This window comes from Rhodospirillum rubrum ATCC 11170 (genome assembly GCF_000013085.1).
GTDB classification, from domain to species: Bacteria; Pseudomonadota; Alphaproteobacteria; order Rhodospirillales; family Rhodospirillaceae; genus Rhodospirillum; species Rhodospirillum rubrum.
This window is the reverse complement of record NC_007643.1, coordinates 2514719-2572389: the sequence shown is the minus strand read 5'-3', so window position 1 is coordinate 2572389 and position 57671 is coordinate 2514719. Positions and strand designations below refer to the sequence as shown.

Here is a 57671-nt window from a genome sequence, read left to right as displayed (position 1 = left end):
CGGCCTGGGACGCCCTGCCCGAAGACGACAATATTCCTTTGGGCCTGACGGCGACGGGCAAGATGAAGAGCGGCGAGGCGCTGGGCGATCGCATCCTGGAGCGGTGGACGGCCCAAGGCGCCGCCGGCGTCGTCTCGGCCGATATCGCCTATGCGGCGGGCAAGGTGCTTGATGATCGCCAGGACTATGACGGCGCCTTCGCCGCCTTCGCCCAAGCAAATCGGCTCAAGGCCGCCGACCACCCCTTCGACGCCGACGCCCACGACCGCTTCGTCGAGGCGGTGAGCACGGTGTTCACGCCGGCGCTGTTCGAGCGCTTCGCCGGCCTGGGGTCGCCCAGCGAGACGCCGGTTTTGGTGGTCGGCCTGCCGCGCTCGGGCACCACCTTGGTCGAACAGATCATCGCCAGCCATCCCCAAGCCGCCGGGGCGGGCGAACTAACCCATGTCAGCCGCTTCGAGCATTCCTTGCCGTGGCGGGTGGGCGAGGCGGGACGGCGGGGCTATCCGGCCTGTGTCGCCGGTCTGGACGGGGCGATCCTTGATCGCTTCACCGCCCATTATCTGCACGAACTGACCCGAATCGGGCCCAAGGCGCGGCGGGTGGTCGATAAGCTGCCCAACAACTTCCTGCGCCTGGGCTTGTTCGCCCTGGCCTTTCCCAAGGCGCGGATCATCCATTGCCGCCGCGATCTGGTCGATACCTGCCTATCCCTGTATTTCCAAAGCTTCGCCGGCGGCCACGAATACCGCCACGATCTGGTTTCGCTGGGGCGCTATGCCCGGGCCTATCTGGCGATGATGGCCCATTGGCGCAGGGTCCTGCCGCTGCCGATGCTTGAGGTCGATTATGCCGACGTGGTCGCCGACCAGGAGAAGGCCAGCCGAACCATGCTGGAGTTCCTCGGTCTGGCCTGGGATGAGGTGGTTCTAAGGTTCCATAAGCGGGAGGCGACGGTGGCGACGGCCAGCCGCTGGCAGGTGCGCCAGCCGATCTATGCAACCTCGGTCGCCCGCTGGCGCCGCTACGAACAGCATCTCTCACCGCTTCTATTAAGCCTTGAAGGGAAAAAACCGTCCAAGGGGTAAAAGACTGTGGTGTTTATGCCACTCGGCAAGGGAAACGCCGGGCGCGTCCGTCTGGGAAATTGACCACTCCGTAGAAAAGCGGCTTATTTGTTCGGGGATAAATCCGGTCAGCGGGACCCGTGGGTTATTACACAAATATTTCAGAGGGAAGACAGATGAAAAAGATCCTTTTCGGCAGCACGATGTTGGTTGCCGTTGGTGCACTGACCGGTACGGCCGTGGCCGCCGATCCGATCTCGCTGTCCTTGGGCGGTAAGCAGGAGCAGTACTTCGGTGGCGTGTCGACCTTTAAGGACGGCAACCGCGAAGACGGCTTTGGCGTCGACACCGATACCGAGGTCTATTTCAAGGGCTCGACCACGCTCGACAACGGCATCACCGTTGCCGCGATGATCCAGCTTGAGGCCGAGGCCGATAACGCCGTCAACGCCGACGAGCAGTACGTCACCGTTTCGGGCGCCTTCGGTAAGATCCAGGCCGGCCAGAAGGAAGGCGCCTTCGACCAACTCACCGTTTACGCCCCCGTCGTTGGCTGGGTGTCGCTGAACGATACCGCCGACTGGCTGGGCTATGCCGGCACCTCTTCGTTCGCGCGCGGGTCCAACTACTACAACCTTGATCAGACGCTGAACGACGACGACGCCAAGATCAGCTACTTCACGCCGAAGTTCTATGGCTTCAGCGCCGGCGCCTCCTATACCCCGCAGCCCGGCGGCAGCCTCGTTCCGGCGACCAAGAAGAACCGCGATCTGGCTCAGTTCGGTATCGGCTATGATAACAAGTTCGGCGATATCGGCGTGAAGGCCAGCGCCACCGCCGCCACCCAGTCGAACTTCTGGATCTACCAGGGCGGCCTGAGCGCCAATTATGCCGGCTTCACCCTGGGCGGCACCTACACCGAGATCGACGACGAGAGCGCGTCCAGCGGCACCGTCTATTCGACCGCGCCGAGCAGCGAGGGCCGTCTGTGGTCCGCCGGCCTCAGCTACGCCACCGGCCCCTACAGCGTTGGCTTCGCCTACGCCCAGACCAACCACAAGAGCGGTGGCGACAATGCCATCTACAAGCTTGGCGCCGATTACAAGATGGGCCCGGGCATCAGCTTGGTTGGTAACGTCTTCTACGGTGAGAACGACTCCAACACCGCCGCCGGCTCGCGCGAAGGCGTTGGCGCCGTCACCGGTATCGTGCTGGCGTTCTAAGTCGACCCTCTCGTGGGTTTGAGGGTGGGGGGCGGTCCTTGCGGGGGCCGCCCCCTTTTCCATTCCGACGGGTGTATTCATTCTGCAACAGTGTTTGAAAAACGCCACGGGCCCCCGGTTCGGGAAATTGACCCCCGGGATGAAAAATGGCTTATTCGGGGGGTCTCGAACCGCACCCGGCCCTGGGGGGTCGCTGCTCTAATGGTTAATGAGGAAAAGCACATGAAAAAGGTTCTCTTCGGCACCACCATGTTGGTTGCCGCTGGCGCTTTCGCCGGAGCCGCCGTTGCCGCCGACCCGATCACCCTGAAGCTGGGTGGTAAGCAGGAGCAGTACTTCGGTGGCGTCGCCTCCACGAAGGACGGTGGCCGTGAGGACGGCTTCGGTATCGACACCGACACCGAAGTGTACTTCTCCGGTTCGACGACCCTCGACAACGGCATCACCGTCGCCGCCCGCATCGAGCTCGAGGCCGAGGCCGACAACGCCAACAACGCCGACAAGCAGTGGGTCACCGTTTCTGGCGCTTTCGGTAAGATCGAAGCCGGTCAGCGTTCGGGCGTGTTCGACGAGTTCATGGTCGTCGCTCCGACTGTTGGGTCTGTCTCTCTCGACGACTCGAAGAGCTGGCTTGGTGCCGGCAACGGTATTAATGGCAGCGTCACTCAGCTTTACCTCGATCAGTCGCTTGACGATGACGACGCCAAGGTCACCTATGTGACCCCGCAGTTCTACGGCTTCAGCGCCGGCGTGTCGTACACCCCGAACGTGGGGGGCCCGCGCGCCAACAACTCCTCTATCGTCGCCCCGACCAAGAAGAACCGCGATCTGGTTCAGATGGCCGTTGGCTATGACGCCGAGTTCGGTGACGTCGGCCTGAAGGCCAGCGCCGCTGCCGCGACCCAGTCGAACCTGTGGATCTACCAGGGCGGCGTGAACGTGTCGTATGCCGGCTTCACCCTGGGTGGCGCCTACACCGAATACGACGATCAGTCGGCTGCCGCTGTTGCCAGCTGGGACGCTGACGCCAGCGAAGGTCGCGTGTGGACCGCTGGTCTGTCCTATGCCGTTGGCCCCTACAGCGTCGGCTTCACCTACGGCCAGACCGACAACGACAGCAAGTCCGGTGTGGATGCCGCGATCTATAAGATCGGTGGCGACTACAAGATGGGCCCGGGCATCGATCTGGTCGGCAACGTGTTCTACGGCGAGACTGGCATCGGTTCGTCCAATGTCGACGCCAGCCGTGAAGGCTTCGGCGCCGTCACCGGTATCGTCCTGGCGTTCTAATCGAACGAACCAAGACGTTTTGTTTGGCGGGGGGCGGTCTTCGGACCGCCCTTTTGCTATTGCGGGCCGGCCCTTGCGCCCTGGTTTTTTTGTTCCCCCTCGCGCAGGCGGTATCTGACCCCCATGTTTGAGGCGCTCCCCGGGGTTTTATCGAAAGCCTCTCTGGCGGGGGCCTCGATAGGATTTTTGAAGGAGAAGACGTGATGGCGCCAGCCCAGGCGAGCGGATTATTCGATGGACCTTTCTATTTTGTGCGCCATGGCGAAAGCGTGACCAACCGCGGCGAATTGATCGGCGGCTGGCTGGATGTGCCGCTCTCCGAGGAGGGCGAGCGCCAAGCCGAGGCGGTCGCCGATTGCCTGGCCGCCGAGCCGATCCGCGCCATCGTCTGCAGCACGCTTCGCCGCACCTCGCAGACGGCGGCCCCTTTGGCCGGCCGCCTGGGTCTGGTGCCGCTGATCGTCGATCAGGTGAAGGAACGTCATTGGGGCGATCTGGAGGGACGGCCGATGGCCGAAAAGCCCGATAATCTCGAGACGCCGCCCGGCGGGGAAAGCTGGCTGGCCTTTCGCGACCGGGTCTGGGAGGGGTTCCAGGCGGTACGGGTCGCGGCGCCAGCCCTGATCGTTGGCCATTCCGGCACCATGCGGGTGCTGCGCGATCGCTTGGGGATCGGCGATTCCGTCGAGCGAATCGGCAATGCGCGTCCCGTGCGCTTTGATCCCCCGGCCACCGCCACCGCCGGCTGGACGATGACGCTTCTTTTGCCTTCGGACTGATCGCCCCCTATGGTGTCGGCTTATGGTGTCGGGCGCCTGCCGGCCGGGACCCCGTGCGGAAGGCTCCACCACTCGACTTCCCGCGGACCCTGTGAGGTACGCTTTATCGCAGAGGGTCCGCTCCTTTTTTCTTAACGATAAAGGCATGCGGGCATGCGGACGCTATTGTTTGGAACGGTCGTCCTTATCGCCCTGATGGTGGGGACCGTCCTTGCCGTTCCCTCCTTCGTCGACTGGAATTTGTACCGTGACCGGCTGAGCGCGGAAATCCAGCGGATCACCGGCCGGGCCCTGGTCGTCGAAGGCGATCTGTCGCTTCATCTGCTGCCCACCCCCGCCCTGGCGGCGCAAGGGGTCAGTCTGGCCAATGCGCCGGGCGGCTCCGATCCGGTGATGGCGCGGGTGGACTCGGTCCAGGTCAAGGTCGATCTGCTGCCGCTGTTGCATGGCGAGGTGGTCGTGCGCTCGGTCGAGATCATCCGCCCGGTGATCGTTCTCGAACGCCTCGCCGATGGGCGCGGCAATTGGGAGATGCGGGCCGGGCAGGGCGGCGGCGACGAGGTCGATGGCCGTCTGCCCGGCGCGCCGCCGGTCGAGAGCGCCGATCCGCTGGAGGTCGCCTTCAATCACGTCGAGATCGTCGATGGCGTAGTTCGCTACCGCGATGGCGGCACGGAACGGGTGATCGACAATCTCGATGTGACGCTGGTCGCCGACCGCCTGAACGGGCCGTTTTCCCTTCAGGGGCGGGCCACCGCCCTTGGCCTGCCGGTCAGCCTTCAGGCGATGATCGGGGCGATCGACGCGGGGCGGGCCACCCAGGTCGGCATAAAGCTGGGGCTTGAGAACCAGCCCTCGGTTTTTGAACTGACCGGGCTGGTTTCGGGGCTTTCAACCGGACCGACCCTGCGCGGCAGCATGGGCCTTGCCGTTGACGATCCGGCCGCCGCCCTTGATCGCCTGGGCGCGGCGATGGGACGGGACCTCGGCCTGTCCGCCGGGCCGATGAAACTGCCCTTGCGGGTGAATTCGCGCATCGAACTGTCCTCCGCCGCCGCCAAATTCGACGATATGGTGGTGCAACTGGCGGGGAACGAGGTCAAGGGCGGGGCCTCGGCGGTCTTCGGGGCGGTGCCGCGCATCGATGCGGCGTTCGTCGCCTCGCGCATCGACCTCGAGGCTTGGAAGACCGCCTGGAGCGACCAGCCGGGCGGATCCCCGGCGGCGCTGGCCGTCGCCCATGCCGAAGAGAAGCCGCCGGCTTGGCGCTTTCCCCAGGATCTGGCCGTCACCCTGGATCTCGCCGTCGACGCGGCGATCTATAACGGTTCGGCTCTGCGCGATTTGCGGCTGAGCGCGGCGCTGAGCAAGGGCGAGGTCACGATCAATCAATTGTCGGCGCGGCTGCCCGGCGTGTCCGATGTCTCGGCCTTTGGTTTTCTCACCACTCCGACCGAGGGGCTGGCGATCGATCTGACCCTGGCCGGGCGGTCGGATAATTTGCGGGCTTTGCTGGATTGGCTGAAGGTTGACGTCGGCGGCGTGCCCGGCGACCGTCTGCGCCGCTTCGATGGTCAGGCGACCGTGGTGGGAACGGCGGCGCAGGTGAAGATCACCGGCCTTGATGTGTCTCTTGATACCAGTCAGATCCGCGGCGCCTTCACCCTGCGGCCGGGCAAACGTCCGGGGATCGGCGCCACGGTGATGGTCGATCGTCTTGATCTCGACGCCTATCGCTCGGAGGCCGCCCAGGCGACGGGCGATCCCCTGCCGCTTTTGGCCGGGTTCGAGCGCCTGAACGCCTTTGATACCAGTTTCGATTTCAAGGCCGGGGCGGTGACCCTGGGCGGCGAAAGCTATGGCGGCATCGCCGTCAAGGGATCGCTGGTCAAAGGCAAGCTCACCCTGGCCGAGGCCACGGTCGCCGACGGACCGGGCGGCATGCGCTTAGGGCTCGGCGGTGCCGTGAGCGGTTTTGGCGGAGCGCCCGGCTTCGATAATCTGACCTATGATATCGAAATTCCCGATCCCGCCCGCGTCGTGCGCGCCCTGCGCCTGGATTTGCCGCTGGCCATCGAGTCCATCGACAAGCTGGTGCTGACCGGAACCGTCAATGGCACCGCCAACGCCCTGACCCTGCGAACCACGACCACCGGCGATGGCGCCACGCTCAATACCGAGGGAACGCTGGTCGGCGCCTTTGCCGGCGTTCCGACGCTGAGCATGGGGATCGGCTTTGCCCATCCCGATGCGGCGTCGTTCCTTGCCATGGTCTTTCCCGGCTATCGGGCCCAGGGCCTGCCCGGGGCCTTGCGGCTGCAGGGCCAATTGGCCGGCGATCTTTCAACGATGGCGTTAAGCGATATCCAGGCGACGGTGGGCGCGGTTCCGCTCAGCGGCTCGATCGCCGTAAACCGCAAGGGCGACCGCCCCTTTGTCGAGGCCGATCTTCAGGCCGGGGATTTGGATCTTGATCCGCTGTTGCCGGCCTCGCGGCTGTCGGCGCTGGAGCGGCCGAGGGCGGTTCGGGCGGCCGGCCTGATGCTGGGCGGCGGCAGTGTCGCGCCGCCCTCTTTGCTGCCCTTGCGGCGGGTGGCGACCAGCGAGGGGGCGGTGGCGAGCCCGCCCGACAAGGAGGCCTTGGCCGATGTGGACGGCGCCCTCGCCCTGCGCGCGACGAGCCTGACCTACGCCGGCCTGCGTCTTGAGCAGGCCTCCCTGCGGGCGAAGCTGGTCGATGGCGTCGTTACCCTGAGCCCGGTGGAGGGCACGCTTTATGGTGGCCGTCTGAAGGCGACGGCGCAGAGAACGCCCGGGCCCATGGCGGCTTATACCCTGGGGCTGACCCTGGACGGCTTCAAGGCCGGCGACTATCTGGCCGCCCGCGGGATGGCGGGGGGAAGCGGCAGCGGATCGCTGGTGCTTGATCTCGCCGCGCGGGGCGAGGAAGACCTTGTCTCGACGCTCTCGGGCAAAGGGGTGTTGTCGTTGACGGCGATCGACGTGAGCGACCCGTCCGCGCCCGGGCGCGGGCTGGCCCGTCTGGCCGGACTGCTTGGCGGCCTTGGCGATCTCGCCGGACCGAAAGGCGCGGTCGGAGGGCCGACACCCGGGGCGGCCCTTGATCTCAATGGTCCCTTTAGCCTTGAAAAGGGCGTGGTCAGCTTCGAGGCGATCAGCCTGCGCGCCGCCGATTTCTCGGCCAGCCTGAGCGGCCGTCTGGATCTGGGGCGTGATAGCATTGATGCCCAGGGCCGGGTGGCGCTGTCGCCCGAGGCCCGCGCCGCTTTGGCCAAGGATATCGCCCTTCCCGACGATATTCCTTTTGGAATTCGCGGCCCCCTGGCCAAACCGGTGGTCCGCGTGCTCACCCCGCCCTTGCGGTAGAGCGCCGTGCCTGGGACTTGGTCCCCGCACACCGCTTCAAGGGTTTGATAGCCAAGAAAATCGTCTTCGCGATCTGGTTCAGATCGCTGGGGATTTTCTTTGATCGCCGAGGGCGGGGGCAAAGCGCGTGCTCAAGCCGACAGGGACGACGTGAGCCCGGGCGCGAGCGTTATCGGCCCGGGTCCGTCAGCCAACGCGGCGCCGGCTTTCCTTATAGGATGGCGCCTCCCGATAGGCTTCAAGCACCTTGATGCGGATGGCGCTGGAGAGATTCCCGCTGCGGCCGGCGTCGATTTCGGTCACCATGTCATTGACCGATTGTCCACGGGCCTTGGCGAGATCCTTGAGGGCGTCCCAAAAGGGCTCCTCCAGCGAGACGCTGGTGCGGTGTCCGGCGATGGTGACCGACCGTTTGCGCACAGTTGGATCGAAAGCGACCTGGTCCATTGTCTTTGTTTCTCCGTGATCTCTGCATGTCCCTGGGCATGCCGGGGGACCCCTGTCTGTCCGACACCGAAGCAGATCAAGTGTCCGCATGGGGTGCTTTCCGTCTTCCAAGAACGGATGAGCACCCGAAAGGTTGCAGGGCGCGCTGATGGCGCAGGAGCGGAGAAGGGGGTCAGCGATGGGCCGGGACGCGGGCGCGTTTGGCCGCTTCCCAGGCGGCGCGTCCCCATTGGGCCAGGGTATCCCCGTCATCGAGAACGAAGGGCGGGACGACGCGGAACTTCTGTCCGCCCGCCGGCAGGCCGCCGGAAAAGAACTCCGACTCGCGCCCGCTGGTCGCCTCCCAGCGATCGTAATCCTCGCGGTTGATCGGGTCGGTGCGGAAATGCAGACGCCCGCCCGAGACCAGGGCGAACAGAACCCCATCGAGATAAAGACCGGTGGCATCGGTCATATCGCGCGATTCCACCTGTCCCAGGGCCGCCCGCATCACCGGCAGCAGGGCCCGCACATAGCGGCCGCGTTCTTTGTCATCCATGCTTGGTCCGGCTCCCGCTTCGCTCCACCGCCTCCTCCCTCTCGAACCGGGGGAGGAGACGCGCAATCGCAGTCTCAAAGCTGCTGGAAGAAGTCGTTGCCCTTGTCATCGACGATGATGAAGGCCGGAAAATCCTCGACCTCGATGCGCCAGATGGCTTCCATGCCCAGTTCCGGGTATTCCAGAACCTCGACCTTGCGGATGCTGTTGAGGGCCAGTTGGGCGGCGGCGCCGCCGATCGAGCCCAGATAGAACCCGCCGTGCTTCTTGCAGGCCTCGGTCACCGCCTTGGAACGGTTGCCCTTGGCGATCATCACCATCGAGCCGCCGTTCTCTTGGAATAGATCGACATAGGCGTCCATGCGGCCGGCGGTGGTCGGGCCAAAGGAGCCCGAGGCGTAATTGGCCGGGGTCTTGGCCGGGCCGGCGTAATAGACCGCGCCGTTCTTGAAGTACTCGGGCAGGCCCTCGCCGCGATCCAGCCGTTCCTTGAGCTTGGCGTGGGCGATGTCGCGGGCGACGATCATCGGCCCCGACAGCGAGACCCGGGTCTTGATCGGATAGCCGCTGAGCGTCGCGCGGATTTCCGCCATCGGCCGCGACAGGTCGATCTTGACCACCTCGGCCGACAGCTTCTCGGTGCGCACGTCGGGCAGGTAATGGGCGGGATTGGTTTCAAGCTGTTCGAGGAACAGCCCTTCGGCGGTGATCTTGCCCAGCATCTGGCGGTCGGCCGAGCAGGAGACGCCGATGCCCACCGGGCAGCTCGCGCCGTGGCGGGGCAGGCGGACAACGCGCACGTCGTGGCAGAAATACTTGCCGCCGAACTGGGCGCCGATGCCCATGGCCCGGGTCATCGCCAGAACCTCGGCCTCGAGCGCCAGATCGCGGAAGGCGTGGCCATCCTTGCCCCCGGTGGTCGGCAGGCCATCGAGATACTTGGCGCTGGCCAGTTTCACCGCCTTCAGGCAGGCCTCGGCGCTGGTGCCGCCGATGGCGATCGACAGGTGATAGGGCGGGCAGGCGGCGGTGCCCAGCGTGCGCACCTGGGCGTCAAGGAAGCGGGCGAGGCTCTCGGGATTGAGCAGGGCCTTGGTCTGCTGGTAAAGGAAGACCTTATTGGCCGAGCCGCCGCCTTTGGCCATGAAGAGGAATTTATAGGCGTCGCCCGGCGTGGCGTAGAGGTCGATCTGGGCGGGCAGGTTGTTGCCGGTATTGACCTCGTCGAAAACCGACAGCGCCGCCATCTGCGAATAGCGCAGGTTCAGGGTCTGATAGGTCCGGGCCACGCCTTCCGACAGGGCGAGGGCGTCGTCGTCGCCCGAAAACACCCGCTGGCCCTTCTTGCCCTGAATGATCGCCGTGCCGGTGTCCTGGCACATCGGCAAGACCATGCCGGCCGAGATATTGGCGTTTTTCAGCAGTTCCAGGGCGACGAAGCGGTCGTTGGCCGAAGCCTCGGGATCGTCCATGATGGCGCGCAGCTGGGAAAGATGGGCCGGGCGCAGCAGATGGGCGATGTCGCGGAAGGCCTCTTGCGCCAGACGGGTCAGGGCCTCGGGGGCGACGACCAGCATCTCCTCGCCGCGGAACCGCTCCACCGAAACCAACCCCTCCGTCCCTTCGAGAGCGCGGTAGAGGGTTTTATCCTCCGCCAAGGGAAAGACGTCCGCGAAAGCGCGATCGATCATGATCCTGGTATCCCCCGATACATCGGTCATTTCAACAGCCGTCCCCCGGGCGAGGGGGGCTTATGGTCATGGGCCTTGGATGGGCCTTGGTGGGTGGGGCGGGACGTTCGCCATGCCCCACCCCTTATTCATGGGCGTGGTGGTCGCCGGTCATCTTGATGGGGCGCCCCCGCCCGGCCGGCGAAGGGGGCGTCACACTCGCGGGAGGGGGAGCCGACAGGGCGGGTCGGACTCCCGATCGCCTGGGGCTGTCAGGGCTTCTTGCGAAAGGTGTCAAGGGTGACGACGTTGTCCTTGGCGCCGTCGCGGACATCATCTTGATCGTCGATGGGCGGGGCGGCGCGCCCGGGCCCGTCGGTCTCGATGCCGTCGTCGTCCTCGTCCTCGTCCTCTTCGTCGTCTTCCTCGTCGTCGTCTTGCTCCAGGGCCCCCTGGAACTGCAGGCCGAAGGTGGCATGGGGATCGGCGAAGGCGGTGACGGCCTCGAAGGGAATGGTCAGCAGTTCACGAATTCCGCCAAAGGACAAGCTGACGGAAAACAGATCGTCGTCGACCGCCAGATCCCAGAACTGGTTTTGCAAGACGATGGTCATGGCATCGGGATGCTGACTTCTCAGCCGCGGCGAGAGCACGACACCCGGATGACTGGTATGGAAGGTTATGTAGAAATGGTGGGCTCCGGGCAGACCTTGGCGCTCGGTAACCTTGAGCGCCTCGCGCAGAACGCCGCGCAAGGCCTGCTCCACCATACGATCATAGGCGAAATGTTCGATTCGTTCGTCCACGTGCGTTCCCTGAATCCGTGCTGTCTGCGGGCCAATTCGCAGTCGTATGTCTAGCATAAACCCTCCGGCGCCATTGACAACGCCCGAGCACGCATATTTCCAGATGTTTCGCGCATAGCTCGCCTGTCAAGCCGGGCGAGGCGGCGCCGTTCAAACAAAAGGCGGCCTGTCGGGCCGCCTTGTAGGGAAGTGGGGGGGCTTCTGTTGCCCGGTGCCCCCCCGAACCGCGCTTACGGGTGTTTAGGCCGCAGCGGCAAGTTCAACGTTGTCGTTGGCACTTGTCAGAGTTGGCCCGATAACGGTGGATACCATGCCGAACACAACCTTTATCTTTACCACGCGTGTCGATCCTATTTCGCCCCCAGGAACCCGGTCTCCGGCGCTGAGGCCGGAGACTTGGGCGAATGGTGGAGGCGCCGGGTACCGCCCCCGGGTCCACAACGCTTATTCCATAAAGGGTTTAGCGTCATAGCCGGACAAGCCGGCACCCCCAATATAGGGGGGATCGTCGCCGATGCAAAGCCCCCGAAATCGGAAACGCCCGCCCTGGTGATTCGGGGGTCATTGAGACCCGACGTTTGGCGCGGCCGGCGCGGCGCTTTCCAGGCTGGTCCAGACCGCCCGGGCGATGGCCTTATAGGCGAGGGCGTGATCACCCTCGGGGTCGGAAAGCGTGATCGGCATACCCTCGTCGGAGCCGCTGCGGATGCGGATGTCGAGCGGTAGTTCGCCCAGGAACGGTACGCCAAGCTCTTGGGCCGTGCGCCGCGCCCCGCCGTGGCTGAAGACATCCTCGCGGTGGCCGCAGTTCGTGCACAGGTGATAGCTCATGTTCTCGATCAGCCCGAGCACCGGCACATCGACCCGGCGGAACATCGCCAGACCGCGCTTCGCATCAAGCAGGGCGATATCTTGGGGGGTGGAGACGATCACCGCCCCCGATAAGGCGACGCGCTGGCACATGGTGAGTTGGGTATCGCCGGTGCCCGGTGGCATATCGACCACCATCACGTCCTGCGTGCCCCAGTCGACATCGCGCAGCAACTGTTCAAGCGCCCCCATCACCATCGGTCCGCGCCAGATGATCGGATCGTCTTCGGCGATCATGAAGCCGATCGACATCATCGACAGCCCATGATTGGTCACCGGCATCACCTTTTTGCCGTTGGCCACCGGCTTGACCGAGGCGACGCCCAACATGCGCGGGATCGACGGGCCATAGATGTCGGCGTCAAACAGCGCCACTTTCAGGCCAAGCGCCGTCAGCCCCAGGGCCAGATTGACCGCGGTCGTGGATTTTCCCACCCCGCCCTTGCCCGAGGCCACGGCGATGATGTGGCGCACCCCGGGCAACTCGATGCGGGCCTGCGACGTGGCGTGGCCATGGCCCCCGGCGCCCGGCTGCGGCTTTTTCTCCGCCTGGGGCGGACGTTGTTGGGCGTTCTCCGCCTGGGGCGGACGCTGGGCGGTCAAGATGACGGTGGCCCGGGTCACGCCGGCCAGGGCGCGTAGCGCATCTTCGGCCTGGCGCGAAAGCGGTTCGAGCGAGGGGCCAAGGGCGGCGGGCACGGCCAGCGAGACGCTGACCAGACCGCCGGGCTGGATGGCGACGCCGTCGATCCAGCCCAGGGAAACCACGTCGTGGTCGGCCCCGGGCGGAACGATCCGCGTGAGGGCGCCAAGAACATCGTCCCGGGTTACGCTTGCCATTTGTTGAAACCCCTTCGCGTTGGACCGATATGGAAGACGCCGCCGTCGGGCGTGGAGTGCAGGGGGAACGACAGGGGCTTGGGTCGCGACCTTTGCCCCAATGCGTCGGCTGCCCTATAACTCTGGATCCGGTGTGGTCATTGTCGACGGCGGCGGTATGGTGTTTCGAAGCTTTAAACGCGAAAGGGACTTCGTTCAATGGGATGGAACCAGCAGGGAGGCGGCCCCTGGGGCGGCGGCGGGGGCGGCGGCGGCGGACCCTGGGGTAGTGGCGGGCGCGGCGGCAACGGCCGGGGCTTTGGCGGCGGTTCGGGCGGCCAACCCCCCGATCTGGAAGAAATGCTGCGGCGGAGCCAAGAGCGCTTTCGCAAGATGGTGCCCGGCGGCAATTTGGGCAACAAGGGGATCGGCCTAGTCGCGATCCTGGCCTTGGCCGTCTGGTTGCTGACCGGGTTCTACCGGGTGGGCACCGACGAGCAGGGCGTGGTCATGCGCTTTGGCGAATTCACCCACACCACCCCGCCCGGGTTGCATTACCATCTGCCTTATCCCATCGAGGCGGTGATCCTTCCCAAGGTGACGGTTGAAAACCGCATCGAGCTTGGCTTCCGCGGCATCGGTGAGAACGCCCGGGGCCGGACCCCCTCCCGCGACGTGCTGGAGGAAAGCCTGATGCTGACCGGTGACGAGAACATCATCGATATCGATTTCTCGGTCATCTGGGTGATCAAGGACGCCGGCGCCTTCCTGTTCAATCTTCGCGACCCCGAAGGCACGGTCAACCGCGCCGCCGAAAGCGCCATGCGCGAGGTGATCGGCCAGACGCCGATCCAGGTGGCTTTGACCGAAGGTCGTCAGCAGATCGAGGACCGGACCAAGGAACTGCTGCAGGCGATGATGGACGAATACAACGCCGGCATCACCATCCGCCGCGTCCAGTTGCTGAAAGTCGATCCGCCGGCCCAGGTCGTCGATGCCTTCAACGATGTCCAGCGCTCGCGCGCCGATCGCGAACGCCTGCGCAACGAGGCCGAAGCCTATCGCAACTCGGTGATCCCCGAGGCTCGCGGCCAGGCCGAGCAGTTGCTCCAGCAGGCGGAAGCCTATCGCGAGGAGATCGTCAACCGAGCCCAGGGCGACGTGGCCCGCTTTAATTCCGTGCTCGAAGGCTATCGCCTCAACCGCGACGTCACCACCCAGCGCATCTACCTGGAAACCATGGAGGAGGTTCTGCGCAACGTGAACAAGGTGATCATCGACAAGAACGGTCAGGGTGTCGTGCCCTACCTGCCCTTGCCTGAAGTGCGCGCCCGCCAGGGTGGCGCCGCCGCGATCGCCCCCTCGGGCCTGTCCGGGGCGCCCCTGCGGCCGATGTCCCAGCCGATTCCGGGGCTTCCCGCCGCGCAGGGAGGCGGCCGATGAGAAAGTCCCTGGTGGCTCTTGGCGTCGTCGCCGTCCTCGCGGTGATCGGACTCTATTCGTCGCTTTTCATCGTCAACCAGACCCAGCAGGCGCTGGTCTTCCAGTTCGGTGAGTATGTTCGCACCGTTCAGGACCCTGGCCTGAAGTTCAAAGTGCCGTTCATTCAGAACACGGTGCTTTACGACAAGCGCGTGCTGGCCCTTGATCCGCCGGCCGAACAGCTGATCCTCGCCGATCAGAAGCGTTTGGTCGCCGATACCTTCATGCGCTATCGCATCGCCGATCCCTTGCGCTTCTATCAGGCGGTCAACAACGAGGCCCAGGCCGCCTCGCGGCTGTCTGATATCGTCATCTCGGCGCTGCGCCGGGTTCTGGGCAACACCACCCTGGCCACGCTGCTGTCCAAGGAGCGGACCCAGATCATGGTCGATATCCGCAATGCGGTGGATCATGAGGCCAAGAACCTGGGCATCGCCGTGACCGACGTGCGCATCCGTCGGGCCGATTTGCCCGAGGAAACCAGCCAGTCGATCTTTGATCGCATGCGCTCGGAGCGCGAACGCGAAGCCCGCGAATTCCGCGCCCAGGGTCAGGAACTGGCCCAGCAGATCCGGGCCCGGGCCGATCGCGAAAAGACCGTGCTGGTGGCCGAGGCCCAGAACCGCTCGCAGGTGTTGCGCGGCGAGGGCGACGGCATGGCGGTGAAGATCTACGCCGAGTCCTTTGGCGCCGATCCGCAGTTCTTCTCGTTCTACCGGTCGATGGAAGCCTATCGCAAGGCGCTATCCGATAGCAGCACCACCATGGTGTTGTCGCCCGACAGCGATTTCTTCCGCTACTTCGGCACCCAGGGCGGAACGGCCCCGGCGCCGCGCTGACCGGCCTGACGGGCTGCACGCGAAACGATCAGACGACGGCGGTTCGAACCAGGGTTCGGGCCGCCGTTGGCGTCTTCGGCCGGAAAAAGACCGGTATCGCCAAGCCATGAAATTGTCCCTTTCGACACTTTGGCTTGCGAATTTCCGCCACCTTTGGCGCTCAGCCTCGCCTGCGTACAAAGACGAGGGGAGGTGCCCGTCACCGGTTGATCGCCGCCCGTGCCCTGCCCAGATTTCCCCCGGGTCCGTCAATCCGGGAACCCCGTTCTCGATAGCTGTCCGAGCGCCGCCGCCGCTTTAGGGTGATGGCGGCCGCGCCGAAAGGCTCCATGGGTCAAGAAGGAGTTCAACCCGTGTTTCAATCCGTGCTTGATCGCACCGCTTCCAACGGAGCCGGGTCCGCGGGCCGCCTGCGCCGCGCCCTGGCGCCGGCCCTGGTCGCCTTCTCCCTGGCCATCGCGCCGTTCTCCGCCCAGGCCCGCGAGATCCCCGAAAGCTTCGCCGATCTCGCCGAGGGTTTGTTGCCCGCGGTGGTCAACATCTCCACCACCCAGACCATCGATGCCGATCGTGGTCCGGAAATGCCCCAGTTCCCGCCGGGGTCGCCCTTCGAGGAGTTCTTCAAGGATTTCTTCGAACGCCATGGCGGGCCGGGCGGCGGCGTCCAGCCCAAGACCCCGCGCCGGGCGACCTCGCTGGGCTCGGGCTTCATCGTCGACGCCGCGGGCTATATCGTCACCAACAACCACGTCATCCAGGATGCCGACGAGATCACGGTGATCTTGCATGACGATACGGCGATCAAGGCCGAGCTGGTCGGCAAGGACGAAAAGACCGACGTCGCCCTGCTGCGCATCAAGACCGACAAGCCGCTGACCGCCGTGCCCTGGGGCAATTCGGAAGCCGCCCGGGTGGGTGATTGGGTGATGGCGATCGGCAATCCCTTCGGCCTCGGCGGCACGGTGACCGCCGGCATCATCAGCGCCAAGACCCGCGATATCAACGCCGGACCCTATGACAGCTTCATCCAGACCGATGCGGCGATCAATAAGGGCAATTCCGGTGGGCCGCTGTTCAACATGCATGGCGAGGTGATCGGCATCAATACGGCGATCTTCAGCCCCTCGGGCGGGTCGATCGGCATCGGTTTCTCGGTGCCCTCCAACCTTGCCCATCAGGTGATCGACGATATCAAGAAGTTCGGCCGTACCCGTCGCGGCTGGATTGGCGTGCGCATCCAGTCGGTGACCGACGAGATCGCCGAGGGCCTGGGTCTTGAAAAATCCGCCGGCGCCCTGATCGCCGCCGTTACCCCCGGTGGGCCTGCGGCCGCCGCCGGTCTCAAGGTCGGCGATGTCATCGTGTCGTTCGATGGCCGTCCGGTCCCCGATATGCGGACCCTGCCGCGGATCGTCGCCGAAACCGAAATCGGCAAGGACGCCGCCATCGGTGTCTGGCGCGAGGGCAAGCGCCAGGACCTGAAGATGAAGGTCGGTGAACTGGAGGTGGCCGAGGACGAGGGGTTGCTGAACGAACCCGAAACCAGCGGCGTCACCGATTCCCAGGGCGGCACCGCCGTCGCCACCATCGGCCTGACGGTGACCAAGCTCGATGACCGCCTGCGCAGCCAGTTCGGCTTCGATGCCGCCTCGGAAGGCGTGGTGGTGACCGATGTCACCAATGAAAGCGACGCCCAGGAAAAGGGTCTGGAGCCCGGGACGCTGATCGTCAAGATCAACCAGACCGAGGTCGCCTCGCCCGAAGACGTGGTCAAGGCGGTGGCCAAGGCCAAGGACGAGGGACGCAAGACCGTTCTTCTGCTGGTCGAGCTGCGCGGAACCCGGACCTTCATTCCGGTCAAAATGGCCGACAAGAAGTAGTCTTTCGCCGCCTTTCCCGGAGAACGGGCGCCGGTTCCCCCACCAGGGAGCCGGCGCTTTTTTGTTCCCGTTCGGGCGATCGCCTGGGATAAACTGCGGCGATGAGCCGCTTTGATTTCTATCATTTACAACGATCGACCCTGGAAGACGCCTTGCCCCGGCTGTTGGCGCGAGTGCGCAAGGGGGACCAGCGCGCGGTGGTCATGGCCGGTTCGCCAGAACGGGTCGATGGCCTGAACAGCCTGCTGTGGACCTTCGACGCCGGATCATGGCTTCCCCATGGGACGGCCCGCGACGGCGACGGGGCCGACCAGCCGGTCTGGCTGACCATCGACGAGGAAAATCCCAATGGCGCCGAGGTTCTGGTTCTGACCGACGGGGTCTGGCCTAGCGATCCCGCCCGCTTCGCCCGGATTTTGCTGCTGTTTGACGGCGGCGACGACTCGGCGGTGGCGCGGGCGCGCGGCCACTGGAAGGCGATGCGCGAAAACGGCCACGAATTGCACTACTGGCAGCAGGATGAGCGCGGGGGCTGGGAAGAAAAGGCCCGGGCCGCCGCCGATCCGGGACCGTCTAAAAGCTAAAGACCAAAGGCCGGAGCGATTGTACGAAAGGGCGGACCGCCTATATCTTTTTTCAGTTTCGCGCTTCTCCATCCGGCTTATGGAAAGCGTGATAAAGCCGGAAGGAGCCCGGCCAAGCAGGGGATAAGGGCGTGCCGAAGTACGAAGTCCAGACCCATCGGGATAAGCGCTGGCTAACCCGCGACCTTTATGATTTCGAGACTCAGGCCATCGTCGCGGCTAAGAAGATCTATGCGACCTCGCAGGCCGATGGGGTGAGAGTGGTTCTTGACCGGCTGACGCCGGAAGGGCTGCACCGAGAGAAAATCATCTTCGAGGAAATGCGCAGCCAGCCGAAGGACAAACCGGTCCGCATTACCCCGATCGAGGATGGGGCGCGCTGCGCATCGGTTGCCGAGGTCTATGCTCTGGAAAGCCGGATGACGATCGGCCGGCTGCTCAAGAGCTATCTGGAACAGCAAATCCTGCTGCCCAGCGAGCTTCTGCATTGTTCGCGCCCGCTTACCCGCTTCCAGGAGGCCGACGGTCAGTTGATGCCCTCGGCCGTCGATCGCATCGTCGGCATGCAATGCCGGATCGATCCGAGCCTGAACGCCAAGGTCCGGCGCGACGAGATCTATGACTGGATCGCCGAAATCGGCCGGCGCGCCCGGCGCAGCGAGGGCGAAAAGCTGCTTTGGCCGCTGAGCCTCGACGATTTCCACAAGGTGGTGGCGACGGTGGCGAAATGCGCCTTCGTTCACGAGGAACAGGTGGCGCTGCTTTGCCATGTGATCGCCCGGGAAACCGGCAAGGAGCGCAGTTTCCTCGGTAAGCTGGAAGTGCTTCTGGGCTGCGTCTCGGAAGATCTGACCCTTGAGGTTCTGCGCATCCTCGATGGCTTCATCGCCGATGCCCTGGCGGTCAGTCAGGTCGTTCAGGAGATTCTGGGCGTTCGGCCCAATCTGGCCAATGCCTTGATCGCCCTTCTCGATTTTATCGACGGCAAGGCCGGGACGGCGGCGACGCGCGAACCCGAGACGGCGAAGGTCCTGCGCCGGCTGTTCGCCGAGGGCAAATTGCCCGACGGCCTGACCGTGTTGCTTGACCGCGTCACCCGCGAGTTGGGGGGGCGCCAGCCGCTGACCCGCAACGATCCCGACCGCGAGGAGGCGGCCTTTCTCGCCTTGCTCGACCGCCTGGTCAAGCCCGAGGGGGTGGCCGGCGGCACGGCGGTGGCGGCGGCCCTGACCCGGCGCTATGGCCTGCGGCTGGAGCAGGGCGGGCTGATCGGCTGGAAGCTGTCGGTGCTTGGCGTGTCGCGTCTGCTTGGCGAGAACGCCCGGCGCATGCAGTACCTCTGCGAGGTCGCCGGCGCGGCCGAGGGGGCCAATGCGCTGACCGTCGTCGCCGAAGAGGTGGTCGAGGTGGTCAAGCCGGCCGCCGATATCCATCATTTCGTCGCCCCCGATCTGGCGACGCCCGAAAAGCTGCGGATCCTCACCGGTCTGCAACGGGCCCTCGGCACCTCGTCCCTGCCCGAGGTGTTGCGCACCCGGGTGGTCGGCCGGTTGGACGATCTGCTGGCCCGTTATCTGGTCGATGCCGCCGTCGTCGAAAAGCTTGACGCCCCGGGCGATTCCTTGCGGCTGAGGGCGGTCCGGCTGGTGAAATTCTGCGGCTCGGGGCTGCTGTTGGAGGGCAAGGCCCTGGCCATCGCCCGTTCGCGCGTGCTCCATCACCTGCGGCAGCCGAATTTCGTCGAGGATTTCACCCAGGATTTCTCCGATCCGGGCGAACGCGAAGCCCGTCTGCGTGATTTCTATCGCATGCTGGCCGAGGCCGGCTTCCGCATCTGATAGCCAAGCACATCGTCATCGCGCTCTGGTTCAGATCGCTCGGGATTTGCTAAAACGGTTCGCCCCGCTTTTCCCCGGCCTCGAATGGAGCAGACCATGGACGACAGACGCGAGGGCGAAATCGCCCTCGATTTCGATCCCGTCACCCGTAAGGACGCCTCGGTCGCCTTTATCGGCCATATCCAAACGCCCTGGACCTCGCGCGATGAGGCGCCGCGCAATGTGATCGAGGCCCGCGAGCGCTCGACCGAGCCGGCGCGCATCACCCTTGACCCGGCTTTCGCCCCCGGCCTCGCCGGGCTGGCCGGCCACAGCCATGTCGTGGTGCTGTATTGGATGGACAAGGCGCGGCGCGATCTGATCGTGCAGTGTCCGCGCCATTCGGAAGGGCCGCGCGGCGTGTTCTCGTTGCGCTCGCCCCTGCGCCCCAATCCGGTGGCCCTGGCGGCGGTGCCCTTGCTGTCGGTCGATATCGCCGCCGGCGTGCTGACCGTCGGCCCGCTCGATTGCCTGAACGGCACGCCGCTGATCGACATCAAACCCTATTACGTCTCGACCGACTGCCATCCCACCGCTTGCAGCCCCTAAAGCCAATTCCGCGCGCTCTGAACCAGGGCGCGGCGTTGATTTGCTTGACTATCAAGGTCCTAGAGCGGTGAGCGTGAAATCTAGTCCCCGCTCACCGCTCTAGGAAAACCGGCGGCGGCGCCGCTTGGCGACAAGCCCCGCCCGGTGCCGCCGCAAAAGGATCAGCGGGCGCCGACGGCGACCAGATCCTCGATGCTGACGATGGGCAGGCCATGGGCTTGGCCATAGCCGATCAGGGTCGGCAGGCGGGCCATGGTGCCATCGGGGTTCATCACCTCGCACAGCACCCCGGCCGGGCGCAGCCCCGCCAACCTCATCAGGGCGATGGTCGCCTCGGTATGGCCCCGGCGCGCGCTCAGGCCATCGGCATGGGCGCGCAAGGGGAAGACGTGGCCGGGGCGGGCCAGATCATCGGCGGTGCTGGCGGGATCGATGGCGGCGCGGATGGTGGTGACCCGATCGGCGGCCGAGACCCCGGTGGTCACGCCCTCGCGCGCCTCGATCGAGACGGTAAAGCCGGTGCCGTTGCGCGAGGTGTTGTGGGCGACCATCGGCGGCAAAGCCAGACGATCAAGGTCGGGGTCGGTCAGGATCAGGCAAACGATGCCCGAGCCATCGCGGATCATCCGGCTCATCTGTTCGGCTGTCAGGGTTTCGGCGGCGAAAATAAGGTCTCCCTCGTTTTCGCGGTCCTCATCGTCAACGACGATGACCCCCTGGCCCTGGCGCAGGCTGTCAACGGCGCGGGAAACCCGCTCCTGGGCGGTGCCGGGAAGAGAGAGGGGATTGGCAAAGATCTGATTCATGGTTCTCACCTTTAAGACTGGGCGAGCCTGAATCAGGGCGGCAGAGGACTTCCCCGGGCGGCGGACAGGAGTCCGCCTTCCAGGGTGTGAGCAAAGCGCCATCCCCCGACCAAGCGGGAACGCCGCGGGCGGGGGAGGGGGATGTCACCTCGTTCTCTTCCATCCGGACTATACCGTCGGCTCCGGCTTCGCACCGGATCTGCTGGACCCCTTCACCACCGGCAAAGGGCGCTCGCGGGCTGTCCCCCCCGTGAAAGGGAAGGATTACCGCCGGTCGGGAGTTTCACCCTGCCCTGAGAACAAGCATCTATGGCGCCGACCTTTTAGAGGGGCCGACGGACCGCAGGGTCGACCCGGGCGCGATCGATGTCAAGCCCAAGCCGAAGACGCGCTTTGATCGAAAAAATGAGAACGATAATGCGATTGACTTGCAAATATGGAGTCGCTAGGTTTTGAGTGGTTTTAATCTGGAACCGGCGGGAGACTTCTCCATGTATGTTTGCATTTGCAACGCCTTGACCGACCGTCACGTGCGCGAGGATGTGCAGGGCGGGGCCCGCTCCGCCGGCGCGGTGTTCGCCCGCCGCGGCGTCCGTCCGGTCTGCGGCAAATGCGGCGATTGCATGCGAGCCCTGGTCCGTGAAACCCGCGAGACCTCGTCATCATCCGCCGATGTCGGCGCCTTGCTGATGGCGGCGGAATAATCCCCCTCGCGCGCCATAAACGCCGCCCTCCCTTAAACCCTTCGCTCCGCTTGCCTATATGTCCCCTAGACCCGGGGGATGCGATCCATGCGTCCCTTACGGATAACCGGCGCGCGGGCTGCGGCCCCCTCGTGATGCCCCGTGCGCCCAAAGGGGACGACATCGATGAAGGGTGATCCCGCGATCATCAAACGCCTGAACGGCGTTTTGAAAAACGAACTCACCGCGATCAACCAGTATTTCCTGCATGCCCGCATGCTGCAGAACTGGGGGCTTACCCGGCTTGGCAAGCGCGAATTCAAGGAATCCATCGAAGAGATGGAGCATGCCGACAAGCTGATCAAACGGGTGTTGTTCCTGGAAGGCCTGCCCAATCTGCAAGACCTGGGCAAGCTGCGCATCGGCGAAACCGTGCGCGAGGTGCTGGAAAACGATCTGGCCTTGGAACTGGCGGCGCGCGACACCCTGGTCGAGGGCGTGGCCGAGGCCGAAGCGGCCCAGGATTTCGTCTCCCGCCAAATTCTCGATGAGATCCTCGAAGATACCGAAGAACACATCGACTATCTGGAAACCGAGATCGGCCTGATCGATCAGGTTGGCCCGCAGAACTACATCCAATCGCAGATCGACGCCGGCGAAAGCTGAAAAAAAACGCCCAGACCGGCGCCCTCCGGTCCAACAGAAGTCCGCCAGCCCCCCCCTTGTCGGGCAGGGCTGGCGGAAGCTTGGAGTAGTGAAGCGGGGAGCAGATCTCATGCCCGCCGTTCTAGAGTTTGTCAGGGAAAAGTGGGCACCGCTTTTCCCGAAAAGACAAACTCAAACAAAGGGATCCAGGGTCTGTCCGCTTCAGCATCAAGCGGACAGACCCTAAGGCCGGCGGAAGACCACCACCTTGGCCGTCGAGCGCTGGACCACCTCGCCGCGCTGGTTGAGGGTGTCGCTTTGGCAGGTGACGATGGCGCGGTCGGGGCGGGACTTCGACGGGGTGATGGCCAGCACGGTGGTTTCAACGTGAAGCTCATCGCCCGGTCGCGTCGGATTGGGCCAGCTAAGCTCGGTCCCGGCGCCGATGATGCCCTGGGCCAGCGGCAGGCCGCTGGTGACAAGCAGGCGCATGGTGATGGCGGCGGTGTGCCAGCCGCTGGCCGCCAGACCGCCAAACAGGCTGTGGCGCGCCGCCTCCTCGTCGAGATGAAAGGGTTGGGGGTCGAATTCGCCGGCGAAGGCCTTGATCGCCGCCGCCTCGACCCGGTGGCGAGCGCTGTCGAAGCGATCGCCCACCGCAAGGTCTTCAAGAAAAAGCCCGGCCCGGGGGAGCGGGGTCTGCTGCTGCGTCTCTGCGGTCATCAAGCGTGGCTCCCCCGGGATGAAAAAAGGTCAGCCCACGCCCAGGTCACTGGGCACGAGGCCGACGCCGGTCAGGGCTTCGGTCTGGCGGCGGGCCAGGGCGTCGACATCGAAATTGTCGATCAGCTCGTGGAACATCTGGAACCAGTTGATCTCGGCTTTCAGATGCCAGAAGACGCTGCCCAGACCGATGGCCGCCCGGTCCATCAGCACGAATTCGCGCGGCGGGGTGACGCCGCCGATCGCCTTGAGATCCTGGTGGACCTTTTCGGCGACCTGTCGGCCCTGATTGCCGCCCATCGGCAGATCTTCCTGGATATTGCGCACCCGGTCTTCCAGAAGCGGGCCATAGATGAACTTGGCCCATTGGTTGAGGACGGCGATCGTGTCCTTGGACAGATCGCGAAATCCCCAGCAATCATAAGCGTGTACGGCGCGTTCCTGATCGTTGTCGCGCAGGGCGATATAAAGATCGATCACCCCTTGGACGAAGACCGGGCGGAAGACGCGGATGGTGCCGAAATCGAGCAGGTTCACCGAGAAGTCTTCGCGCACCGTGTAATTGCCCAGATGCGGGTCGCCATGGATGACGCCGTAGTCATAGAAGGGCACATACCAGGCGCGGAACATATTATAGGCGAGGTGGTTGCGCTCTTCCGGGCTGTGATTGATGAAGGTCAGCAGGCGTTCGCCCTGCAGCCAAGTCATGGTCAAAAGCCGCTTCGTCGACAGATCGGCGATCGGTTCGGGAACATGAACGCCGGCCTCGTCGCGCAGCATATGGCGATAAAGCCGCATGTTGCGGGCTTCGCGGGCGTAATCGAGTTCCTCGCGCAGCCGCTCGGTGATCTCGGCGTGGATCTCGGTCGGGTCGATGGCGCCGTCATAGCGCCGATAGAGGCCGATGATGATCTTGAGCTGGCTGAGGTCGGCCTCGACGGTCGAGTCCATATCGGGATATTGCAGCTTGCAGGCCAAAGCCCGGCCATCGAGGTGGATGGCGCGGTGGACTTGGCCAAGCGAGGCGGCGGCGACCGCGTCGTGATCGAAGGAGGCGAAGCGGCCCAGCCAGTTGGGACCCAGTTCGGCGGTCATCCGCCGTTTGACGAAGGGCCAGCCCATGCGTGGCGCATCGGCCTGAAGCTGGGTCAGCTCGGCGGTGAATTCCTGGGGCAGGGCGTCGGGGATGGTGGACATGATCTGCGCCACCTTCATCAAGGGGCCCTTCAGTCCGCCCAGGGCCTCGCGCAGATCCGAGGCCATGCGCGCCCGATCGCCCTTGAAACCCAGGTATTTCTCGCCGGCCGCCCGGGCGGCGATGCCGCCCATCGCGGTGGAGACGCGGGCATAGCGGCGAAACCGCCCACCAAGGGAATTGCTTTCGGTCATAGGGTCATCCCGTTACGGCCAAGGCGGTGGCTGATGCCACCGCCTTTAGAGCGGTATGTGTGAAACCTAGTCTTCGGACACCGCTCTACAATGCTGATATCGAAGCAAATCGTCGTCGCGATCTGGTCCAGATCGCTCGGGGATTTGCTTTAGGGAGGGGGCTCACGCCACCTCTTCCAGTTCGTCAATGAAGCCCTTCAACACCCCAAGCCCGCGCTTCCAGAAATCCGGGTTGGAGGCGTCGAGCCCGAAGGGGGCGAGAAGCTCCTTGTGGCGCAGCGTTCCCCCCGCGCCCAGCATATCCAGGTATTTCGCCTGGAAGTCGGGAACGCTCCCCTCCTGATAGACCGCATAAAGCGAGTTCACCAGACAGTCGCCGAAGGCATAGGCGTAGACATAGAACGGCGAGTGGATGAAATGGGGGATATAGGTCCAATAGGTGCGGTACTCGGCATCGAAACGGAAGGCCGGACCGAGACTTTCGGTCTGCACCTCCATCCAGATCTCGCACAGGCGATCGGGGGACAGCTCGCCTTGCAGGCGCTCGCTATGCACTTTGTGCTCGAAGGTGTGGAAGGCGATCTGGCGGACCACCGTGTTGATCATGTCCTCGACCTTGCTCGCCAGCATGATGCGCCGACGCTTGGCGTCGCCGGCGGAATCGAGCATGGCGCGGAAGGTCAGCATCTCGCCAAAGACCGAGGCCGTCTCGGCCAGGGTCAGCGGCGTATCCGACAACAGCGGCCCCTGGCGGGCGGCCAGCACCTGATGAACGCCATGGCCCAGTTCATGGGCCAGGGTCATGACGTCGCGGGTGCGGCCCATGAAGTTGAGCAGCAGGTAAGGATGGGCCGAGGGCACGGTGGGATGGGCGAAGGCGCCCGAGGCCTTGCCCGGGCGGGCGGGCACGTCGATCCACGGATTGTCGAAGAAGCGCTTGCCCACCGCCGCCAATTCGGGCGAGAAGGCGCCGTAAGCTCCCAGAACGGTGTCGCGGGCCTGATCCCAGGTGAAGCGGCTGTCATCGGCTTCGGGCAGGGGGGCGTTGCGGTCCCAATAATCCAAGGTGTCGCGGCCGAACCATTTGGCCTTCATCTGGTAATAGCGGTGCGAGAGGTCGCCATAGCTGCCGCGCACCGCCGAGACCAGGGCGTCGACCACGGCGTCTTCCACCTGATTGCCCAGGTTGCGCGCCGCCATCGGATGGGCGTAGCCGCGCCAGGAATCATCGATCTGCTTGTCTTTGGCCAGGGTATTGGTGATACGCGAAAACAGCCGCAGATTGTCTTCCAGAACGCCGCCGATGGCCTTGGCGGCGGCCTTGCGGCGCTCGGGCTGGGGATCGGACAGGCGATCGAAGGCTTCGGTCGAGGTCAGGGTCTCGTTGTCGATGGGGAAGCGCAGATGGGCGACGGTTTCGTCGAACAGCCGCATCCAGGCCGAGCTGCCCGCCACATCCTTTTCGTTGAGCAGGCGTTCCATGTCATCGGAGAGCTGATGCTTGCGGAAGGCCCGCAAATCGCGAATCCACGGCGCATAACGCCCGGCCAGCGGATTTTTCAGCTTTTCGGCCAGGGCGTCGTCGTCGATAAGGTTTATTTCCAGGGTGAAGAACAACATCTGACTCGAGATGGCCGTGCCTTTTTCCATCATCGCCTGATGGAACTGACCGATGGCGACATCGGTCACATCGCCGGCCTGCAGCAGCTGCGAATAGCTGAGAATGCGATAAAGCGTCTCGGATAGGCGCTCGAAGGCGACGATGGCTTCGCCCAGGGCGGCGCCATCAAGCCCGGCGACCTTGCCGGCGTAAGTGTCGCGGAAGGCCTTGGCCCCGCTTTCGGTTTCGGCAAGATCGGTCTTCAGGGCCGCGGAGTCGGGACCATCATAGAGATCGCCGAGGTCCCAGACGGGAAGAGGGGAAACAGCGTTCGCCTGGGCGGCAACATGCGTCATGAAGACTCTCTCCTTGGGCTATGCACAGGGCGCCCCCCGTGGGGTGCCTACGCGGTCAATATGGGGCGGGGTTTGGAAACAGAAAAGAGACAGGTTATGGTGATAGACCGCCGGGCCACATCGGCGGATCGGGGAGGAAGAGAGTCAGTGTCCGAATATCGGTATCCGGCGGTAAACTACGAAACCTGCGGCAACCTGCTTGCGATGTTCCTGGCCCAAGCCGAGCGGTTTGGCGAGCGACCATTCCTGTGGTCCAAAAGCGAGGGGGGTTATGCGCCGTGGAGCTGGGCCTCGGTCCACGATCAGGTGATCGCTCTCGCCAATGCGATGATCGACCAGGGCCTCGCCCCCGGCGATCGCGTCGTTCTGGCCTCGGAGAACCGCCCGGACTGGACGATCGCCGATCTGGCCATTCTGGCGGCGGGCGCCATCCCGGTTCCGGCCTATGCCACCCATACGGAAGCCGACCATCTGCATGTGCTCGACAATGTCGAGGCGGCGATGGCGATCGTCTCGACGCCGCTGGTCGCCGAGCGCTTCCTGCGCGCCGCCGCGCGGGCCAAACGGCGGCCGCTGGTGGTGATGATGGATTTCGACGACGCCGTCGTCGTGCCCGCGGGGCTGACCGTTCTCGCCTGGAACGCCATGATGGCCGAAGGCGAGGGGCGCGGTGTCCCCGCCGTCGTCCATCGCATCCAGACCGATGATTTGGCCTCGATCATCCATACCTCGGGAACCGGCGGCACGCCCAAGGGGGTGATGCTGGCCCACCGCTCGATCCTGCATAATTGCCACGGCGCCTTCAAACTGCTGGAGACCATCGGCCTGGAGGAAGAGGTTTTCCTGTCCTTCCTGCCGCTCTGCCATTCCTATGAGCACACCACCGGGCTGTTCTTCCCGATCTCGCTGGGCGCCCAGGTCTATTTCGCCGAAGGGGCCGAGACCCTGGCGGCCAATATGGTTGAAGCCAAGCCGACGATCATGACGGCGGTGCCAAGGCTTTACGAAATGATGCGGGCGCGCATCCTGCGCGCCGTCGAGAAGGAAGGCGGCCTGAAGGAAAAGATGTTCCGCGAGGCCGTCGATCTTGGCCGTCGCCGCATGGACGATCCCGCCAGCCTTGGCGTCAAGGACAAGCTGACCGACGCCGCGCTTGATAAGCTGGTGCGCCATGCGGTCAAGGCGCGCTTCGGCGGCCGGCTGAAGGCGATGATCTCGGGCGGCGGGCCGCTCAACCCCGATGTCGGCTATTTCTTCCGCGCCCTGGGCATTCCGGTGCTTCAGGGCTACGGCCTGACCGAGACGGCGCCGGTGGTGTCGTGCAACATGCCCAAGAAGGTCAAGATGAACACCGTGGGGCCGGCGCTCTATGGGGTCGATATCCGCATCGCTAGCGATGGCGAGATCCTGGTCAAGGGTCCGCTGGTCATGGATGGCTATTGGAACGACCCGGAAAGCACCCGGGCCGTGCTCGATCCCGACGGCTGGCTGCATACGGGCGACGTTGGCACCCTTGACGAGGACGGCTTCATCCAGATCACCGACCGCAAGAAGGACCTGATCGTCAATTCGGGCGGCCACAATATCTCGCCCCAGCGCGTGGAAGGGATCCTGGGGCTGGAGCCCGAGATCGGCGTCGGCGTCGTCTTTGGCGACCGCATGCCCCATCTGGTCGCCCTGATCGTGCCCGAAAAGGAGTTTCTGGCGCGGTGGTCGAAGGAGACCGGCAAACCGGCCGATCTGGCCCTGGTCTATGAGGACGCCGATCTGCGCCAAGCCATCGGCAAGGCGGTCGAGCGGGCCAATGCCAAGCTGGGAACGGTGGAAAAAATCCGCAAATTCGCCCTCCTCCCCGAGCCGATGAGCGTCGAGAACGACCAGCTCACCCATTCGATGAAGGCCCGGCGCCACGTTCTGCGCGACCGCTATGGCGCGCTGATCGCCGGGCTTTATAGCGGCGCCTAAGGGTCTTTCCGGCGGCAAGGCGGTCCCCCCAAACGCCCCAGGGGGGATGTCTTCTGTCGGGGTTTGCGCGATTTGATGGTAAGCGGTATTCTGGGGAACTGTCAGGAATTTCGTGTGCGGGCGGGCATAATGGGTAAAAAGGAGATGCCCTATGTCCCGACGCAAAGAACCGGCGATCCCGAATGCGCTTCTCGATCAACTGTTGGCGGGCGGTGATGCCAGCGCGGCCTTTGAGCAGGGTGGCCTGCTTGATGCGCTGAAGAAGGCGCTGACGGAACGTACCTTGAACGCGGAGATGGACCACCCTCTCGCTGGCGGGAATGGGGCCGGCAACACGCGCAACGGCTACGGCCGGAAGACGGTGATGACGGATACCGGCAGCCTTGCGATCGACGTGCCGCGCGACCGTCAGTCAAGCTTCGATCCGTAGATAATCGCCAAGGATCAGCGCCGCTTTCCCGGTTTTGACGAAAAGATCGTGTCGATGTACGCGCGCGGTATGAGCAAGCGCGAGATCACCGGATATTTCCAAGAGTTGTACGGTATCGACGTTTCGCCCGACTTGATCAGCACGGTGACGTGTGCGGTGCTCGACGAGATCGTGGCAGCGGCCGCTGGACTCGGTTTATCGGCTTGTCTTCTTCGACGCGATCCGGGTGAAGATCCGCAACGAAGGCATGGTTCGCAACAAGGCGATCCACATCCCGCTGGGTGTGCACGCCGACGGAGCCAAGGATGTGCTCGGCCTATAGCTGGAGCAGAACGAGGGAGCCAAATTCTGGCTGCGGGTAATGATTGAGGCCTTAAACGCGAAGCTCAGGCGGGGGCCGTCCGCGTCAGGGGGCATTTCCCCAGCGACGAGGCCGCCACTAAACTGCTCTGCCTGATCTTGAACCGCTCAGAGAAAGAGTGGAAAACGCCGCTACGTGAGGGATCCATGGCCAAGGTCCAGTTCGCCGTCATCTTCGGCGATCGCTTCATTCGAGCCATGGTGGCGTAAGGTTTAACCGCCCGCCCGCACACAAAATTCCTGACAGTCCCGTTGGAAATGTCAACCCCTACGACCGCGCCAGCATTGTCCCGAACGCATTGTCGGCGTCTTCACCTGAGTTTTTCGCCAATCTTATTGTGCATTTAAGGCCAATCCTGTCATGACCGCCCTCTTCGAGGATAATGTTTCGCCGAAAAGGCGGCAGTTCCCGGAGTTTCTGGCGCATCAAGTTGATTTGCGCAGCCTCTGCGGCACCGCTGGTCGGACCAGCTAAAAGCATGTTAGATGAAATGGAGGCGCAGACACGCTATCGTCAACGAGGGGCATGATGAAGAAAGCCGACGCTAAGGGTGGAAACGGAGACATATATTATCTGGGTGATGGTAAGACAGTAAAAAAAGTATTACGCAATACGAGCACAGAAGATCGGCGCCCGCGCTTTATAAAAGAAATAGATGTTCTTCGAAAATTAGAAGGAGAGGGATTTAGCAACATAGTTAAAGTTATAGACTACGATATTATTAATGATAATAATCCCTGGTACACAATGAAACGCTATCGAGGAGATTCAAATATAATCATCGATTTGACTCGGGGCAACGCTTGTAAGGCTGCCAAGTTGCTCCTTCCCGTGGCCGAAACTCTAATGCGGTTGTCGGAACGTGATCCTCCTATATTTCATCGTGATCTCAAGCCAGAAAACCTTTTGGTCGGTGGGTCTGATGACGATCCGAGATTGCTCATCGCCGATTTTGGCTGCGCGTATTTCGCGAGCGAAGATGATCGCCTCACGCCCGAATTTCGGGCGGTCGGAGCAGCTAATTATCGTGCTCCGGAATACCATCATGGACGCGTTGAAGAGGTTACCGAGAAAGGCGACATCTTTTCCCTAGGGAAGATTCTGTGGTTCTTCATCAATGGCATAAAAGACGATATATTCCCCTACACGCTTTGGTTTCCGGACTTGTACAATCTTTCCGCCCGATTCCAGGGCGTCGCAGGCATCGCGAAGGCCAATCTTCTGATTGCCGCCGCCACTCATCATGACGCCGCCCATCGACTTTTATACATCGATTTCATCGCTCAGTTGCGGAGCCTCGCTGAGATGGACATTGCTGAAGAGAATGATGACGATCTGAATGTCAGGGCTCTTATGTTCGACGAACAAATGCGATTGAACACAGAACGGCGGGAAAAAATCGTAACCGATCTGCTCTTGTTGTTCATGAGTGACCTATCGAGGGCAATCGGGAGTCTGCCGCAATTTTCGGAGACCACGCGCATGCGCGAAGTGCGAGGTTTTGAAATTAACAACATCGTGAAAGGCGTGGTCAGACAATCTAGTAACCAACCTGTGTGGAATTACGAAGGTCAATCTCTAAAAATAGAGACCATAATTCGTCCATATGAGGAATGGTATGCTGTCGGCCCATTGATACAGCCGAGAACCGAAGAACCATTTATTGTATTTAAAATTTGCGCTTACAACCAAAAAAGACATAAAAACAATTATGATATAATATATATTATAGATAAAGAGAATGGTATTTCACAGATAGTTGATAATACTCAAATTTTTCATGATGAAAAAAATCTCTATTCGATCTTCGAGAAGGCCGTACGGTTCGTCACCGCTTTACCAATCCGCATTGATTATGAGTGATGCGCCCATTTGCGTCGTCCGATTGTCATAATGCGCCATGGTTGATCGACGATTTTGTTTCATGCCTCGCAGCAGTGGTCGATGATGCCGTAGGAGGTGAAGACGCGGTTCGAGAGTCAGTTATCGCGCATGAACTGCCAGATGTTTTCGACCGGGTTCAGTTCGGGACATTTGGCTGGTAGCGCGATGATGCTAATATTGGCGGGCACGTCGAGCTTGTCGGTGGTGTGCCAACCAGCCTGATCCATCAGCACGACCGTCTTCGCGTCGGGGGCGATGGCGAGCGATATCTCGATCAGGTGAAGCGCCCTTGTTTCGGTGTTGCAGAAGGGCAGGACCAGCCCGGCCCCCTTGCCCTGTTCCGGGCAGATCGCGCCAAAGATAGAGGCCAATTTCGTCCGCGGATCTTTTTGGCGCCGATGGCCGCCCCCGCCAGGACAGCCCCTCCGGTCGGCTACGCCGCCCTAAGGGGCCATCCTGGCAGCGCTCCTACATCACATCCGGGGACACGATCTATCCGGCGTCGCGGTGCTGCTCATTTTGCACGGTCTCGACGCCGACGAGGTGGAGCGGGTTTTCCGCCACCCTCTGGGCCGCTGCCATCTGCGACCATTCGGGGGATCGAGACATGGCTCGGGGCCGAAGCTTCGCCCTCGACATCCTGTGCAAAAGCGGCGGCGCCAACGTCGGACAGGCCCTCTGGGCGGGGCAATCAGCCTCGATCTCATCTTCGTCTACAAGGCCATATGATCAGCGTTGAGCAGCTCGGGGGATGTCTTCTGTCGGGTTTTGCGCGATTTGCGGGCTGGGTCTTTCGCCTGGACGGCGATTGTCGATCTTTCCTTGCTTTCCTTTGGCCACGGTCCTCGCGCCGATTGTCGCTTGCGCCCCCATAACCCACCTTTTCAATAAGATAAAGCCATCCGCCCCAAAAGAAGGCGGGGGCGGTGCGCGGTTGGGTCGGCGAACGGGCCGCCGCGTTCTGGGAGGATAGGGGCGCGGGGCCGGTTCGCCCGGGCGCGCCCATGGGGAGGCCCGCGCGATGACGATCCAAGCGCCGATCAACCGATCCGAGCTCTCGCCACAGGCCTTTGCGCCGGAGCTTGAGGATAAATACGCCCTGACCGGCGGCCGGGCCTATATGACCGGCACCCAGGCCCTGGTCCGTCTGGCCCTGGCCCAGCGCCGCAGCGACCGCAAGGCCGGTTTGGACACTAGGGGCTTCATTTCGGGCTATCGCGGCTCGCCGCTTGGCGGCTTCGACAAGGAATTGTGGAAGGCCCGGCCGTGGCTGGAGGCCGAGGGCATCGTGTTCAAGCCCGGGATCAACGAGGATCTGGCCGCCACCGCCGTTTGGGGAAGCCAGCAGGTCGGCCTGTTCAAGGGCGCCCGCCAGCAAGGCGTGTTTGGCATCTGGTATGGCAAGGGACCGGGGATCGATCGCAGCGGCGATGTGTTCAAGCACGCCAATAACGCCGGCACCGCGCCTTTGGGCGGCGTCTTGCTGATCGCCGGCGATGACCATGCCGCCAAATCCTCGACCGCCGCCCATCAGTGCGAATACTCCTTCATGGACGCCATGATCCCGGTGCTCCATCCCGCCGGCCTTGAAGAGGTGATCTCCTTCGGGCTGTTCGGTCTGGCGCTTAGCCGCTATTCGGGATGTTGGGTGGCGCTGAAGACCATCGCCGAGACGGTGGATTCCTCGGCCCCCGTTCTGCTTGATCCCGACCCGCCGGCCTTCTTGTTGCCGGCCGAAGGGCAGGCCCCAGTTGGGGGGCTGCATATCCGCTGGCCCGATCCGGCGCTCGATCAAGAAGCCCGGCTGATGCGCCACAAGCTTTACGCGGCGCTGGCTTTCGCCCGGGTCAATCGCATCGACAAGGTGGTGATGGATAGCCCGGTGCCGCGCCTGGGCATCGTCAGCGTCGGCAAGGCCTATCTCGATGTTCGCCAAGCGCTGGACGATTTGGGGATCGATCCGGCGATGGCGGCGGCGATCGGCCTGCGCCTCTATAAGGTTGGGATGCCCTGGCCGCTGGAACGCGAGGGGGTGCGCGCCTTCGCCGAGGGGCTGGAGGAGATCCTCGTCGTCGAGGAAAAGCGCGCCGTCGTCGAAAACCAGATCAAGGAACAGCTCTATAACTGGCGCGAGGATGTCCGCCCGCGCGTCGTTGGCAAGTTCGACGAGAGCGGGGCGTGGCTGCTGCCTAGCGCCGGCGAACTGACCCCGGCGATGGTCGCCCGCGCCCTGGCCGGGCGCATCGGCCGGTTCGTCACCGGGCCGTCGATCCGCGACCGCCTGGACTGGCTGGAACGCAAGGACGCAGCCCTGGCCGGGCCGACGGCGGTTCTCAAGCGCCTGCCGACCTATTGCGCCGGCTGCCCCCATAACACCTCGACCACCCTGCCCGAGGGATCGCGGGCCCTGGCTGGCATCGGCTGCCATTACATGGTCACCTGGATGCCCGAACGCGCCACCGCCACCTTCAGCCAGATGGGCGGCGAGGGGGTGGCCTGGATCGGTCAGGCGCCGTTCACCGATGAGCCCCATGTCTTCGTCAATCTGGGCGATGGCACCTATTTCCATTCGGGGATTCTGGCGATCCGCGCCGCCGTCGCCGCCGGGGTCAACGTGACCTATAAGATCCTGGTCAACGACGCGGTGGCGATGACCGGCGGTCAGCCGATCGATGGCCTGCTCAGCGTTGATGGCCTGTCGCGCCAGCTGGAAGGCGAGGGGGTGGGCAAGATCGTCGTCGTCTCCGACGAGCCCGGCAAATACCCGATTGGCACGGTTTTCGCCGCCGGCGTCACCATCCGCCACCGCGATGATCTGGACGCCATCCAGAAGGATCTGCGCGGCTGGCCCGGGGTGTCGGCGATCCTTTATGATCAGACCTGCGCGGCGGAAAAGCGCCGTCGCCGCAAGCGCGGGCTGCTGGCCGATCCCGATCGCCGGGTTTTTATCAATGATCTGGTCTGCGAGGGCTGCGGCGATTGCGGCAAGGTCTCCAATTGCGTGGCGATCGAGCCGCTGGAAACCGAGTTCGGCCGCAAGCGCTCGGTCGATCTATCGGCCTGCAACAAGGATTACTCCTGCCTCAAGGGCTTCTGCCCCAGTTTCGTGACCGTCAGCGGCGCCGAGGTCCGCCGCCCCGAAGGGGTTGGCGAGGTGGCCTTTCCCCCTTTGCCCGAACCGCGATTGGCCGATCTGGGCGCGCCTTATTCGATCCTCGTCACCGGCATCGGCGGCACCGGGGTGGTGACGATCGGCGCCCTGCTCGGCATGGCCGCCCATCTGGAAGGCAAGGGGGTGACGGTGCTTGATCAAACCGGGCTGGCCCAAAAGAACGGCGCGGTGACCACCCATGTCCGCATCGCCGCCAGCCAGGAGGCTTTGCACGCCGTGCGCATCGCCGCCGGCAACGCCAATCTGCTGCTGGGCTGCGACGCTTTGACGGCGGCCGGTCCCGAGGTGCTGGCCAAGGCGCGGCCAAGGGCCACCGACGCGGTGATCAATACCCGTCCGGTGATGACCGCCGCCTTCACCCGCGATCCCGACAGCCGCTATCCCGAGGCCGAGGTGCGCGCGGCGCTGAGCGCCACCACGCGCCGCGCTTTTTTCCTCGATGCCACGACCATCGCCACGGCGCTGATGGGGGACTCGCTGGCAACCAATCCCTTCATGATCGGCTATGCGTGGCAAAAGGGCCTGCTGCCGCTGGGCCGCGCCGCCATCGAACGGGCGATAACCCTGAATGGCGCGGCGGTGGCCTTCAATCTTGAAGCCTTGCTGTGGGGCCGCCGCGCCGCCCATGATCTGGAGGCGGTGACGGCCCTGCTCGACCGGGCGGGCGGCGGGCCCGAACACCACCGGCGCTCCGAGAGTGTGGCCGAGACCATCGAGCGGCGGGCGACGTTCCTTGCCGCCTATCAGAACGCGGCGCTGGCGGCGCGCTATCGCCGGCTGGTCGAGGCGGTGGTCGCGGTCGAAAAACGGGTGAGGCCAGGGGGCGAGGCGCTGAGCGAGGCGGTCGCCAAGGCTTACTTCAAGCTGCTGGCCTATAAGGATGAATACGAGGTGGCGCGGCTCTACAGCGACGGCCGCTTCGCCCAGGCCCTGGCGGCGCGCTTCTCGGGCAAGCCGCGACTGACCGTGCATCTGGCGCCGCCCTTGATGAGCCCGCGCGATCCAACCACCGGCCGGTTGCGCAAGCGCGCCTTCGGCGCCTGGATCTTTCCGCTTTTCCGCCTGCTCGCCCGGCTCAAGGGCCTGCGCGGCACGCCTTTCGATCCCTTCGGCCAAACGAGCGAGCGCCGCCTGCAGCGCCGGTTGATCACGGAGTACGAAACGACCCTGGGGGTGATCTTGGAGCGCGTCGATCCCCAGGGCTATGATCTGGCCGTCGAGATCGCCGGCCTGCCGCTGGAGATGCGTGGCTTCGGTCCGGTGCTGGTTGAGGCCGTGACCAAAGCCCAGGCCCGCGAGCGCACCTTATTGGCCGCCTTCCTCGCCCCCCGGCCTTTGGCCTCGGCGGCGGAATAAGCACCCGAAGGAAAGGAACGATCATGGCTGTTGGGCGGAGAGGACGATCCATCGACGGTGATAAGAGGGGGCGGGTGGACGTCCTCGTCTTATCGGACCAAGATATGGCGCGGTTCCTAGCACTTCTGGACAAGCCGCCGGCGCCGACGCCAGCCCTGCGCGAAGCCGCCCGCCGCTATTTTCTTCACCCTTCTTTGCCCAGGATCCCCCCCGATGGCCGAGGATACCCGTCTGACGACGATCGCCGAGCTTGAAGCGCTTTATGGCCGCCCGTCGGGAGGGGCGGTGAGCAAGGAAACCGATCATCTGATCGCGCCCTATCGCCGTTTCGTCGAAGCCGCGCCTTTTCTCAGTCTGGCCACCCGGGGCGAGAAGGGCGTGGAATGCTCGCCGCGTGGCGATGCTCCGGGCTTCGTCAAGGTGCTTGATCCCCGGACCCTGCTGGTGCCCGATCGCAAGGGCAACCGGCGCATGGAATCTTTGCGCAATATCCTGACCGATCCCCATGTCGCCCTGCTGTTCCTGATCCCCGGGGTCGGCGAGACCCTGCGGGTGCGCGGCCGGGCGATCATCTCCACCGATCCCGCCTTGCTCGCGCTTGGGACGATGCGGGGCACCCCGCCGTTGTCGGCCCTGGTGGTCAGCATTGACAGCGTGCTGTTCCAATGCTCGCGGGCGATCGCCCGTTCGGGGCTGTGGACCGACGAGGCGCGTGTTGAGCGCGCAAGCCTACCCACCGCCGGCGAAATGCTCAAAGCCACCGATGCCACTTTCGATGGCGATGGCTTCGATCAGGCCTGGAAGACCGAAGAAAAGGCCGGGATGGTTTGATCGGGCGCTTTTGCGCGGCGACCCCACGGAAATCCGGGCTTTACGACCCGGGGTAATTCGCTTATGCGAAAGATCTTGGGGTCTTGTTCGCCCCGGCTTACCGCCGGGGAAGCATGAAGTCCGGCTAAAATGCGGCGTTTCCGGTCGACCGGTCTTGTGTCGGGATGGGGGAACGGGCATGGTTCCGCCCTTGGGCTCGATAAGACCTTAGACCGTCTCACGACAATTGATGGGTGCGTTATGAAGATCGCTATTCCAAAAGAGCGACGCCCCGGCGAGGATCGCGTCGCCATCTCTCCCGAGGTGGTGAAGAAGCTCGTCGGCCTGGGGTTCGAGGTGATCGTCGAACAAGGGGCCGGTGTCGGCGCGTCGATAACCGACGATGCCTTGACCGCCGCCGGCGCCACCATCGCCAGCACGGCGGCGCAGGCCCTGTCCCAGGCCGATGTGGTCTGGAAGGTACAGCGGCCGATGACCGCCGAGGAGGGCACCGACGAGGTCGCCCTGATCAAGGAAGGCGCGGTCCTGATGTGCCATCTTGGCGCCCTGACCAACCGTCCGGTGGTCGAGGCCCTGACCAAGCGCAAGATCACCGCCTATGCCATGGAACTGATGCCGCGGATCAGCCGCGCCCAGTCGATGGATATCCTTTCCAGCCAGTCGAACCTCGCGGGCTATCGCGCCGTGATCGACGGCGCTTATGAATTCGCCCGCGCCTTTCCGATGATGATGACCGCCGCCGGCACCGTGCCGCCGGCCCGCGTGCTGGTGTTTGGCGTCGGCGTCGCCGGATTGCAGGCGATCGCCACGGCCAAGCGCCTGGGCGCCGTGGTCATGGCCACCGACGTTCGCGCCGCCACCAAGGAACAGGTGGAAAGCCTGGGCGGCAAGTTCATCACCGTCGATGACGAGGCGATGAAGACCGCCGAGACCGCCGGCGGCTACGCCAAGGAAATGGGCGAGGAGTTCCGCAAGAAGCAGGCCGAGGCCGTGCTCAAGGAACTGGTCAAGACCGATATCGCCATCACCACCGCCCTGATCCCCGGCAAGCCCGCGCCGGTGCTGATCACCGAGGAGATGGTGACCAAGATGAAGCCGGGCAGCGTCATCATCGATCTGGCCGTCGAAGCCGGCGGCAATTGCCCGCTGTCGGAGCCGGGCAAGATCGTTGTCAAACACGGCGTCAAGATCGTTGGCCACACCAACGTCCCCTCGCGCGTCGCCGCCGACGCCAGCCCGTTGTTCGCCAAGAACCTTCTGAACTTCCTCACCCCCCACGTCGACAAGGACACGAAGACGCTGGTGATGAAGCTCGAGGACGAAACGGTTTCGGGCACCTGTGTGACCCGCGATGGCGCCATCGTCCATCCGGCGCTGACCGGACAGGGAGCATAAGCGATGGAAGACAAGAACATCCTCGTCGAGGGCTTCAATCAGCTCTCGCAACAGGCCCTTGAATTGTCCCAGCATGCCCAGGCCCTGGCCCTTCAGGCCAGCCATGCGGTTCTGCCGGCCGCCGCCGCCACGGAAGGCGCCAGCGAGTTCTGGTGGCTGATGACGGTTTTCGTCCTGGCCTGCTTCATCGGCTTTTATGTGGTGTGGTCGGTGACCCCGGCCCTTCACAGCCCGCTGATGGGCGTCACCAACGCCATTTCCTCGGTCATCGTCGTCGGGGCGCTGATCGCCACCGGTCCTGAAGCCTTCAGCGCGTCGAAGGTGCTGGGCTTCTTCGCCATCCTGCTTGCGAGCGTGAACATCTTCGGCGGGTTCATCGTGACCCAACGAATGCTGGCCATGTTCAAGAAGAAGCAGAAGTAAGGGGCACGCGACCATGACGCATAGTCTTACCATGGCGGCCTATATCGTCGCCGGCGTGCTCTTCATTCTCGCCCTGCGCGGCCTGTCCAATCCGGAATCGGCGCGCAACGGCAACCGCATGGGCATGGTCGGCATGGCGATCGCCATCCTGACCACGCTGCTGTCGCCTTCGGTTCAGGCCTATGCCTGGATCGTCCTGGCGATCGCCATCGGCGGCGCCATCGGCACGGTGATCGCCAAAAAGGTGCTGATGACCGCCCTGCCGCAGCTTGTCGCCGCCTTCCACTCGCTGGTCGGCATGGCCGCCGTGCTGGTGGCCACCGGCGCCCTGCTCAATCCCGAAGCCTATGGCATCGGTTCGGCCGGGGCGATCCACGCCGGATCGCTGGTTGAAATGTCGCTCGGCCTGGCCGTCGGCGCCATCACCTTCTCGGGATCGGTGATCGCCTTTGGCAAGCTTCAGGGGCTGATCGCCGGCAAGCCGGTGACCTTCCCGATGCAGCATCCGCTGAACGCCGTGCTTGGCATTCTGCTGGTCGTGCTGCTGGTGGTCTTCGCCGCCACCGAAAGCCACACCGCCTATTTCGCCCTGATGATCCTGGCCTTCGCCCTTGGCTTCTTGCTGATCATTCCGATCGGCGGCGCCGACATGCCGGTCGTCATCTCGATGCTCAACAGCTATTCGGGCTGGGCGGCTGCGGGCATTGGCTTCACCCTGGGCAATCCGCTGCTGATCATCGCCGGCGCCCTGGTCGGGTCGTCGGGCGCCATCCTCAGCTACATCATGTGCAAGGGCATGAACCGCTCGATCTTCAACGTCATCCTGGGCGGCTTCGGCAGCGAGGGCGGCGTAGCGGCGGCCGGTGGCGCGGCCGGCGATCGTTCGGTCAAGGCCGGCAGCGCCGAAGACGCGGCCTTCATCATGAAGAACGCCTCGAAGGTCATCATCGTGCCCGGCTATGGCATGGCGGTGGCCCAGGCCCAGCACGCCCTGCGCGAAATGGCCGATGTGCTCAAGAAGGAAGGCGTCGAGGTTTCCTACGCCATCCATCCGGTGGCCGGCCGTATGCCCGGGCATATGAACGTGCTGCTGGCCGAGGCCAATGTGCCCTATGACGAGGTCTTCGAGCTCGAAGAGATCAACAGCTCGTTCCAGACCGCCGATGTCGCCTTCGTCATCGGCGCCAACGACGTGACCAACCCGGCGGCCAAGACCGATCCGTCGAGCCCGATCTACGGCATGCCGATCCTTGACGTTGAAAAGGCCGGAACCGTGCTGTTCATCAAGCGCTCGATGGCCTCGGGCTATGCCGGCGTCGAGAACGAACTGTTCTTCCGCAACAACACGATGATGCTGTTTGGCGACGCCAAGAAGATGACCGAGCAGATCGTCCAGGCGATGAACTGACCGCTTGAGAGCGGTCATTGATTACGAAAAAGGGCGGGACCGGCAGCGGTCCCGCCCTTTGCGCGATTAGGCGACGCCTTTTGCCCGGGATCAGCCGTCGTGGCGATCAAGGAAGGCGGCGACCGCGCCCAGGCAGATATCCTTTACTTCGACATGGGGCATGTGGCTGGAGTCCGGGAAGACCGCCCATTCCGCTTTGCCGATGTGATCGATGAACGGCTGGATGCAGGCCTGGGTCGCCTCATCGAAGGCGCCGCGATAAATGAAGGTCGGCACGTCGATCCTGGGCAGGCGGTCGATGACGCTCCAGTCGCGCAGGGTGCCGATCACGTGGAATTCGGTGGGGCCGTTCATGGTGACGTAAACGGTGGGGTCGTCATCGACGGCGGCGAAGGTGCGCGCCACCTCGGGCGGCCAGGGGGTGACGCGGCAGACGTGGCGGTCATAAAAGGCCCGGCTCGCCGCCTTGTAGTCGGGATGGTCGGTGGTTCCGGCCGCTTCATGGGCGGTGAGGGTGGCCCTGACCTCGGCGGGCAGTTCGGCGCGCAGTCCGGCGGCGGCGGCGGTCCACAACGGCATCGAGGCCAGGGAATTGGCCAGGGTCAGCGAGAGCAGGCCGGCAGGTTGGCGCACCGCGTGCTCGGCGCTCAACATGCCGCCCCACGACTGGCCAAGCAGGTGATAGCGCCCGGCGATGCCGAGATGGGCCAGCAGCGAGTCGAGTTCGTCAAGGAACAGCTCGACCGTCCAGAAATCCGCCCCCTTGTCGCGCAGATGGGTGGAGCGGCCATTGCCGATCTGGTCGTAGTGCACAACCGCCCGTCCGCTCCCGGCGATCTCTTTGAAGGAATCAACATAGTCGTGGGTACAGCCCGGACCGCCGTGGGCGATGACCAAGGGCGCCTTGGCCGCCTTCAGATCGCCGGTGACCCTGTACCAGGTCTGAAACTCCCGAAACGGGGCGAACCCCTCAACGCTTTCAATTGCCACCCTTTGGCCCTCCGCGATCGTTCCTTGGAACTGGAAATCCCCAGCCTAGGGGCCATCGGCGCGGTCCGACAGCTGTCAAAACCCATAGGTTATAACAAGCGGTAGTAGGCGGCGCGGGCGATCGCCTGGAAGCGGTTGCGCGCCCCCAGCTTGCGGGTGGCGGCGCTCAGGTGGAAAACCACGGTGGGCACCGAACGGTCGATGCGATAGGCGATCTCCTTGGCGGTCAGGCCCTCGCCGCAAAGCGCCAAACACTCGCGCTCGCGTCGGGTCAGGTGAACAACCGGGCAAAGATGGCTGGCGGCCGGAAACCCGGGATAAACCCGGTCGTGAAAGCTTTGGCCGAGCAGGCCCAGGCTCGAGAGCCGATCCTCGGGCGGGAAGGGCGCGCCGCTCGGGGCAATCGCCGTGAAGGTGGCCAGCGCCCCCTCGCCGCAGCGGATCGGCACCGTGACGCCGCGGGTCAGGCCACGGTGCCGGAGATAGTCCAGAACCGGTCGGTGCTCGGCGCGCAGAACCCGGGCCATGACATCGCTTTGGTCACCCTCATGGGACCAGACGAAGGGCGCGCTGACCAACAGGGCGGCGTCTTGCACCGGATCGATCTGATAATACCCCTGTTTGCACCAGATCTCAGCCATATCGACCGGCAGATTGCGGGTTTCCAGGATGGTCGGGGTGATCAGGGTGCCGTCATGGGCGCGCGGAACCGGCGAGTAATCATAGAGCACGGCGGCGAAGCCAAGCGCCATCGCCTGCCGGCAGGCGGCGTCGAGGTGGGCGTCAAAACCGGGAGAGGCCGTCGTCATCCTGGAAGCCCTCGTCATCGAACACGGCGCATAAGCCTAATCCTTGCTCAGCAAAGCGTCAAACCGGCCTCCCCTCGTAAAAGATCGGGGGAATGCCCAAATCCTTGGCAGTCCTCGCCTTGAATCTGAGCAAGGGCGACCAAGGTTACACTCTTTAAAAGAATAGTGGGAATATCTTTCCCTTTTTAGTTTTGCTTGGCCCGGATTTCCGACCTTTGATCCTATCAAATTTAACAGGATGGTCCGGGCCTTGCAGTGCTGATCCAATGCTGAGCGTCCCTATCGCGATCAGAAGCTTTCCACCACAGTCCGCAACGGCACAGGTCCAAGGGTGAAATGACAATGAGATCAGTGAAATCGACGGCGCGAACGGCCTTTCTCGCCCTGTCTTGCGCCGCCCTGGCTGGCGGCCTGTGGGCGGCCTCCGGACCCGCGGCCCAGGCCGAGGAGGGCAAGCGCGGCGGATCCCTGCGGCTGCTGGCCCGCGCCGGTGGCGGCACGCTTGATCCCCATATCAATTATACCGCCCAGTATTTCCAAACGAATTTCATTCTTTATGACGGCTTGGTCGGCTTCAAGAAGGCCAATGGTAAGGACGGCAACGCCATCGTCGCCGATCTGGCCGAGGCCCTGCCGACGGTCAGCGACGACGGCAAGACCTATACCTTCACCCTGCGCAAGGGTGTCCGCTTCTCCAATGGTCAGCCGGTGACCACCGGCGATGTCGTCGCCTCGTTCCAGCGCATCTTCAAGGTGTCCAGCCCGACCGCCGGAACCTTCTACAACGGCATCCTCGGCGCCGATCACTGTCTGGCCGAGCCGGCGGGGTGCACCCTGGCCGAGGGGGTGAGCGCCGATCCGGCCAGCGGCACGATCGTTATCAAGCTGGCGGCGGCCGATGCCGAGTTCCTGCAAAAGCTGTCCTTGCCCCATGCCGCCATCCTGCCCGCCGACGCCCCGGCCAAGGATGTCGGCACCGATGCCATCCCCGGCACCGGGCCCTATAAGATCGAAAGCTACGACCCCAATACCCGCCTGCGTCTGGTGCGCAATCCCTATTTCAAGGAATGGAGCAAGGACGCCCAGCCCGACGGCTATGTCGACGAGATCAACTATGACTTCGGTCTGACGGAAGAGGCGGCGATCACCGCCATCCAGAACGGTCAGGCCGACTGGATGTTCGATCCGCCGCCGCCCGATCGCCTGCCCGAGCTCGGCACCAAATACGCCAAGCAGGTTCACCTCAATCTGCTCGCGGCGATGTGGTATGCGCCGATGAACGTCAATCTGGCACCGTTCAATGACGAGCGGGTGCGCAAGGCGGTCAATTACGCCGTCGATCGCGGCGCCCTGACCAAGCTGTTTGGCGGGGCCAATCTGGCGACGCCGGCCTGCCAGATCCTGCCGCCCGACTTCCCCTCCTATGAGGCCTATTGCCCCTATACCCAGGCGCCCGGCGCCAAATGGTCCAAGCCCGATCTGGAAAAGGCCAAGGCCCTGGTCAAGGACTCGGGGACGGCGGGGCAGAAGGTGACGGTGATCGTCGAGGATAACGCGGTGGCGCGCTCCATCGGCGTCTATCTTCAGGGCGTGCTTGCGCAGCTTGGCTATGACGCCTCGGTCAAGCCGATCTCGCAGAACATCCAGTTCACCTATATCCAGAACACCGCCAACGCGGTGCAGATCAGCGTCTCGCAGTGGTATCAGGATTACCCGGCGGCCTCGAACTTCCTGAACGTGCTGTTTAGCTGCGGCTCCTTCCACCCGGGCTCGGATTCCTCGATCAATATGTCGGGCTTCTGCGACAAGACCATCGATGCCCAGATCACCGAGGCCCTGGTCACGGCGACGAAGGATCCGGCGAAGGCGGCGACCCAATGGACGGCCATCGATAAGGCGATCACCGACAAGGCGCCGGTGGCCGTGTTGTTCACCCCCAAGCAGGTCACCTTCCTGTCGGCGCGGGTGAAGGGCTTCGTCTTCAATAATCAGACGAAATGGCTGATCAGCCAGTCGTGGGTCGAGTGAGCCGAGAGGATCGTCGCGTCGTGAGCTTCGCCTTTTCCACCCGCCCGCCGGCGGGCCAACCAGACGACAAGGGGGGGCGGGCGCCCCCCCTCACTTCCGAACCGCCCCCCCAGGGCCCCTGGGCCGTCGCGCTGCGCAAGCTGTGGCGCGACCGGGCGGCGATGGTCGCTCTCGCGGTGTTCCTGGTCGTCTGCGCCCTCTGCCTGATGGCCCCGCTCTATGCCCAGTTCATCGCCGGAAGCGATCCCTTCCAGACCAATCTCAATGGCGAGATCGTTGTCGATGGCGAGGTCCGGGCCGTTCTCGAAGCCTCGACCGAGGGGTTGGGCCTGGGGATGACGCCGATCGGTCCGACCTGGCGACTGGGACCCTATATGCTGGGCGCCGACAACCAGGGCCGCGACGTCGCCGCCCGCCTGCTTTATGGCGGCCGCGATTCCTTGTTGATCGCCGGGTCCTCGACGCTGATCACCCTGGTGCTCGCCACCTTTGTCGGCGTGGTGGCCGGCTATTTCGGCGGTGTCGTCGATGGGGTGTTATCACGGTTTCTTGATATCCTCTGGGCCTTTCCGATCTATCTGCTGGCGATTTCGCTGTCGATCGTGCTGATCAGCAAAGGGCTCGAGATCGGGCCGATTTCGATCACGGCGGGCAGTCTGGCCCTGCCGATCACCATCATCGGCATCGTTTATGTGCCCTATGTCGCCCGGCCGATCCGCGGCCATGTGCTGTCGTTGATGACCAGCGAATTCGTCCTGGCCGCCGTCGGCCTCGGCGTGCCTTCGGCCCGCATTCTGCTGCGCGACATCCTACCCAATGTCATGACGCGGGTGATCGTGTTCATCCCGCTGATGATGGCGCTCAATATGCTGACAGAATCCTCGCTGTCGTTCCTGTCGATCGGCGTACAGCCGCCCGACGCCAGTTGGGGCACGATCATCCAGGACGGCCAGGGCCTGCTCTACAGCCGGCCGATGGTCGCCTTCGCCCCGGGGCTTGCCATCGTGTTATGCGTTCTGACCTTGAACATCTTCGGGGATGGCGTGCGCGACGCGCTTGATCCCAAGTCCAAGCTGCGGGTGGGGTAGGGATCATGCTGACCGCCCTGGCCTCGCGCTTCGCCCAGATGATCTTCGTGCTGGTCGGCATCAGCATGATCGTCTTTCTGATCTTTTTCGCCACTCCCGGGTCCGATCCCGCCGCCCGCATCGCCGGGCGCAACGCCTCGCAGGAAACCTTGCAGGTGGTTCGCCATGACTTCGGCCTCGACCGGCCGCTGCCGGTGCAATACGCCCTGATGATGAAGCGGCTGTTCATCACCGGCGATCTGACCTCTTTCGTCAATCGCGGTCAGAAGGTGGTGCCCACCGTGGTCAACGCCATTCCCGTCACCTTGTCGCTGGTGCTGGGCGCGGGGGTGCTGTGGGTCGTCGGCGGCGTTGTCGTTGGCGTGCTGGCGGCGATGACGCGCGGGCGCTGGCTTGACCGGGTGCTGATGATCCTTGGCCTGATCGGCGTGTCGATGCCGGTGTTCTGGCTGGGCGAGGTCGCTAATCTGGTCAGCCAAAGCCGCTTTCACGACACCTTTTTGTTCTCGTGGGTTCCCGCCCTTGGCTACAAGCCGTTTTCCGAGGATCCGGCGGGGTGGTTCAAAACCCTGGTCATCCCCTGGTTCACCCTGGCGACGCTGTATGTCGGGCTGTATGGCCGGGTGCTGCGCGCCAGTCTGATCGAGGTGTTGCAGGAGGATTTCATCCGCACCGCCCGGGCCAAGGGGTTGTCCGAGCGCCGCATCCTGCTGCGCCATGGCCTGCGCTCGTCGCTGGTCGCCTTTGTCACCATGTTCGGCCTGGATTTCGGCGCCCTGGTCGGCGGCGGTGCCTTGTTGGCCGAAGTGGTGTTCGGTCTGCAGGGCGTGGGCAAGGTGACTTATGACGCCATGCAGAATCTGGATCTGCCGACGATCATGGCCACGGTGATTTACGCCTCGTTCTTCGTCGTCTTCGCCAATTTCATTGTCGATGTGCTGTATGCCTTCCTTGATCCCCGGGTGCGCGATGCCTTCTGACCCCAGCCTTTTGCTTGATGTCCGCGATCTGCGGGTGTCGTTTCGCAGCGAACGCGGTCTGGTGCGCGCCGTCGATGGCGTGTCGTTCTCGGTCGGCCGCCAGGAGATCGTCGGGCTGGTCGGGGAATCGGGATCGGGCAAGACCCAGACCCTGCTCAGCCTGATGGGGCTGATCGACGATCCCAACGCCATCGTCGAGGGCGAGGTGCGGTTTCTCGGCGAGGATCTTCTGCGCCTGCCGCGCAAGGCCCTTCAGGCGCTGCGTGGCGGCAAGATCGCCATGATCTTCCAAGATCCGATGACCTCGCTGACCCCGGTGCACCGGGTGGGCGATCAGATCGTCGAGCAGATCCTGGCCCATAAGGGCGGCTCGCGCCGCGCCGCCCGCGACAAGGCGCTGGCCCTGCTCGAAGCGGTGCGCATCGCCAATCCGACGGCGGTGGTGGCGCGCTATCCCCATGAACTGTCGGGGGGCATGCGCCAGCGCGTGCTGATCGCCATGGCGCTATCGTGCGATCCGGCCCTGTTGCTGGCCGACGAACCGACAACGGCGCTTGATGTCACCGTTCAGGCGCAGATCCTGGATCTGATCGGCCGACTGCGCGGTGATTTCGCCTCGTCGGTGATCCTGGTCACCCATGATCTGGGCGTGGTCGCCGAGGTCGCCGACCGGGTTTTGGTGATGTATGGCGGCCGGGTGGTGGAAGAAGGTCTGATGGACGAGGTGTTTCGCGATCCCCTGCATCCCTATACCTGGGGCCTTTTTGATTCGATTCCGCCGCTGGAAGGCCCGCGCCCGCGCCGCCTGCGCTCGATTCCGGGCAATCCGCCGACGCTCTCGTCCCTGCCGCCGGGCTGCGCCTTCGGCCCGCGCTGCCGCTGCCGCTTTGACGCCTGTTCGATCTCGCCGCCGGTCCAGCGCCTGGGAAACCGGCGCTTCGCCTGCTATCTGAGCGCCAGCCAACGCGCCACCCTGCGCAACGCCCCAAACGCGGGCGCGGCGGCCGTGGAGGGCTTGTCATGACCCCGGTTCAACCGCTGCTGCGGGCCACGGCGCTGGTCAAGACCTATCAAACCCGCCGCTCGCCGCTGCGCCGGCCGAGCCCGCCGGTGGTCGCCGTCGATCAGGTCACCTTCGATGTCTGGCCCGGCGAGACCCTAGGGCTGGTCGGTGAATCGGGGTGCGGCAAATCGACCCTCGGGCGGTGCCTGCTGCGGCTGACCGATATCTCCGCCGGCACCTTGGAGTTCGAGGGGCGGGATATCACCAAGGCTTCGCTGCACGCTCTGCGGCCGACGCGGCGCCGGATGCAGATGGTCTTCCAAGACCCCTACGCCTCGCTCAATCCGCGCCGCCGGGTTGGCGATTTGCTGGCCGAACCGCTGCGCGTTCACAAACTGGGCACCGAGCGCCAGATCGCCGATCGGGTGGCCGAGTTGCTGACCCAGGTCGACCTGCGCCCCGACCACGCCCAGCGCTATCCCCATGAATTCTCGGGCGGTCAGCGCCAGCGCATCGGCATCGCCCGCGCCCTGGCCCTGGAACCCCGGCTGATCGTCGCCGACGAGCCGGTCTCGGCCCTTGACGTGTCGGTGCAGGCCCAGGTCATCAATCTGATGACCGATCTGCGCGAGCGCCTGGGGTTGACCTATGTCTTCATCGCCCATGACCTCAGCGTTGTGCGCCATATCTCCAGCCGGGTGGCGGTGATGTACCTGGGCGCCATCGTCGAAATCGGCGCCACCGATGATATCTTCGGAAGCCCGCACCATCCCTATACCCAGGCGTTGCTATCGGCGGTGCCGGTGACCGATCCCGATCGCTCGAAGCGGCGCCAGCGGATTTTGCTCGAGGGCGAGATTCCCAACCCGTCGCATCGGCCAAGCGGCTGCCGATTCCACTCGCGGTGCCCCTATGCCGATGACCAGTGCCGCGCCGTGTCGCCGCCGCTGGCGGCGGCCGAACGGGGTCGCCTCGTCGCTTGTCATAAGCCATTATAGATCGCACCCCTTCCCCCGGCGCGTGTCGCCCCGGTCTTCCAGGTCAGGATGTCATGGATAGCTTTCCCTTGGGCGTCGCCCCCCATAGCGCGGTAACCATCCGTTTCGTTGAAGCCTTGCCCGATCCCTCGCCGGTCATCGCCGAGATCATCGGCGGCGGCCGCTCGCCGGGGCGGGCCGATCGCTATTGCGCCGGGCCGTGGGGGCTGACGGTGGTGGTCGGGCTGGCCGCCGATGCCACCCCCGCCCAGGCGGCCAAGGCCGGCGCCCTGGCGGCGGCGGCGCTGATCGGCGAGGCCATCGAAGAGGCGGTTTGCGCCATCGCCTTGTCGACCGAGGCCTCGGTGGCCTTCGCCCGCGCCTTTCGCGCCCGGCTGTTCCGGCCGTTGTCGCTGAAGCGGGCGCCGCGCGCCGAGGATCTGTGCCGGCTGGGCGCCCTGACCCTGGTCGCGGCCAAGCCAAAGGACGCCGCCCGCGCCTGGGCGCCGTGGCAGGCGATCGCCGAAGGCACGGAATGGGCGCGCAGCCTGTGCGCCGAGCCGGGCAACCGCCTCAACCCCACCACCTTCGCCCGTATTCTGGGCGGTCTTGGCGATCTGGGGGTCGAGGTCGAGGTTCTGGATGCGGCGGCGATGGCCCGCGAGGGGCTTAATCTGCATCTCGCCGTTGGCCGGGGCAGCGCCACGCCGCCTTGCGTGGTGGTGCTGCGCTGGCGGGGCGGCGAGAACGACGCGGCGCCAAGTCTTTTGGTCGGCAAGGGCATCACCTTCGATGCCGGCGGCATCTGCCTGAAGCGCGCCGCCCATATGGAGGATATGCGCGGCGACATGGCCGGAGCGGCGGCGGTCGCCGGGGCGATCCGCGCCCTGGCCCTGCTCAAAAGCCCGGTCAATGTGACCGCCGTTCTGGCCCTGGCCGAGAATATGCCGGGCTCGCGGGCCCAGCGGCCGGGCGATGTCTGGCTTGGCCACGCCGGCAAAACCGTCGAAGTCATTGATACCGATGCCGAGGGGCGTCTGGTGTTGGCCGATGCCCTGTCGTGGGGGTGCGCCACGCAAAAGCCCCGGCAGGTCGCGGCGCTGTCAACCCTGACCTATGCCATCATGGCCGCGCTCGGCTCCCATTACGCCGGATTGTTCGCCACCGACGATAATCTGGCTTCGGCCCTGCTGAGCAGCGGCGAGGCTTCGGGCGATCGCTTGTGGCGGATGCCCTTCACCCCGGCCGATGATCCGGCCCTGAAGTCCGAAATCGCCGATCTGCGCAATTGTCCGCCGGTCGGTCCGCCCGACGCCATGAACGCCGCCGGCTTCCTGCGCGTCTTCGTGCCCGAGGATATCCCCTTCGCCCATCTCGATATCGCGGCGATGACCCTGAAGGCCGAAGCCGACGACACCCTGCCGGCCGGCCCCACCGGCTTTGGCGTCGCCTGTCTGGTGCTGTGGCTGATGGCAAAGGGATAAGGCCTATTGTGCGAGCGGGGCGGGCATCCGATTTTTAGATCCGTATGGCACCGCCCCCTTCGCCTGGAGAGCCCTTTTGCTGTTTCTTACGTCCGCCAAGGCCGCCACCGTGCGCGCTGCCCTTGATCATTGGGCCGGTCAGGGGCTTCTCGCCCCCGACGAGGCCGCGCGGCTGTCGGCGACCATCACCGTCCAAACCGTCGATTGGCGCCGCCTGTCGCGCTACGCCTTCTGGGCGGCGGTGGCCTGCCTGATCGTCTCGCTGGGCGCCCTGGCCGAAGATAGCCGGGTCATGGCCCTGCTGGTCCGCTTGTTCACCTTTGGCCCGGCCCAGCGCTTCCTCGGCTTCGCCCTGGCCGCCGGGGCGTTTTTCGCCTATGGCGTTTATCGTCATCGCGCCCGGCCGCAAACCGCCTTTCGCAACGAGGCGATCTTGTTCCTGGGCGTCGTCGCCACGGCGGCCAGCCTAGTCAATCTGGGACTGTGGCTCGATAGCGGCAAGGGTCGCGATGATCTGCTGTTTTTGCTGGCCAGCCTGATCTATGGCGCCATCGCGCTGGGGCTGCGCTCGGTTCTGGTCTGGGTTTTTACCCTGATCGCCCTGGCCTGCTGGATGGTCGCCTTTACCGGCATCGTCTCGGGCTGGGAGAATTATTACCTGGGACTGAACTGGCCCCTGCGTTTCGTGCTGTTCAGCGCGGCAATCGTCGCCCTGGCCGTGCCGATGGCGCGCGGGGCGCGGCTGGCGGCGTTTAGCCGGCCGACGCTGTCGCTTGGCCTGCTGTATTTGTTCCTGAGCCTGTGGCTGCTGTCGATCTTTGGCAATTACGGCGATCTCGAGGAGTGGCGAACGGTCTCTCAGCTTGGCATGATCCCGTGGTCGGTGCTGTTCGCCGCCGTCGCCGTGGCAGCGATCTGGATCGGCGTGCGCCGCGATGATGGCATGCTGCGCGGCTATGGCCTGATCTTCCTGGGCCTGAACATCTATACCCGCTTCTTCGAGGTGTTCTGGACCAGCTTGCACAAGGGGATCTTCTTCGCCCTGCTTGGCGTCAGCCTGTGGCTGCTGGGCACCCGGGCGGAAAAGCTGTGGACCCTGGGGCGAGGCCGCTAGAGACCAGTTAAAGAAAAGGCCCCGCCGGATCGCGCCGACGGGGCCTTTCTGTGACCGTAAGGTCCAAACGGTTTTAGAAGGCGGCGGGCTTGGGCTTGCCGGCGCTCCACTGATAGAAAACGAAGGCCGGGGCGGTCAGATCGCCCTTGGCGTCGAAATCCATCGGACCGGCGACGGTCTCGAAGGTATTGTCGCGCAGGGCCTTGGTCACCGCTTCCGGGTCGGCCGAACCGGCCTTGGCCATCGCCTGGGTCAGCACCTGGGCGGCGGCGTAGTAGTAATAGGCGAAGTTGTCGGCGTCGCCCTTGCCATCGGCCTTGAAGGCTTCGACCGCTTCCTTGGCCGCCGGATTGGTCGAGGCGTCGGGGGTGAAGGTGAACAAGGTGCCTTCGCCGGCCTCGCCGGTGATCGCCCAGAATTCCGACGACGACAGGCCGTCACCGCCGACGAACACGGCGTCCAGGCCCTGGGCGCGCGACTGGCGGACGATCTGGCCCAGGTCGTTGTAATAGCCGCCGTAGTAAACGACCTTCACCCCGGCCTGCTTGAGACGCGAGATCAGCGCCGAGAAATCCTGCTCGCCGGGCACGATGGCGGCGAACAGCGCTTCTTCCTTGCCCGCGGCGTTCATCGCCTTCTTGGCTTCCTCGGCCAGACCGCGGCCATAGGCCTGCTTGTCGTGGACGATGGCCGTCGTCTGATCGGCGAAGCGCTCGGCGATCATCTTGCCGGCGATGGTGCCTTGCTGATCGTCGCGACCGGTGGCCCGGAAGACATTGGTCAGCCCGCGTTCGGTCAGATCCGGTCCGGTCGCCGAGGCGGTGACCATCGGGATCTCTTCTTCGGAATAGACCGTCGAGGCGGCCATGGTCGGGCCGGTGCACATATGGCCGATCACCGCCTCAACCCCGGCGGAGACGAACTTATTGGCCACAGCCACTCCCTGCTTGGGGTCGCAGGCGTCATCTTCGACCTGAAGGGTGATGGTCTCGCCCTTCAGTCCGCCGGCCTTGTTGAAAGCGGCGATCGCGGCTTCGGCGCCCCGGCGGGACTGTTCGCCGATGGCGGCGATCTGCCCGGTCAGGCCGAGGGCGAGGCCCACGGGAATATCGGCAAGGGCGGGCAAGGGCGAGATGGCCAAGGCGGAGACGGTAACCGAGAACACCGCCTTATGCAGCGTGCGCATGATTCTATCCTCTGTTGCGGTATGGGGGCGCCGCGAGGAGGGGCCCTCCTGGAAACCGCCAAAGGGTAATCGCCACCTCCGGTCGATTCAACACTTTCGAAGGGTTTTTCGGGAAAATCGTTCCGAAAAATACGCGAGCCGGGCCGTGTACGCTTATCTAATTACGACTGCCCAAACGGCGGGCGGCGACCTGCCTATCAGGGGCTTTCTGCCCAAGCTTTGGGCGGCGGAAAAAGCCCGCTCAGCCCTCGGCCAGGGCCGGTTCGGCCGCCGTCGCCGAATCCAAGGCCTCCTGGGCGCTCAACCAAGCGTCCTCGGCGCCAGCCAGGGCGCGGTCGACCCGGCCAAGATCTTGCTGAAGCAGGGCGACTTTTTCCTTCGGTCCGCGATAAAGGGCGGGATCGGCCAGGGCGGCCTGGATCTTGGCCTTTTCGGTGGTCAGCTTGTCGACCTGGGCTTCGGCCTTTTCGGCCACCCGGCGCAGCGGCGCCAAACGAACCCGGGCTTCGGCGGCGGCGCGGCGGCGATCCTGGCGGGCGCTGGCCGAGGTGGCGGCGCCCTCGGCCGCTGCTTCGCCGGCGTTGGCGCTATCGCTGGAGGCTTCGCGCCGCGCGTCGCGGGCCCGTTCAAGCAGCAGCTTGCGGTAATCGTCCATATCGCCTTCGAAAGACGTGACCTTGCCGCCATCGACCAGCCACAGGCGGTCGGCGACCATTTCCACCAGTCGCGGATCATGGGAGATCAGCAGCACCGCGCCCTGGAAGACATTGAGCGCCTGCATCAGCGATTCGCGCGAATCGATATCAAGATGGTTGGTCGGTTCGTCGAGGATCAGCAGATGGGGGGCCTCGCGGCAGGTCAGGGCGATCAGCAACCGGGCCTTTTCTCCGCCCGACAGATTGGCCACCGGGGTATGGACCCGGTCCTCGCCAAAGCCGAAGCGGCCAAGATGGCCGCGAATCTTCTGGTCGGACAACTCGCCCATCAGCCGCCGGCCGTGGAGCAGCGGGCTTTCGCCCATGCGCAATTCGTCGGTCTGATGCTGGGCGAAATAACCGATGCGCAGTTTTGATGGCATGCGGATCTCGCCCGACAGCGGCGCCAGACGCCCGGCCAGCACCTTGGCCAGGGTGGATTTGCCATTGCCGTTGGCGCCGAGCAGGGCGACGCGGTCCTCCATATCCAGGCGCAGGGTGACGCCGCGCAGCACGGCGACACCGTCATAGCCCGCCGCCACGTCATCGAAGGCGACGATCGGCGGCGGCAATTGGTCGGGATCGGGGAAATCGAAGGGAATGGTCGAGTCTTCGACCACCGCTTCCACCGGCTGCATGCGTTCGAGCATCTTCAGGCGGCTTTGCGCCTGACGGGCCTTGGTCGCCTTGGCGCGGAAGCGATCGACGAAGGCCTGGATGCGCTTGCGCTCTTCGGTCTGGCGGACGAAGGCCTTGGATTGGTGCTCCATGCGCTCGCGGCGGGTGCGCTCGAAGCGGTCGAAATTACCGGCATAGGCGACAAGCTTGCCGTTATCGAGATGGATGATGCGGCCGACGGCGCGGTTGAGCAGGTCGCGATCGTGGCTGATGATCAGCAAGGTTCCCGGGTAATTCGCCAGGAAGCCTTCCAGCCACAAGGTGGCCTCCAGATCAAGGTGGTTGGTCGGTTCGTCGAGCAGCAGCAGATCCGGGCGGGAAAACAAGGCGGCGGCCAGGGCGACGCGCATGCGCCAGCCGCCGGAGAATTCGCCGACGGCGCGGGCCTGGGCCTCGGCCGAGAACCCCAGGCCCGACAGGATCGCCCCGGCGCGCGCCGGGGCCGAATGGGCGCCGATGGCGTTCAGCCGGTCATGGATTTCGCCCAGATGATGGGGATCGGTGTCGCCTTCAAGCGCGGCGAGCAGGCTGGCGCGTTCGGCATCGGCGGCCAGCACGCAGTCAAGCAGCGTGGTGTCGCCGTCGGGAGCCTCCTGGGCGACCTGACCGACCCGGGCGCGCGGGCGGACGGCGATCGATCCGCCATCGCCGCTCAATTCACCAAGGATCAGGCGAAACAGCGTGGTCTTGCCGGTGCCGTTGCGACCGATCAGTCCGATGCGCTGGCCTTCGGGAATATGGGCGGTGGCCTCGTCAAGCAGGGTGCGACCGCCGATGCGGTAGGTCAGGGATTTGATGTGCAGCATGGGGCGATCCTAAACACCGACGCGCCACCGCGCGTTTCTATAGAGAGGGACGCGCCGCCGCGCGTCTTTTTAAGAAAGTCGGATGCGCCGGCGCGCATCCTTGCAGCGGAACCATCGACGGGGCCGCGACCGCGCCTCGTCCCGCGAAAGGCTTTATGGGCGAGGGCGGCGGGAAACGGAAGGGGGCAGAGATTACGAACAAAAAGAGGGGGATTGCTCCCATCTCTTCTTCGCGGTAGAAAGCGCCCGCTCCGATGGCCGGCCCGCCGTGGCCGGCGGAGCCTGTTTTCCAGTCACCGGGGTCCCAAGCACGAACCCTCCGGACGCCGCAAGGGGCGGCGGGCCGTGATCAAGATAGAGCACCCTTTTCCGACGGACCCCCAGCAAAGGGATACCAAAATGGCGATCGAACGCACCCTCTCCATCATTAAGCCGGACGCGACCCGCCGCAATCTCACCGGGGCGATCAATGCCCGGTTCGAGGAAGCGGGCCTGCGCATCGTCGGTCAGAAGCGTCTGCGCCTGACCACCGCCCAGGCGGAAGGCTTCTATGAGGTCCACAAGGAGCGCAGCTTCTTTGGCAGCCTCGTTGAATTCATGACCTCGGGCCCGGTGGTGGTTCAGGTTCTCGAAGGCGAGAACGCGGTTCTGAAGAACCGTGAAGTGATGGGCGCCACCAACCCGGCCAACGCCGCCGAGCACACCATCCGCAAGGATTTCGCCGAATCGATCGAAGCCAATTCGGTCCATGGGTCGGATTCCGCCGAGAACGCCGCCCACGAGATCGCTTACTTCTTCGCCCAGACCGAAATCGTCGCCTAAAGCAAATCCCCGAGCACTCTCGACCAGGGTGCGACGACGATTTGTGTCACTGCGAAACCCGCCCCGAAAGGGGCGGGTTTTGTTTTGGGCCGCCGGCCGTCAGGCGCTGAGCGGCGGGTTGATCAGGGTGATATCGTCGGCGGCGGCGTCGATGATGGCGCGATTGCCTTCAACGCGCACCTTGCCCTCGGCCAGCAGGCGCAGGGCCAGCGGGTAGATCTGATGTTCCCGGGTCAGCACCCGTGCCCCCAGGCTGTCGGCGGTATCATCGGGGCGGACGGGCAGGGCGGCCTGGACGATGATCGGGCCGTCGTCCATTTCGGCGCGCACGAAGTGAACCGTGCAGCCATGAACGCGCACCCCGGCCTCGATCACCCGTTCATGGGTATGCAGGCCGCGGAAGGCCGGGATCAGCGACGGATGGATGTTGATCATCCTGTCTTGCCAGCGGGTGACGAACCCCGCCGTCAGCAGGCGCATGAAGCCCGCCAGACAGATGATATCGGCGCCGACGGCTTCGATATGGGCGCTGAGCGCGGCTTCGAAGGGTTCACGCCCGGCGAAGGCCTTGTGGTCGATCACCGTGGTCGACAAGCCGGCGGCTTGCGCCCGCTCCAGACCCTTGGCGTCGGCGCGGTTGGAAATCACGCTGACGATGCCGGCGGGGAAGGCGGGATCGGCGCAAGCCGCGATCAGCGCTTCCATATTGCTGCCGCGCCCGCTGATCAGTACCGCCACGCGCTTGCGGGGCGCGGTCGATTGGGGAGCGTTCATCGGGCGAAGGCTTCGTCCAGGTGATCGATGATCACCGCCTCGCCCTCGCCGCGCGCGGCGATGGTGCCCAGGCGATGAACGGTTTCACCGTGTTCGCCAAGCAAAGCGATGGCGGCTTCGGCCTTGTCGGCGGGAACGGCAACCACCATGCCGATGCCGCAGTTGAAGGTGCGGGCCATTTCATGGGCGCTGACGCCGCCCTGATCCATCAGCCAGCGGAAGACCGGCGGGAAGGGCCAGGACAGGCCGTCAAGGTGGGCGCAAGCCCCCTGGGGCAGAACACGCGGGATATTCTCCCAGAAGCCGCCGCCGGTGATATGGGCGAAGCCATGAACCAGCCCAGCGCGGTGCAGGGCCAGACAGGATTTCACATAGATGCGCGTGGGCGTCAGCAGGGCGCGGGCCAGGGTGGTTTCGGGGGCGAAGGGCGCCGGGGCGTCCCAGGCCAAGCCGCTGCGCTCGACGATGCGCCGGACCAGCGAGAAGCCGTTGGAATGGACGCCCGAGCTGGCGAGGCCGAGCAGAACGTCGCCCAGGCCGATGCGGTCATCGGTCAGAAGCTGCGAGCGCTCGACGGCGCCAACGGCGAAGCCGGCCAGATCATAGTCGTTATTGCCATACATGCCGGGCATTTCGGCGGTCTCGCCGCCGACCAGGGCGCAACCGGCCTGAAGGCAGCCCTCGGCGATGCCCTTGACCACGGCGCTGGCCACCGGCACCTGCAGGCGCGAGGTGGCGAAGTAGTCGAGAAACAGCAGCGGCTCGCCGCCCTGGACGACCAGATCATTGACGCACATGGCCACGAGGTCGATGCCGACGCTATCATGGATGCCCGAGTCGAGGGCGATCTTCAGCTTTGTGCCAACACCGTCCGTCGCCGTGATAAGAAGGGGATCGGAATAGCCGGCGGCGGCAAGATCGAAGATCGCGCCGAAGCCGCCGAGGGACGCGTCGGCCCCCGGGCGCTTTGTCGATGCGGCAAGCGGTTTGATCGCTTGCACGAGAGCATTGCCGCTGTCTATGTCAACACCGGCATCTTTATAGGTCAGGCCGGTGCCCGTGGCGCCGGCGTCGAGATGGGAAGTGGAAATGGCAACCTCGTTCTTCACTGGTGTTCGTCGCGGCGGGTGGGCGCCCGCAGCCGGTGCGGTTCCCCGGACCATACCCGAAGCGCGCCGCTTTGCAATCCTGGTGGTCGCGGCTTTGCTGATGGCCCTTGCCCCGCTTGGGCCGATGGCGACCGCTCCGGCCTGGGCCGCCGATGCCTATAAGGCGCCGCCGATCAATGTCGATGTGACGGCGGGCAGTCCGACCGAAGCCCGCCAGAAAGCCATCAACGATGGTCAGGTCAAGGCGCTTCGCGCCTTGCTCGAATCGTTGACCACCGAGGGCGATCACGCCCGGCTGCCCGCCGTGACGGCGCGCGATGCCGACGCCATGGTCGTCGACTTCGGTCTGGCCAATGAAAAGACCGCCGCCAAGCGCTATCTGGCGACTCTGAACGTCCGCTTCAACGCCGCCATGGTCGACCGTCTGCTGGCGTCGAGCGGCATCGGTCACGCCACCACCCGCGACGCGCCGGTGCTGGTGCTGCCGGTCTACCAGCCCCAGCCGTCCGACCCGCCGCAGCTGTGGGAAGACACCAATCCCTGGAATGAAGCCTGGAATAAACAGACCGGCCTTTCCGAGGGGCTGGTTCCCCTGGTGCTCGGCCTGGGCGATATCGAGGATATCTCGGCCCTGGACGGCAAGCGGGCGCTGAGCGCCGATGCCGCCGCCAGCGGTCTGGCCCAGCGCTACGGCGCCTCCGATGTGTTGGTGCTCAAGGCCGAAGGCACGGCGGAAAGCGGGCTGACCATCACCGCCGTGGGCGGCGGTCCGTTTTCGGCGATGGCCCCGGTCAGTGTCGAGCCCGGTCCCCAGGCCTTCAAGACCGCCGTCGCCAAGGCGCGCGCCGCGCTGGAGACCGCGTGGAAGACTCAAGGGGGGAAGAATGCCGGCGCGGCGGCGACGGCGGGGGTCAGCGACATGCCGGCCTTTGGCGGTGGCGCCGGGGTTCCCCAACCCGGTCAAGACAGCTATGCGACGGTGTCGGGCGCTGGAACGACCTATTCCTCGACCGCCCCGACTCCGGTGGCCCCGGCCTGGGGCTATGGCGAGAGCGCGGCCGCTCCCGGCGCGTCGGGCTATGGCGCCGCTGCCGGTGCGTCGGGCTATGGCGCCGCTCCCGGCGCGTCAGGCTATGGCGCCGCTCCCGGCGCTTCGGGCTATGGCGCCGTTCCCGGCGCGTCGGGCTATGGCGCCGCTCCCGGCGTGCCGCCCTATGGTCAAACGCAAACCATGGCCGGCGGCATGGTGGTGGTGGCGCGTTATGCCAATCTGGCCGAATGGGTGGAGATGCGGCGCAAGCTGCAGGGGCTGCCCGGCGTCACCGCCCTCAATCTCCAGGCGGTCACGCGCAATCAGGCGCAGATCAATCTGGGCTATGGTGGATCGCCGATGGAGCTGGCCCAGGTTCTGCTGGGGCGCGGCTTGCGGCTGAGCGAAAGCGCCGGCCTGTGGACCTTGGAAAGCATGGGTGGGGCGACCCCGGGACTGGCGCCGGTCGGCGCCACCCCGGGTTTGAATTGAGGGCGCCGTCGGCATGACCTCGCTTCGCAGACGCTGCATCCGTCAGGTGCCCAACACCTTGACGGTGGGACG

At 64.6% G+C, this 57671-nt stretch carries 46 protein-coding genes, 1 other RNA gene, 2 pseudogenes and 1 riboswitch (2 of these 50 running past the window's edge); of the genes and pseudogenes, 32 read left to right on the top strand and 17 right to left on the bottom strand.

Going from position 1 to position 57671, the window contains the following annotated elements; all coding sequences use genetic code 11:
* From RRU_RS11465 to RRU_RS11445, 5 genes are all read left to right on the top strand, one after another.
* Nucleotides 1–1088, top strand: the 3' portion of a protein-coding gene (locus tag RRU_RS11465; protein ID WP_011389868.1) for a tetratricopeptide repeat-containing sulfotransferase family protein. 883 nt of this gene lie to the left of the window's left edge; only the last 1088 of its 1971 coding nucleotides appear in the window; its start codon lies beyond the left edge, outside the window; its stop codon occupies nucleotides 1086–1088.
* A 155-nt stretch (nucleotides 1089–1243) separates the two neighbouring features.
* Nucleotides 1244–2290, top strand: a complete 1047-nt coding sequence (locus tag RRU_RS11460; RefSeq protein ID WP_011389867.1) for a porin — start codon at nucleotides 1244–1246, stop codon at nucleotides 2288–2290.
* Between the two features lie 222 nt (nucleotides 2291–2512).
* Nucleotides 2513–3580: a porin gene (locus RRU_RS11455; RefSeq protein WP_014626331.1), complete on the top strand. Its 1068-nt coding sequence runs from the start codon at nucleotides 2513–2515 to the stop codon at nucleotides 3578–3580.
* A gap of 203 nt (nucleotides 3581–3783) precedes the next feature.
* Complete coding sequence (locus RRU_RS11450; protein ID WP_011389865.1) at nucleotides 3784–4359, top strand: histidine phosphatase family protein; 576 nt, start codon at nucleotides 3784–3786, stop codon at nucleotides 4357–4359.
* 153 nt (nucleotides 4360–4512) lie between these two features.
* The gene (locus tag RRU_RS11445; RefSeq protein WP_011389864.1) at nucleotides 4513–7746 is read left to right on the top strand and encodes an AsmA family protein; all 3234 of its coding nucleotides are present in this window, start codon (nucleotides 4513–4515) and stop codon (nucleotides 7744–7746) included.
* A 186-nt stretch (nucleotides 7747–7932) separates the two neighbouring features.
* Here RRU_RS11445 and RRU_RS11440 read toward each other — a convergent pair whose 3' ends face one another.
* The 6 genes from RRU_RS11440 to RRU_RS11415 form a co-directional block, all read right to left on the bottom strand.
* Complete coding sequence (locus RRU_RS11440; RefSeq protein ID WP_011389863.1) at nucleotides 7933–8193, bottom strand: ribbon-helix-helix domain-containing protein; 261 nt, start codon at nucleotides 8191–8193, stop codon at nucleotides 7933–7935.
* A 172-nt stretch (nucleotides 8194–8365) separates the two neighbouring features.
* On the bottom strand, nucleotides 8366–8731 hold the full coding sequence (locus tag RRU_RS11435; protein ID WP_011390056.1) for a TfoX/Sxy family protein: 366 nt from the start codon (nucleotides 8729–8731) through the stop codon (nucleotides 8366–8368).
* Nucleotides 8732–8805: 74 nt separating this feature from the next.
* Nucleotides 8806–10422: a fumarate hydratase gene (locus tag RRU_RS11430; protein ID WP_014626330.1), complete on the bottom strand. Its 1617-nt coding sequence runs from the start codon at nucleotides 10420–10422 to the stop codon at nucleotides 8806–8808.
* A 251-nt stretch (nucleotides 10423–10673) separates the two neighbouring features.
* Nucleotides 10674–11207 (bottom strand): SspB family protein, encoded by a 534-nt coding sequence (locus tag RRU_RS11425; protein WP_014626329.1) that lies wholly within the window; start codon nucleotides 11205–11207, stop codon nucleotides 10674–10676.
* Nucleotides 11208–11395: 188 nt separating this feature from the next.
* Nucleotides 11396–11732: a transfer-messenger RNA gene (ssrA, locus tag RRU_RS11420) on the bottom strand.
* A gap of 36 nt (nucleotides 11733–11768) precedes the next feature.
* Nucleotides 11769–12917 carry an Mrp/NBP35 family ATP-binding protein gene (locus RRU_RS11415; RefSeq protein ID WP_011390053.1) on the bottom strand — a complete coding sequence of 383 codons (1149 nt, stop codon included), beginning with the start codon at nucleotides 12915–12917 and terminating at the stop codon, nucleotides 11769–11771.
* A gap of 198 nt (nucleotides 12918–13115) precedes the next feature.
* On the opposite strand from RRU_RS11415, the gene hflK reads away from it, so the two are divergent.
* The 6 genes from hflK to tsaA all read left to right on the top strand — a co-directional run bounded on the left by hflK (nucleotide 13116) and on the right by tsaA (nucleotide 20107).
* On the top strand, nucleotides 13116–14339 hold the full coding sequence (hflK, locus tag RRU_RS11410; RefSeq protein WP_011390052.1) for an FtsH protease activity modulator HflK: 1224 nt from the start codon (nucleotides 13116–13118) through the stop codon (nucleotides 14337–14339).
* Entirely contained in the window at nucleotides 14336–15217 is an 882-nt protein-coding gene (gene hflC / locus RRU_RS11405) for a protease modulator HflC (protein ID WP_011390051.1), read from the top strand. Before hflK ends, hflC begins: the two co-directional genes overlap by 4 nt.
* A 353-nt stretch (nucleotides 15218–15570) precedes the next feature.
* On the top strand, nucleotides 15571–17097 hold the full coding sequence (locus tag RRU_RS11400) for a DegQ family serine endoprotease (RefSeq protein WP_011390050.1): 1527 nt from the start codon (nucleotides 15571–15573) through the stop codon (nucleotides 17095–17097).
* Nucleotides 17098–17198: 101 nt separating this feature from the next.
* Nucleotides 17199–17681, top strand: coding sequence for a DNA polymerase III subunit chi (locus RRU_RS11395; protein ID WP_011390049.1), 483 nt, complete (start codon nucleotides 17199–17201; stop codon nucleotides 17679–17681).
* Nucleotides 17682–17812: 131 nt separating this feature from the next.
* Nucleotides 17813–19519: a hypothetical protein gene (locus RRU_RS11390; RefSeq protein ID WP_011390048.1), complete on the top strand. Its 1707-nt coding sequence runs from the start codon at nucleotides 17813–17815 to the stop codon at nucleotides 19517–19519.
* A gap of 96 nt (nucleotides 19520–19615) precedes the next feature.
* Nucleotides 19616–20107 (top strand): tRNA (N6-threonylcarbamoyladenosine(37)-N6)-methyltransferase TrmO, encoded by a 492-nt coding sequence (tsaA, locus tag RRU_RS11385; protein ID WP_011390047.1) that lies wholly within the window; start codon nucleotides 19616–19618, stop codon nucleotides 20105–20107.
* Nucleotides 20108–20268: 161 nt separating this feature from the next.
* Here tsaA and ribB read toward each other — a convergent pair whose 3' ends face one another.
* A complete protein-coding gene (gene ribB / locus RRU_RS11380; RefSeq protein WP_011390046.1) occupies nucleotides 20269–20913 on the bottom strand; it encodes a 3,4-dihydroxy-2-butanone-4-phosphate synthase in 645 nt (214 codons plus the stop codon).
* A gap of 147 nt (nucleotides 20914–21060) precedes the next feature.
* Nucleotides 21061–21218, bottom strand: a riboswitch (FMN riboswitch).
* Between the two features lie 186 nt (nucleotides 21219–21404).
* Between ribB and RRU_RS11375 the strand changes: the two genes are divergently transcribed.
* Together RRU_RS11375 and bfr are read left to right on the top strand one after the other, a co-directional pair.
* Nucleotides 21405–21617 carry a (2Fe-2S)-binding protein gene (locus tag RRU_RS11375; protein ID WP_011390045.1) on the top strand — a complete coding sequence of 71 codons (213 nt, stop codon included), beginning with the start codon at nucleotides 21405–21407 and terminating at the stop codon, nucleotides 21615–21617.
* Nucleotides 21618–21782: 165 nt separating this feature from the next.
* A complete protein-coding gene (gene bfr / locus RRU_RS11370) occupies nucleotides 21783–22262 on the top strand; it encodes a bacterioferritin (protein WP_011390044.1) in 480 nt (159 codons plus the stop codon).
* 222 nt (nucleotides 22263–22484) lie between these two features.
* On the opposite strand, the gene RRU_RS11365 is transcribed toward bfr, so the two are convergent.
* The 3 genes from RRU_RS11365 to RRU_RS11355 form a co-directional block, all read right to left on the bottom strand.
* Nucleotides 22485–22964, bottom strand: a complete 480-nt coding sequence (locus RRU_RS11365; RefSeq protein WP_011390043.1) for a MaoC family dehydratase — start codon at nucleotides 22962–22964, stop codon at nucleotides 22485–22487.
* 30 nt (nucleotides 22965–22994) lie between these two features.
* Nucleotides 22995–24353, bottom strand: coding sequence for an ABC1 kinase family protein (locus RRU_RS11360; protein ID WP_011390042.1), 1359 nt, complete (start codon nucleotides 24351–24353; stop codon nucleotides 22995–22997).
* A gap of 162 nt (nucleotides 24354–24515) precedes the next feature.
* Complete coding sequence (locus RRU_RS11355) at nucleotides 24516–26309, bottom strand: M3 family oligoendopeptidase (protein ID WP_011390041.1); 1794 nt, start codon at nucleotides 26307–26309, stop codon at nucleotides 24516–24518.
* Nucleotides 26310–26456: 147 nt separating this feature from the next.
* On the opposite strand from RRU_RS11355, the gene RRU_RS11350 reads away from it, so the two are divergent.
* The 3 genes and pseudogenes from RRU_RS11350 (at nucleotide 26457) to RRU_RS11340 (ending at nucleotide 30928) form a co-directional block, all read left to right on the top strand.
* Nucleotides 26457–28274, top strand: coding sequence for an AMP-dependent synthetase/ligase (locus RRU_RS11350; protein ID WP_011390040.1), 1818 nt, complete (start codon nucleotides 26457–26459; stop codon nucleotides 28272–28274).
* Nucleotides 28275–28425: 151 nt separating this feature from the next.
* Nucleotides 28426–29274: pseudogene (locus RRU_RS11345) on the top strand (IS256 family transposase).
* A 316-nt stretch (nucleotides 29275–29590) separates the two neighbouring features.
* Nucleotides 29591–30928: a serine/threonine protein kinase gene (locus RRU_RS11340; protein ID WP_011390036.1), complete on the top strand. Its 1338-nt coding sequence runs from the start codon at nucleotides 29591–29593 to the stop codon at nucleotides 30926–30928.
* Here the strand turns inward: RRU_RS11340 and RRU_RS11335 are convergent.
* Nucleotides 30919–31354: pseudogene (locus RRU_RS11335) on the bottom strand (transposase); the annotation flags it as partial. The gene RRU_RS11340 and the pseudogene RRU_RS11335 sit on opposite strands and share 10 nt — an antisense overlap.
* Before the next feature lie 616 nt (nucleotides 31355–31970).
* Here RRU_RS11335 and RRU_RS11330 point away from each other — a divergent pair.
* The 6 genes from RRU_RS11330 (at nucleotide 31971) to RRU_RS11305 (ending at nucleotide 39534) form a co-directional block, all read left to right on the top strand.
* On the top strand, nucleotides 31971–35477 hold the full coding sequence (locus RRU_RS11330; RefSeq protein ID WP_011390034.1) for an indolepyruvate ferredoxin oxidoreductase family protein: 3507 nt from the start codon (nucleotides 31971–31973) through the stop codon (nucleotides 35475–35477).
* 23 nt (nucleotides 35478–35500) lie between these two features.
* Nucleotides 35501–35731, top strand: coding sequence for a DUF1778 domain-containing protein (locus RRU_RS20210; protein WP_081467698.1), 231 nt, complete (start codon nucleotides 35501–35503; stop codon nucleotides 35729–35731).
* Nucleotides 35691–36308, top strand: coding sequence for a pyridoxamine 5'-phosphate oxidase family protein (locus RRU_RS11320; protein ID WP_011390033.1), 618 nt, complete (start codon nucleotides 35691–35693; stop codon nucleotides 36306–36308). The genes RRU_RS20210 and RRU_RS11320 overlap by 41 nt, the downstream gene beginning before the upstream one ends.
* 240 nt (nucleotides 36309–36548) lie before the next feature.
* The gene (locus tag RRU_RS11315; RefSeq protein ID WP_011390032.1) at nucleotides 36549–37703 is read left to right on the top strand and encodes a Re/Si-specific NAD(P)(+) transhydrogenase subunit alpha; all 1155 of its coding nucleotides are present in this window, start codon (nucleotides 36549–36551) and stop codon (nucleotides 37701–37703) included.
* A 3-nt stretch (nucleotides 37704–37706) separates the two neighbouring features.
* Nucleotides 37707–38126, top strand: coding sequence for an NAD(P) transhydrogenase subunit alpha (locus RRU_RS11310; RefSeq protein ID WP_011390031.1), 420 nt, complete (start codon nucleotides 37707–37709; stop codon nucleotides 38124–38126).
* A gap of 13 nt (nucleotides 38127–38139) precedes the next feature.
* Nucleotides 38140–39534 carry an NAD(P)(+) transhydrogenase (Re/Si-specific) subunit beta gene (locus tag RRU_RS11305; RefSeq protein WP_011390030.1) on the top strand — a complete coding sequence of 465 codons (1395 nt, stop codon included), beginning with the start codon at nucleotides 38140–38142 and terminating at the stop codon, nucleotides 39532–39534.
* Nucleotides 39535–39624: 90 nt separating this feature from the next.
* On the opposite strand, the gene RRU_RS11300 is transcribed toward RRU_RS11305, so the two are convergent.
* The gene (locus RRU_RS11300; RefSeq protein ID WP_011390029.1) at nucleotides 39625–40524 is read right to left on the bottom strand and encodes a proline iminopeptidase-family hydrolase; all 900 of its coding nucleotides are present in this window, start codon (nucleotides 40522–40524) and stop codon (nucleotides 39625–39627) included.
* An 89-nt stretch (nucleotides 40525–40613) separates the two neighbouring features.
* On the bottom strand, nucleotides 40614–41333 hold the full coding sequence (locus RRU_RS11295; protein ID WP_011390028.1) for a LuxR family transcriptional regulator: 720 nt from the start codon (nucleotides 41331–41333) through the stop codon (nucleotides 40614–40616).
* A 342-nt stretch (nucleotides 41334–41675) separates the two neighbouring features.
* Between RRU_RS11295 and RRU_RS11290 the strand changes: the two genes are divergently transcribed.
* The 7 genes from RRU_RS11290 (at nucleotide 41676) to RRU_RS11260 (ending at nucleotide 50007) form a co-directional block, all read left to right on the top strand.
* Nucleotides 41676–43361, top strand: coding sequence for an ABC transporter substrate-binding protein (locus RRU_RS11290; protein WP_011390027.1), 1686 nt, complete (start codon nucleotides 41676–41678; stop codon nucleotides 43359–43361).
* Nucleotides 43362–43381: 20 nt separating this feature from the next.
* The gene (locus RRU_RS11285) at nucleotides 43382–44449 is read left to right on the top strand and encodes an ABC transporter permease (protein WP_014626326.1); all 1068 of its coding nucleotides are present in this window, start codon (nucleotides 43382–43384) and stop codon (nucleotides 44447–44449) included.
* A gap of 5 nt (nucleotides 44450–44454) precedes the next feature.
* Entirely contained in the window at nucleotides 44455–45429 is a 975-nt protein-coding gene (locus RRU_RS11280; RefSeq protein WP_011390025.1) for an ABC transporter permease, read from the top strand.
* Entirely contained in the window at nucleotides 45419–46453 is a 1035-nt protein-coding gene (locus RRU_RS11275) for an ABC transporter ATP-binding protein (RefSeq protein ID WP_011390024.1), read from the top strand. The genes RRU_RS11280 and RRU_RS11275 overlap by 11 nt, the downstream gene beginning before the upstream one ends.
* Complete coding sequence (locus RRU_RS11270) at nucleotides 46450–47430, top strand: ABC transporter ATP-binding protein (RefSeq protein WP_011390023.1); 981 nt, start codon at nucleotides 46450–46452, stop codon at nucleotides 47428–47430. The genes RRU_RS11275 and RRU_RS11270 overlap by 4 nt, the downstream gene beginning before the upstream one ends.
* A gap of 53 nt (nucleotides 47431–47483) precedes the next feature.
* Nucleotides 47484–48893: a M17 family metallopeptidase gene (locus RRU_RS11265; protein ID WP_011390022.1), complete on the top strand. Its 1410-nt coding sequence runs from the start codon at nucleotides 47484–47486 to the stop codon at nucleotides 48891–48893.
* Between the two features lie 76 nt (nucleotides 48894–48969).
* Nucleotides 48970–50007, top strand: coding sequence for a hypothetical protein (locus RRU_RS11260; protein ID WP_011390021.1), 1038 nt, complete (start codon nucleotides 48970–48972; stop codon nucleotides 50005–50007).
* Between the two features lie 73 nt (nucleotides 50008–50080).
* Here RRU_RS11260 and RRU_RS11255 read toward each other — a convergent pair whose 3' ends face one another.
* On the bottom strand, nucleotides 50081–51193 hold the full coding sequence (locus tag RRU_RS11255) for a branched-chain amino acid ABC transporter substrate-binding protein (protein WP_011390020.1): 1113 nt from the start codon (nucleotides 51191–51193) through the stop codon (nucleotides 50081–50083).
* Nucleotides 51194–51434: 241 nt separating this feature from the next.
* Nucleotides 51435–53372 (bottom strand): ABC-F family ATP-binding cassette domain-containing protein, encoded by a 1938-nt coding sequence (locus tag RRU_RS11250; protein WP_011390019.1) that lies wholly within the window; start codon nucleotides 53370–53372, stop codon nucleotides 51435–51437.
* Nucleotides 53373–53771: 399 nt separating this feature from the next.
* Between RRU_RS11250 and ndk the strand changes: the two genes are divergently transcribed.
* Complete coding sequence (ndk, locus tag RRU_RS11245) at nucleotides 53772–54194, top strand: nucleoside-diphosphate kinase (protein ID WP_011390018.1); 423 nt, start codon at nucleotides 53772–53774, stop codon at nucleotides 54192–54194.
* Nucleotides 54195–54293: 99 nt separating this feature from the next.
* On the opposite strand, the gene purN is transcribed toward ndk, so the two are convergent.
* Nucleotides 54294–54968 (bottom strand): phosphoribosylglycinamide formyltransferase, encoded by a 675-nt coding sequence (gene purN, locus RRU_RS11240; protein ID WP_011390017.1) that lies wholly within the window; start codon nucleotides 54966–54968, stop codon nucleotides 54294–54296.
* Nucleotides 54965–56077 (bottom strand): phosphoribosylformylglycinamidine cyclo-ligase, encoded by a 1113-nt coding sequence (gene purM / locus RRU_RS11235; protein ID WP_014626325.1) that lies wholly within the window; start codon nucleotides 56075–56077, stop codon nucleotides 54965–54967. Before purM ends, purN begins: the two co-directional genes overlap by 4 nt.
* Before the next feature lie 100 nt (nucleotides 56078–56177).
* Here purM and RRU_RS11230 point away from each other — a divergent pair, with 100 nt between their 5' ends.
* Both RRU_RS11230 and RRU_RS11225 read left to right on the top strand, forming a co-directional pair.
* The gene (locus RRU_RS11230; protein WP_162470616.1) at nucleotides 56178–57599 is read left to right on the top strand and encodes a DUF2066 domain-containing protein; all 1422 of its coding nucleotides are present in this window, start codon (nucleotides 56178–56180) and stop codon (nucleotides 57597–57599) included.
* Between the two features lie 13 nt (nucleotides 57600–57612).
* Nucleotides 57613–57671 carry the beginning of a CDP-alcohol phosphatidyltransferase family protein gene (locus tag RRU_RS11225; protein ID WP_011390014.1) on the top strand. It continues 565 nt past the right edge of the window, so 59 of the gene's 624 nt are visible here — the first part of the coding sequence; it begins with the start codon at nucleotides 57613–57615; the stop codon falls past the right edge of the window.

Coding starts and splice junctions, on each gene's coding strand:
- RRU_RS11290 (WP_011390027.1), top strand. CDS start 41,676: ATGAGATCAGTGAAATCGACGGCGCGAACGGCCTTTCTCGCCCTGTCT.
- RRU_RS11365 (WP_011390043.1), bottom strand. CDS start 22,964: ATGACCGCAGAGACGCAGCAGCAGACCCCGCTCCCCCGGGCCGGGCTT.
- RRU_RS11280 (WP_011390025.1), top strand. CDS start 44,455: ATGCTGACCGCCCTGGCCTCGCGCTTCGCCCAGATGATCTTCGTGCTG.
- RRU_RS11315 (WP_011390032.1), top strand. CDS start 36,549: ATGAAGATCGCTATTCCAAAAGAGCGACGCCCCGGCGAGGATCGCGTC.
- RRU_RS11270 (WP_011390023.1), top strand. CDS start 46,450: ATGACCCCGGTTCAACCGCTGCTGCGGGCCACGGCGCTGGTCAAGACC.
- RRU_RS11440 (WP_011389863.1), bottom strand. CDS start 8,193: ATGGACCAGGTCGCTTTCGATCCAACTGTGCGCAAACGGTCGGTCACC.
- RRU_RS11295 (WP_011390028.1), bottom strand. CDS start 41,333: ATGACGACGGCCTCTCCCGGTTTTGACGCCCACCTCGACGCCGCCTGC.
- RRU_RS11230 (WP_162470616.1), top strand. CDS start 56,178: ATGGCCCTTGCCCCGCTTGGGCCGATGGCGACCGCTCCGGCCTGGGCC.
- RRU_RS11330 (WP_011390034.1), top strand. CDS start 31,971: ATGACGATCCAAGCGCCGATCAACCGATCCGAGCTCTCGCCACAGGCC.
- ribB (WP_011390046.1), bottom strand. CDS start 20,913: ATGAATCAGATCTTTGCCAATCCCCTCTCTCTTCCCGGCACCGCCCAG.
- tsaA (WP_011390047.1), top strand. CDS start 19,616: ATGGACGACAGACGCGAGGGCGAAATCGCCCTCGATTTCGATCCCGTC.
- RRU_RS11255 (WP_011390020.1), bottom strand. CDS start 51,193: ATGCGCACGCTGCATAAGGCGGTGTTCTCGGTTACCGTCTCCGCCTTG.
- hflC (WP_011390051.1), top strand. CDS start 14,336: ATGAGAAAGTCCCTGGTGGCTCTTGGCGTCGTCGCCGTCCTCGCGGTG.
- RRU_RS11430 (WP_014626330.1), bottom strand. CDS start 10,422: ATGATCGATCGCGCTTTCGCGGACGTCTTTCCCTTGGCGGAGGATAAA.
- RRU_RS11395 (WP_011390049.1), top strand. CDS start 17,199: ATGAGCCGCTTTGATTTCTATCATTTACAACGATCGACCCTGGAAGAC.
- RRU_RS20210 (WP_081467698.1), top strand. CDS start 35,501: ATGGCTGTTGGGCGGAGAGGACGATCCATCGACGGTGATAAGAGGGGG.
- RRU_RS11460 (WP_011389867.1), top strand. CDS start 1,244: ATGAAAAAGATCCTTTTCGGCAGCACGATGTTGGTTGCCGTTGGTGCA.
- purN (WP_011390017.1), bottom strand. CDS start 54,968: ATGAACGCTCCCCAATCGACCGCGCCCCGCAAGCGCGTGGCGGTACTG.
- RRU_RS11360 (WP_011390042.1), bottom strand. CDS start 24,353: ATGACCGAAAGCAATTCCCTTGGTGGGCGGTTTCGCCGCTATGCCCGC.
- RRU_RS11355 (WP_011390041.1), bottom strand. CDS start 26,309: ATGACGCATGTTGCCGCCCAGGCGAACGCTGTTTCCCCTCTTCCCGTC.
- hflK (WP_011390052.1), top strand. CDS start 13,116: ATGGGATGGAACCAGCAGGGAGGCGGCCCCTGGGGCGGCGGCGGGGGC.
- ndk (WP_011390018.1), top strand. CDS start 53,772: ATGGCGATCGAACGCACCCTCTCCATCATTAAGCCGGACGCGACCCGC.
- RRU_RS11275 (WP_011390024.1), top strand. CDS start 45,419: ATGCCTTCTGACCCCAGCCTTTTGCTTGATGTCCGCGATCTGCGGGTG.
- RRU_RS11445 (WP_011389864.1), top strand. CDS start 4,513: ATGCGGACGCTATTGTTTGGAACGGTCGTCCTTATCGCCCTGATGGTG.
- bfr (WP_011390044.1), top strand. CDS start 21,783: ATGAAGGGTGATCCCGCGATCATCAAACGCCTGAACGGCGTTTTGAAA.
- RRU_RS11265 (WP_011390022.1), top strand. CDS start 47,484: ATGGATAGCTTTCCCTTGGGCGTCGCCCCCCATAGCGCGGTAACCATC.
- RRU_RS11310 (WP_011390031.1), top strand. CDS start 37,707: ATGGAAGACAAGAACATCCTCGTCGAGGGCTTCAATCAGCTCTCGCAA.
- RRU_RS11375 (WP_011390045.1), top strand. CDS start 21,405: ATGTATGTTTGCATTTGCAACGCCTTGACCGACCGTCACGTGCGCGAG.
- RRU_RS11435 (WP_011390056.1), bottom strand. CDS start 8,731: ATGGATGACAAAGAACGCGGCCGCTATGTGCGGGCCCTGCTGCCGGTG.
- RRU_RS11340 (WP_011390036.1), top strand. CDS start 29,591: ATGATGAAGAAAGCCGACGCTAAGGGTGGAAACGGAGACATATATTAT.
- RRU_RS11305 (WP_011390030.1), top strand. CDS start 38,140: ATGACGCATAGTCTTACCATGGCGGCCTATATCGTCGCCGGCGTGCTC.
- RRU_RS11415 (WP_011390053.1), bottom strand. CDS start 12,917: ATGGCAAGCGTAACCCGGGACGATGTTCTTGGCGCCCTCACGCGGATC.
- RRU_RS11455 (WP_014626331.1), top strand. CDS start 2,513: ATGAAAAAGGTTCTCTTCGGCACCACCATGTTGGTTGCCGCTGGCGCT.
- RRU_RS11320 (WP_011390033.1), top strand. CDS start 35,691: ATGGCCGAGGATACCCGTCTGACGACGATCGCCGAGCTTGAAGCGCTT.
- RRU_RS11450 (WP_011389865.1), top strand. CDS start 3,784: ATGGCGCCAGCCCAGGCGAGCGGATTATTCGATGGACCTTTCTATTTT.
- RRU_RS11250 (WP_011390019.1), bottom strand. CDS start 53,372: ATGCTGCACATCAAATCCCTGACCTACCGCATCGGCGGTCGCACCCTG.